At 61.4% G+C, this 57,671-nt stretch carries 37 protein-coding genes and 1 pseudogene (1 of these 38 running past the window's edge); 20 read left to right on the top strand and 18 right to left on the bottom strand.

The window, feature by feature from the left end:
* Positions 1-296 precede the first annotated feature (296 nt).
* The 3 genes from AU252_RS22860 to AU252_RS24070 form a co-directional block, all read right to left on the bottom strand.
* Positions 297-1,103: a DUF4192 family protein gene (locus tag AU252_RS22860; protein WP_058928966.1), complete on the bottom strand. Its 807-nt coding sequence runs from the start codon at positions 1,101-1,103 to the stop codon at positions 297-299.
* Positions 1,104-1,838: 735 nt separating this feature from the next.
* Complete coding sequence (gene ltrA, locus AU252_RS22855) at positions 1,839-3,176, bottom strand: group II intron reverse transcriptase/maturase (protein WP_099093357.1); 1,338 nt, start codon at positions 3,174-3,176, stop codon at positions 1,839-1,841.
* Positions 3,177-3,741: 565 nt separating this feature from the next.
* On the bottom strand, positions 3,742-4,230 hold the full coding sequence (locus AU252_RS24070; RefSeq protein ID WP_157768892.1) for a hypothetical protein: 489 nt from the start codon (positions 4,228-4,230) through the stop codon (positions 3,742-3,744).
* A 583-nt stretch (positions 4,231-4,813) separates the two neighbouring features.
* On the opposite strand from AU252_RS24070, the gene AU252_RS24855 reads away from it, so the two are divergent.
* Together AU252_RS24855 and AU252_RS22845 are read left to right on the top strand one after the other, a co-directional pair.
* A complete protein-coding gene (locus AU252_RS24855) occupies positions 4,814-5,125 on the top strand; it encodes an ATP-binding protein (RefSeq protein WP_276203730.1) in 312 nt (103 codons plus the stop codon).
* Between the two features lie 78 nt (positions 5,126-5,203).
* Positions 5,204-6,085, top strand: coding sequence for an IS110 family transposase (locus tag AU252_RS22845; protein ID WP_240484265.1), 882 nt, complete (start codon positions 5,204-5,206; stop codon positions 6,083-6,085).
* A gap of 454 nt (positions 6,086-6,539) precedes the next feature.
* On the opposite strand, the gene AU252_RS22835 is transcribed toward AU252_RS22845, so the two are convergent.
* Complete coding sequence (locus tag AU252_RS22835) at positions 6,540-6,914, bottom strand: hypothetical protein (protein WP_058932657.1); 375 nt, start codon at positions 6,912-6,914, stop codon at positions 6,540-6,542.
* 1,140 nt (positions 6,915-8,054) lie between these two features.
* On the opposite strand from AU252_RS22835, the gene AU252_RS22830 reads away from it, so the two are divergent.
* The 3 genes from AU252_RS22830 (at position 8,055) to AU252_RS22820 (ending at position 13,005) form a co-directional block, all read left to right on the top strand.
* A complete protein-coding gene (locus tag AU252_RS22830) occupies positions 8,055-9,224 on the top strand; it encodes a patatin-like phospholipase family protein (RefSeq protein WP_058932656.1) in 1,170 nt (389 codons plus the stop codon).
* Positions 9,225-9,240: 16 nt separating this feature from the next.
* The gene (locus AU252_RS22825; RefSeq protein ID WP_058932655.1) at positions 9,241-9,630 is read left to right on the top strand and encodes a hypothetical protein; all 390 of its coding nucleotides are present in this window, start codon (positions 9,241-9,243) and stop codon (positions 9,628-9,630) included.
* 450 nt (positions 9,631-10,080) lie between these two features.
* Positions 10,081-13,005: a BTAD domain-containing putative transcriptional regulator gene (locus tag AU252_RS22820; protein WP_083510533.1), complete on the top strand. Its 2,925-nt coding sequence runs from the start codon at positions 10,081-10,083 to the stop codon at positions 13,003-13,005.
* 543 nt (positions 13,006-13,548) lie between these two features.
* Here AU252_RS22820 and AU252_RS22815 read toward each other — a convergent pair.
* Together AU252_RS22815 and istA (AU252_RS22810) are read right to left on the bottom strand one after the other, a co-directional pair.
* A complete protein-coding gene (locus tag AU252_RS22815) occupies positions 13,549-14,295 on the bottom strand; it encodes an ATP-binding protein (protein ID WP_058932653.1) in 747 nt (248 codons plus the stop codon).
* Complete coding sequence (istA, locus tag AU252_RS22810; protein ID WP_058932652.1) at positions 14,292-15,854, bottom strand: IS21 family transposase; 1,563 nt, start codon at positions 15,852-15,854, stop codon at positions 14,292-14,294. Before istA (AU252_RS22810) ends, AU252_RS22815 begins: the two co-directional genes overlap by 4 nt.
* 1,617 nt (positions 15,855-17,471) lie before the next feature.
* Here istA (AU252_RS22810) and AU252_RS22805 point away from each other — a divergent pair.
* The 5 genes from AU252_RS22805 to AU252_RS22790 all read left to right on the top strand — a co-directional run bounded on the left by AU252_RS22805 (position 17,472) and on the right by AU252_RS22790 (position 29,806).
* Positions 17,472-18,893, top strand: a complete 1,422-nt coding sequence (locus tag AU252_RS22805; RefSeq protein ID WP_083510532.1) for an FG-GAP repeat domain-containing protein — start codon at positions 17,472-17,474, stop codon at positions 18,891-18,893.
* Positions 18,894-21,421: 2,528 nt separating this feature from the next.
* Complete coding sequence (locus tag AU252_RS22800; RefSeq protein ID WP_058932650.1) at positions 21,422-25,615, top strand: TIR domain-containing protein; 4,194 nt, start codon at positions 21,422-21,424, stop codon at positions 25,613-25,615.
* A 1,269-nt stretch (positions 25,616-26,884) separates the two neighbouring features.
* The gene (locus AU252_RS25090) at positions 26,885-27,649 is read left to right on the top strand and encodes an AfsR/SARP family transcriptional regulator (protein ID WP_083510531.1); all 765 of its coding nucleotides are present in this window, start codon (positions 26,885-26,887) and stop codon (positions 27,647-27,649) included.
* Entirely contained in the window at positions 27,540-28,004 is a 465-nt protein-coding gene (locus AU252_RS24235) for a hypothetical protein (protein WP_058932649.1), read from the top strand. The genes AU252_RS25090 and AU252_RS24235 overlap by 110 nt, the downstream gene beginning before the upstream one ends.
* A gap of 83 nt (positions 28,005-28,087) precedes the next feature.
* Positions 28,088-29,806 (top strand): ATP-binding protein, encoded by a 1,719-nt coding sequence (locus AU252_RS22790; RefSeq protein WP_157769062.1) that lies wholly within the window; start codon positions 28,088-28,090, stop codon positions 29,804-29,806.
* A gap of 337 nt (positions 29,807-30,143) precedes the next feature.
* On the opposite strand, the gene AU252_RS24065 is transcribed toward AU252_RS22790, so the two are convergent.
* Positions 30,144-30,905 carry a transposase gene (locus tag AU252_RS24065; RefSeq protein WP_157769061.1) on the bottom strand — a complete coding sequence of 254 codons (762 nt, stop codon included), beginning with the start codon at positions 30,903-30,905 and terminating at the stop codon, positions 30,144-30,146.
* 1,455 nt (positions 30,906-32,360) lie between these two features.
* Between AU252_RS24065 and AU252_RS24060 the strand changes: the two genes are divergently transcribed.
* Positions 32,361-33,167, top strand: coding sequence for a fibronectin type III domain-containing protein (locus AU252_RS24060; RefSeq protein ID WP_157769060.1), 807 nt, complete (start codon positions 32,361-32,363; stop codon positions 33,165-33,167).
* Between the two features lie 227 nt (positions 33,168-33,394).
* Here AU252_RS24060 and AU252_RS24055 read toward each other — a convergent pair whose 3' ends face one another.
* Both AU252_RS24055 and AU252_RS22770 read right to left on the bottom strand, forming a co-directional pair.
* Complete coding sequence (locus AU252_RS24055) at positions 33,395-33,679, bottom strand: substrate-binding domain-containing protein (RefSeq protein WP_058932646.1); 285 nt, start codon at positions 33,677-33,679, stop codon at positions 33,395-33,397.
* A 389-nt stretch (positions 33,680-34,068) separates the two neighbouring features.
* Entirely contained in the window at positions 34,069-34,752 is a 684-nt protein-coding gene (locus AU252_RS22770; protein WP_240484263.1) for an AMIN-like domain-containing (lipo)protein, read from the bottom strand.
* 1,333 nt (positions 34,753-36,085) lie between these two features.
* Here AU252_RS22770 and AU252_RS24050 point away from each other — a divergent pair.
* Together AU252_RS24050 and AU252_RS22765 are read left to right on the top strand one after the other, a co-directional pair.
* Positions 36,086-36,253 carry a hypothetical protein gene (locus AU252_RS24050; protein WP_157769059.1) on the top strand — a complete coding sequence of 56 codons (168 nt, stop codon included), beginning with the start codon at positions 36,086-36,088 and terminating at the stop codon, positions 36,251-36,253.
* Between the two features lie 958 nt (positions 36,254-37,211).
* A complete protein-coding gene (locus AU252_RS22765; RefSeq protein ID WP_058932645.1) occupies positions 37,212-37,463 on the top strand; it encodes a DUF1016 family protein in 252 nt (83 codons plus the stop codon).
* Positions 37,464-37,580: 117 nt separating this feature from the next.
* Here the strand turns inward: AU252_RS22765 and istB are convergent, their stop codons facing one another.
* The 6 genes and pseudogenes from istB to catA form a co-directional block, all read right to left on the bottom strand.
* Positions 37,581-38,369, bottom strand: a complete 789-nt coding sequence (istB, locus tag AU252_RS22760) for an IS21-like element helper ATPase IstB (protein ID WP_058932644.1) — start codon at positions 38,367-38,369, stop codon at positions 37,581-37,583.
* Positions 38,369-39,585: pseudogene (gene istA, locus AU252_RS22755) on the bottom strand (IS21 family transposase). The gene istB and the pseudogene istA (AU252_RS22755) overlap by 1 nt, the downstream one beginning before the upstream one ends.
* Positions 39,586-40,887: 1,302 nt before the next feature.
* The gene (locus AU252_RS22745) at positions 40,888-42,171 is read right to left on the bottom strand and encodes a benzoate/H(+) symporter BenE family transporter (protein ID WP_058932642.1); all 1,284 of its coding nucleotides are present in this window, start codon (positions 42,169-42,171) and stop codon (positions 40,888-40,890) included.
* A gap of 71 nt (positions 42,172-42,242) precedes the next feature.
* Positions 42,243-42,521: a muconolactone Delta-isomerase gene (catC, locus tag AU252_RS22740; RefSeq protein ID WP_058932641.1), complete on the bottom strand. Its 279-nt coding sequence runs from the start codon at positions 42,519-42,521 to the stop codon at positions 42,243-42,245.
* A 24-nt stretch (positions 42,522-42,545) separates the two neighbouring features.
* Positions 42,546-43,646, bottom strand: a complete 1,101-nt coding sequence (locus AU252_RS22735; RefSeq protein ID WP_058932640.1) for an enolase C-terminal domain-like protein — start codon at positions 43,644-43,646, stop codon at positions 42,546-42,548.
* A 126-nt stretch (positions 43,647-43,772) separates the two neighbouring features.
* Complete coding sequence (gene catA, locus AU252_RS22730) at positions 43,773-44,657, bottom strand: catechol 1,2-dioxygenase (protein WP_058932639.1); 885 nt, start codon at positions 44,655-44,657, stop codon at positions 43,773-43,775.
* 339 nt (positions 44,658-44,996) lie between these two features.
* Between catA and benA the strand changes: the two genes are divergently transcribed.
* The 5 genes from benA to AU252_RS22705 all read left to right on the top strand — a co-directional run bounded on the left by benA (position 44,997) and on the right by AU252_RS22705 (position 52,386).
* Positions 44,997-46,379 (top strand): benzoate 1,2-dioxygenase large subunit, encoded by a 1,383-nt coding sequence (benA, locus tag AU252_RS22725; RefSeq protein ID WP_058932638.1) that lies wholly within the window; start codon positions 44,997-44,999, stop codon positions 46,377-46,379.
* A gap of 40 nt (positions 46,380-46,419) precedes the next feature.
* Entirely contained in the window at positions 46,420-46,956 is a 537-nt protein-coding gene (gene benB, locus AU252_RS22720; protein ID WP_058932637.1) for a benzoate 1,2-dioxygenase small subunit, read from the top strand.
* A 135-nt stretch (positions 46,957-47,091) separates the two neighbouring features.
* Positions 47,092-48,666, top strand: coding sequence for a benzoate 1,2-dioxygenase electron transfer component BenC (gene benC, locus AU252_RS22715; RefSeq protein WP_058932636.1), 1,575 nt, complete (start codon positions 47,092-47,094; stop codon positions 48,664-48,666).
* A gap of 2 nt (positions 48,667-48,668) precedes the next feature.
* Positions 48,669-49,493 carry a benzoate diol dehydrogenase BenD gene (gene benD / locus AU252_RS22710; RefSeq protein ID WP_058932635.1) on the top strand — a complete coding sequence of 275 codons (825 nt, stop codon included), beginning with the start codon at positions 48,669-48,671 and terminating at the stop codon, positions 49,491-49,493.
* Positions 49,447-52,386 (top strand): AAA family ATPase, encoded by a 2,940-nt coding sequence (locus AU252_RS22705; protein ID WP_240484262.1) that lies wholly within the window; start codon positions 49,447-49,449, stop codon positions 52,384-52,386. The genes benD and AU252_RS22705 overlap by 47 nt, the downstream gene beginning before the upstream one ends.
* Positions 52,387-52,425: 39 nt before the next feature.
* Here the strand turns inward: AU252_RS22705 and AU252_RS22700 are convergent, their stop codons facing one another.
* The 3 genes from AU252_RS22700 to AU252_RS22690 form a co-directional block, all read right to left on the bottom strand.
* The gene (locus AU252_RS22700; protein WP_058932634.1) at positions 52,426-53,337 is read right to left on the bottom strand and encodes a LysR substrate-binding domain-containing protein; all 912 of its coding nucleotides are present in this window, start codon (positions 53,335-53,337) and stop codon (positions 52,426-52,428) included.
* Between the two features lie 220 nt (positions 53,338-53,557).
* The gene (locus AU252_RS22695; RefSeq protein WP_058932633.1) at positions 53,558-54,952 is read right to left on the bottom strand and encodes an MFS transporter; all 1,395 of its coding nucleotides are present in this window, start codon (positions 54,950-54,952) and stop codon (positions 53,558-53,560) included.
* Positions 54,953-55,165: 213 nt separating this feature from the next.
* Complete coding sequence (locus AU252_RS22690) at positions 55,166-56,116, bottom strand: helix-turn-helix domain-containing protein (RefSeq protein ID WP_058932632.1); 951 nt, start codon at positions 56,114-56,116, stop codon at positions 55,166-55,168.
* 271 nt (positions 56,117-56,387) lie between these two features.
* Here AU252_RS22690 and AU252_RS22685 point away from each other — a divergent pair, with 271 nt between their 5' ends.
* Together AU252_RS22685 and AU252_RS22680 are read left to right on the top strand one after the other, a co-directional pair.
* A complete protein-coding gene (locus AU252_RS22685; protein ID WP_058932631.1) occupies positions 56,388-57,488 on the top strand; it encodes an NAD(P)-dependent alcohol dehydrogenase in 1,101 nt (366 codons plus the stop codon).
* A 75-nt stretch (positions 57,489-57,563) separates the two neighbouring features.
* Positions 57,564-57,671, top strand: the 5' portion of a protein-coding gene (locus AU252_RS22680; protein ID WP_058932630.1) for an aldehyde dehydrogenase family protein. It continues 1,368 nt past the right edge of the window; 108 of the gene's 1,476 nt are visible here — the first part of the coding sequence; it begins with the start codon at positions 57,564-57,566; its stop codon lies beyond the right edge, outside the window.

The raw sequence follows: 57,671 nt of genomic DNA, 5'->3' as shown, positions 1-57,671 counted from the left end.
TCGTTGGTCCTTTCCGCTGCTTGTCCATTTCTGATGACACGTATCCATGTTCTGCGTCGATGATTCTGACATGACCTGCGGGGAGACCGGGGGAAGCCGGCCGTGGCCGGGGCGAAGGTGCCGAAGTGGACAGCAGCGCCGGCTGGAACGGCGCGCGCGTGACTGGGAGCGATGGAGTGTGGGACTGTAGCCCGACTACAGGCGCAGTGTTGTCGCAGCTCAGTCGCATTTCAGACTCAGCGTGTGGACAAATCCTCGAAGAAGTGTGGACACGCACGCCTCAACTTCAAGTCCCGTCACAGCGTTAGCTGCAGCAGTAGTCCTTCTGCGGTGTCGATCCGGTCCCAGTCTGGTGCTGTGTTGGATTCGCCGAACAGGAGGAGTTCCATCGGAAGGTTCAGGCCGGGCATGTCGGCGATGAGCCTGTCCCTAAGCTCGGGGATTTGTAGGTAGCTGAGCACTTCGGCGAGCTGCGCCGCCGTCGGCTCGTCCCCGTCGTCGAGGAGACTGGACCAGTACCCGCGGGCTGCGGCTGTCCGCTGGGCGGAGCTTTGGACCGCGGCAGCTTTGAGGTGAGTTTCGACGTCGGCGGTGAACTCGCGCGTGACGGTGGGGTGGGGGAGGGCGAGGCTGTCCTTGATTTGGCTGCCGCGGAAGATGAGTTCGGCGTTGAGCACGCTCGACTGGATCGTGGTGAGCGGGATGTCTGGGCCGTAGGAGACGGGGTGGATCCTGAATTCGGCCATGGCGGTGGGTCCGATATTCCAGCCGGCCTGGATCGGATTTCCGGCCAGTGCCAGCTGTTGGGCGAGGGCTTCGACGAGGGGGCCGAAGAGGGCCTCACTGTCATTGTCGCGGTGGGTGTTGGTGAAGATCGCGAAGACGGCCGCCGTTGCGTCCTGGTGGGTACGGAGGTAGCCGCCGACCTTTCGTGCGTAAGTGTGGGCGTGGCCGGGGGTAGTGGGCAGGTCCAGCCTGAGGGTGGCTCCCATCCTGTTCTGTTGGAGTGAGATGCAGACCAGGCTTTCGTGGGGCCAGTAGCCGAGGCTATGGCCGATGAGGCTGACGAGGTCGGCCGGTGTGGTGATGTGCAGGGTGTCCATGGTGATCTCTCCTCAGTGATGGGCAGGGCCTTTGTTGGTTTGGGCTTCTGCTTTGGTGGGGCCTTCTGGTAGAGGAATCACCGCTGGGTATGAGGGACCGGAGGGCAACCCGGGGAACCGGGCAGGGGGAGGAGATTGTTGTGAGGGAATAAGCGACGCAGGAGCGCCGAGGAACAATGTCCGGGGGAATGTCCGGCGCGTAGCGCGCGGGTTGCGTGCAGGGACCGCCCAGCGATGATGGGGGACCAGAAGGGTCGCTTGGTGTTGGGATTCCTGCGCAAAAGGAGGCGTGGCATGTTCGGGATTGACGTTGGGCGCGGATCAGATGGTTTGCCTGGGTAAGTCAGGTCTAGGAGCCAGCAATGCCGTTTACTTAGGCTTTTTGGTATTCGCCTGAGGGGCCAGTTCGACATTTTTCGTTTGATGGCGCGGGGGGTTGGTTCTTGGCCGGCGGCACCGAGGTTCAAAAGACCCTTTGTTTCTGACAGCGGCACATTCCGAGACGGGGCCTGGTGGCCGGTCTGGATCTATTTGATCCCGAGTCAGCAAAAACCTTTGCACTAATGCAATTCGGGTGCGTAAATCTCCTGGTGGAACGGGCCTCCGCCGGACTCGGGCTCGATGTCAGCAACAAGCCAATGCGGCAACAGCCTTGGACAAATCGAGTAGGTGGGTCGGGTTTCCCGACCCACCTCTCACACCACCGTACGTGCGGGCCTCGCATACGGCGGTTCGCTAGGTCGTTTGAAGACGATCCCACGCAGCGCGAAAGAAAATGAGGCCGTTCCCTGCCCAATACTCGGCCGGCAGGGCCCTATGGAGAATGGGCGACTTCGCGACCCGCCAGTAGGCTCGGCTGCTGTTGCCCCATTGATAGGCCAGGTCCGGCCTGATCCCAAGGCGCCGCAGATTTGCCACCCGTGTTCGCGGGAGTTTCCATTCCTTCCACCGGATTTGGCGCATCCTGCGCCTGAACCATTTATCGAGGGAGGCGAACTTCTTCGGTGTCTGTGACAGCCGGAAATAGCCCATCCAGCCGCGAACGTAGCGGTTCAGTTGTTGGATGCGGTCAGCCATGGAGATACTCCATTTGCGCGAGGTCAGTTCCCTGATGCGGTCCTTCATGCGCTTGAGCGCCTTCGGCGCGATCCGGATCTTCACCCCGCCCTTGACGAAGTAGAACCCGAAACCCAGCAATGTAGCTACGTTTGCCGGATTGATCGTGGACTTCACCCGCTTGACCCTCAATTTCAGGTCCTTTTCCAGCACTTTCGTGTTCTGTTCCAGCACCCGTTTCGCGGCCCTCTTGGACTTCACAAAGACCCTGATGTCGTCGGCATACCGCACGAAGCGGTGCCCCCGACCCCAGAATTCCTGATCAAAATCGTCCAGCATGATGTTCGACAGCAACGGCGACAAAGGAGACCTCTGCGGGGTTCCCTCCACCGTCGGCTGCCGCACCCCATCAGCCATGATCCCCGCTTCAAGATAGCGCCGAATCAGCTTCAAGAGCCGCTTGTCTTTCACTTTCCGCGCAACCCTGGCCATCAGCACGTCGTGGTTCACCCGGTCAAAGAACGCATCCAGATCAACCTCAACCACCCACCGATACCCTTGACCGATCACCGTTTGGGCAACCTTCACCGCATCATGGGCGCTTTTGCCCGGCCGGAACCCATACGAGACCGGCACGAACCCCGGATCAAAGACCGGGGACAGGACTTGCGCGACCGCCTGTTGGATCAGCCGATCCAACACGGACGGCACTCCCAGCTTCCGTTCCCCGCCGTCAGGTTTGGGAATCAGCACCTGACGAACCGGCAGCGGAGCATAAGTACCCGCGTCCAACGCCTCCCGCGTTTCTGTCCAGTGTCCTAAGCACCACGCACGGAGTTCCTCCGTGCGCAGCCCGTCAGCACCGGCAGCACCCCGGTTACGTTCAACACGCTTCAACGCGATCATCAGATTCTGCCGGGAAAAGACTTCCTCCCACAGACCCTGACCATCCCTGATGTTCTCCCCGATACCCGCCGGGTCCTCACTACGCACAGACAGGGGCCATCCCGGATTCACCGATCGCTCCTCACTCTCTGTCCCACCACTCCCGTGGGTTGGCTGCGATTCTTGTGGAACACACGAGAAGCACCGCTTCAAACCATCAATTCCCAGCGTTCAGCCCTTCCCGACAATCACGCATGATTCCCGCCGGTACTATGGCCTCGGCTGACTTCTGCCCCATCAGAACGACCCTTAGAGCCGCACCGCTCCACCCGATAACTCGGATGACGCACTGGAACAGACCTCCCCAGATAAGAACATTCACTTTCACCCTGCCGCCGCCGCATTTACACATTGGCCGTTTCGGTGGAACGGGCTTCACCATCCGTTGCTGGCTTACCCCAACCAACATGCCTTCTATGCGGTTCGTGTCCCTCGGTGCAGGGATTTGCCTCCGGCTTCCTTCCCACCTCACCTCACGATGACGCAGTTGCCATTGGCTAGAAGTTAAACCACCTTCTCCTTCAGAGGACTCACACCTCCAAGCAAATGCCGATGCTGGGCGTACAACGTGACGGGAGCTGGGCTCTCCCGAGCCCAGCTCCCGTTTTCCACATCAGAAAAATCGGGGGTCGCTGCCTTAGTCGTAAATGTATAGGTTGGCGCTGTTTTGCCCGCCCGACGTGCCGCTCGTAATGGTTCCACTCGTCACCTTAAATGACATACTGTGGAAAACTGCCTCCTCGCCACTCTCTGTGTCGACTAGCTTCTGCACATTGTGAACCGTCACAGTTCCACCTGCAATCAAGAATGAACGATCGTGAGTAAAGCGCCCGTTATGGTCGTTGTAGAACGGGTCATCTTCCCACAAATCTTGAATGATCCGGATTGTTACCCCCTTAGGGCATGTCACGGTCAGCGGATAGTCAATCAGTTTCTTGCCCGTTGGCACGTCAAATCCGACAAATCGCGGCTTCTCCGGCGTTACTGTGCAGCCATTCCTCGTCAGGGCCTGAGCCGGTGTGGCCAAAGATAGAGGGACGATTGTCGCCACTGCGAGAGCTGCAGCCGCGCCAAGGACCGAGGATCGTTTGGTTTTGCGATTAGCAAGTATACGATGGATATGCATTATTTTAGCCTTATCTTTGCGAATGATGATTTAGATTTGTTATAGCAACTGCTTGTTATATTGCTTTGCCTATCTAGCTCCATAATCGATACTGCTGTGCGGGTTTCGGCGCTTATTGAGCTGATGAACTAAATCTAGCGTGGGGACCTTCGCACATTCTTTGGATTTTCTGCATGAAGCTATGAGGGGTCTTCTTGCAAATAATCGTTTGCGAGGCCTGCTCTTGGAAATGCGGCTGGTCGTGTGACGGCCGTACGAGACATTCACGGTATCGCCGCCAACACGGCGTAGCGACTGCCAGCGGATGGTCAGTGCCGAGACCTTGCGCAACTTATTTAAGAAGTACCGGGCGGAGCACAGCCGGGGTGCCTGAAGGTGAATTGAGGCTCACAGAGCGAGCCCGGCCTGAGGAGCTCGAGCGGCCTTCACGAAAGCTTCAGTCCTTCTTCAGATCCTTTGTAACGGCGTCCGACGTCATTCCCAAGCCCCGCCCAGCTTCACAGCAGAACGATCTGGGATTAGTTCGTATCCTGCCTGTGAGAGATTTCGGGATCTGGCAGTTATGTGACGAGCGGGGAGTCAAATGGATCAACCGAGGGGAAACCTCGTCGTATGCGGACCCTCCGGCACCGGGAAAACCTTCTTCCTCGAAGCCCTCGGCCAACAGGCCGTCGAAGCCGGCATGCGCGTCGCCTGGTTCAGGCTCGAGGGCCCCGGCGGCGGGGAGCACGTGTCCGATCTAGCCTTTGTGTCCCTTGCGGGACGCCCGTTCCGGGCTGAAAATGTTCCCGTGGTCGCCTGCCGACGCCGTGGTTCTATGGTTCATTCAGGCCGTGATCTAGCTGGGGATCGCTGTGGGCCCTTCACTGTTTCGTTTGCCGAGAACGAGGACTAGATTCCGATTTTTCCCGGTGATCCCCACGGGCGGCCGCTTTTCTATTAGCGGGGTGCGTCGTGAGGAGATGAGTAGGCCATGCTGTCCGAATCCCAGGATGAGGAACAGATCATTGCCAGGGTCGCGGCCCTGGATATCGGCAAAGCCGAACTCGTGTGTTGTGTCCGGGTCCCTCCGGAGGGGAACCCGAAGAAGCGGTTGCAGGAGGTGTCTACGCATTCAACGATGACCCGTTCGTTGACCGAGTTGGCCAATCATCTGGTCGATCTCGGTATCGAGCGCGTGGTGATGGAGGCGACGTCCGAGTACTGGAAGCCCGTGTTCTACCTCCTCGAAGCGCACGGGCTCCAACCGTGGCTGGTCAACGCGCGCGACGTCAGGCATCTGCCGGGACGTCCCAAAACCGACGTGCTCGATTCCGTGTGGCTGTGCAAAGTCGCCGAACGGCAGATGCTGCGGCCCAGTTTCGTCCCGCCTGCCCCGATCCGGCGGCTGCGGGACCTGACCCGGTACCGGATCGATCTCGTAGGGAAGCGGACGGCGGAGAAGAACCGGGTCGAAAAACTCCTCGAGGACGCCTGCATCAAACTCTCCGTCGTGGCCTCGGACATTTTCGGGGTCTCCGGCCGGGAGATGATGGCGGCGCTTATGGCCGGCGAACAGAACCCGAAAGTGCTCGCGCAGTTGGCGAGATCAAGCATGCGCAGGAAGATCACCGAACTCGAGGAAGCGTTCACGGGCCACTTTGATGATCACCACCGCTTCCTGCTGTCACGGATGCTGGCCAGGATCGACGGGATCGACGCCGATATCGCCGCGGTCGATGAACAGATCGAGGTGCAGTTGGCCCCTTTCGCGGTGGCGGCGGAGCGCCTGGATGAGATCCCGGGCATCGGCCCCGTAGCCGCCGCCATAATTCTGATCTCCGAAGCTTGTGACGATCGGCGACCACCACATTAATGAACGCTACATTAATAGAATCAGACCCAAGTAGATGATGACACACGCCGATCGGAGCGGCAAACGCCCACCGCCACCGGGTCAAGAACCCAGGGCGATACTTAATTCGCGAGCTGCGGATCGCCTCGCATATGCCCGCCTGCTGGGCCTCGTGCGGGGTGCAATATCCCTGCTAGTACCGACTAGGGCGAGGACAGAAGCGACGATGCAGAGGGTGGTGTCATGATGGTTCCTGGTGCTTGGGTGGATGGGAATGTCGGGTCGAAGAGCTGAATGGCTTTCCTGGCCGCGGGATTAATCAGAACTTCCACTAAACGCGGATCTAGCGAAACCGTCCTCTTTCCGGAATCTGTCTTGGTCGCTCCGATGTAATGCTCGGAATCAATGCCCCGCTTCCGGGCCTTGTTGATCCGCATGATGGCCGGTTTGGACGTCAGGTCCACGTCCGCCACGGTCACGGCGGTCGCTTCACCGAATCGGGTGCCGTCATGACCAAGAATTCAGTGAACGCCTTGTACCTCTCCCCCATGCCCTCCAGAATCAGACCGAATTCAGCGTGCGTCAGGAACCTGGTCTCATTCTCTGCGTTTTCGCCTGACCGGAGCTGAACCCCTCGGCACGGATTATCTTTCCGGTAGCCGAGCCGGACGGCCGTCTCAATCGCCGAGAAGATCAGGCCATGGTGGTTCTTGATGGTGTTGGCGGACCGGCCCTTTGTCTGCATCGCCTTGATCCAATACGTAAGGTGCCGGTAATCAAGCTTGTCCACGGAAATATGCCCGATGACGTCGGCGATGTGCAGCTTCAGCATGGTCTGATACGTGTGCATCGTGCCAACGACGGCCCCCTCGCCGCGGCCACGACAGGCTTCCGCGCCCGGTCTCCCCGCGCAGGTTATGTCAGAATCGTCGATGCAGAACATGGATACGTGTAATTGGAAACGGACGAGCAGCGGAAGGGACTAACGAGATGGGCAGTTGGGCAGCCGATCAAACCGTCACGAGGCGAGGTGTCACCGCTTCTCCTCCAGGTCATGTCAACACGACAACCCCACGGCATGAATAGGTGAACGACCAACCAATGTTGCCTGAGAATCAGAAGGAGCCAGTATGACGCTAGTCCGAAAATGAGGTGCGCTGGCTGTGGTTGGCGCGGGTAGGGGTATCCGGGGGCAAAGTAGAGCCGCCGGCGGGTCATCGCAGCCGCGCCTGCCCAGCCAGCCGTTTCCCCCAGGCAACCCTTACGATCGCTGCTTTAGGCCTGACCTTGACGTCACGGGGAGTCGTAACCGTTCCGCTTGGAGGAGCTCGAACCCGGCCAGCCGGCCCTTTCGGGCAATGGTAGGGGCCCCCAGATACGTACGTTGGCCGGAATGTCTGAATAACGGTGGATTCAGAAGTTTGGTCTGACACGCCGGGCGGGGTGCCTGGCAGGGAGGACTGATCATGATCGAAATAATGGATCCCATGGCGACTGATGGGGATCCGCATGGGCTGGCGCAGCAGTTCCTGGCCCGCGCCACAGATTGGGGAATCGAACTCGTCGGCCCGGACGGGCTTATTGAACCGACGCCTTCCCGAAGGTGTCCGTACGGGCGCCCAAGCAGCTGCGGAGCGTCGGCTATTGACGCTCGTCTTGCCGTGCGTGGGAGAACAGTCAGGGCAGCGAGACATCACAGCCCTGAGGCCAAGAGGAAGAACTTGTCTTCTCACCCACGGGCGGCGTTGAGACGAGCATCGCAGGCTACGTCAAGTACCAAGTCCGACTCCTTTACAGGATTCGATCCCCGTGAGCTCTGGGACGCATTGGCGCGATCTAGGCCTGGCTTCGCTGTGCTTGGCCAGGTTCGCTAACCGACAGACCGAGGCCTGACGACGGTTTCCGTCCGTTGGTCGAGCCCGGGCCCTGACCAGCAAACCGTGTCCGGCTAGCATGGTGTTACACAGCTCAACATGAGAAGAGTCGTCCTATGCCCTATCGTATTCTGACCCGGGACGAGCATTTCCGCCGTGATGGCACACCCAAGCGCATTCTTGCACTCGACGGCGGCGGGTTGCGCGGCATTTTGAGCCTCGGCATTCTGGAAAAGATTGAAGACGTGTTGCGGGAACGCCATGACCGCGGGGACGGCTTTCGTCTTTGCCACTACTTCGATCTGATTGCTGGCACTTCCAGCGGGGCGATCATCGCAGCAGCTCTTGCCCAAGGCTGGAGCGTCGGCGAAATCAGGCACATGTATTTCAGCCTCGGGCGGCGGGTGTTTAAAAAAAGCCTGTTCCGCCAAGTTCGCCTCCGCGCGAGGTACGACGAGCAGGCGCTGGTTGCGGAACTGAAGGACGTCTTCGGTGCGGACACCACTCTGGGGGGTCCCGAGCTGCTGACGGGATTGCTGGTGGTCATCAAACGCCTGGACAGCGGCAGTCCGTGGCCGGTGAGCAACAACCCGCACAGTTGGTATTTCGTTGCTGGCGCCAACGGCAGGATGGGTAACGGGGACTATCCACTCTGGCAGGTTGTCAGGGCTTCCACGGCCGCTCCGTATTATTTCGAACCGGAAACCATCACCATCAGTGGCGGTCCCAATCTGAGCCCTGTGACCGGCAGTTTCGTGGACGGTGGTGTCAGTCCCTTCAACAATCCTGCCCTGCAGGCGCTCATGTACGCCTCTTTAAAGGGCTACCGCGTGGATTGGGAGACCGGTGCCGAGAGGCTGCTGCTTGTATCGGTCGGCACAGGCGCGGCGGATCCTGCCGTCAGTAACGCAAAACTGACGGCAAGCCACGCCCTGCGAGCGCTGAAGTCTGTGATGCAGGACTGCGCCGTGCTGCAGGAGACAATGCTGCAGTGGATGTCCTCCAGCCCCACCGCCAGGATGATCGACCGGGAACTGGGGGAGCTGGCCGGCGATCTCCTAAACGGTGCCCCATTGATGAGTTACCTGCGTTATAACGTGGACCTTCGTCCGGAGAGTGTCCGCGCCTTGGACGGAACCCTTGCCACAATGGACACCGTCACCTCGCTGAGTGCCATGGACGCCCCGGGGAATATGCAGACACTCCACAGGCTGGGCATCCTGGCCGGGGCGCGGGATGTGCTGGCCAGTGATTTTGGCACCGTATTTGACTTGCCGGACACCTGAATGGAAGGAACCGCTTGTGAGTGAGCTCCGCCGCTACCGGCGCCGACCGGGCCAGTACGTGGTCGCCGTCCCACTGTGCCTGGACACGGAGGGGTTCAGCTACCGCAAGTGGGGCGGAGAACAGCAGTGCAAACCCGGGGACTGGCTGGTGGACGACGACGGCGACATCCACACCGTCGACGCGGACGTCTTCACCGCCACCTACCGCCAGATCCGCCGTGGTGCCTATGTGAAATCTACCCCGGTCTGGGCAGAAGTTGCCCAGGAAGCCGGCAGTGTGACCACTAAGGAAGGCCGCACCTACTACAACAGGGGCGACTTCGTCGTCTTCAACAACGAAGACGGCACCGATGGGTACGCCGTGACCGCCGACAGGTTCGAATCAAACTACGAACCAGACGAATGACGGTCGGGTGCGCACGCCGACACGTGCCGCGGGAAGGGAAGGGAACTATTCGCCTGTTCGTCACTCGTATTTCGAAGTCAACACAGTGTCTTATGAGTTGCTGCGGCATGTCGGACAGACGCCGTCCTCGGGAAGACTGACCCTTCTAAGGGCTGAGTCCAGGCACGGTACGGGCTGGGACATCGACCGCCGAGTCGTTCTTCTTCCGGAATCGAAAGAGCGTGGTTCACTACAACGGGTCCATGGTGGCTTGTGAGTGGCGTTAGCTACGACTTGCATGTACCCGTGCATGTTGAACCGTCCACGAGTAGGGTCGCATAGACCTTGTCTAGCGCTGCTATAGGCGCAAAATGTATGTGTAATCTACAGTTGCCTACTTAAGGCTCGACCTAGGCTGGAGGCTAGGATCAGGTTCTAGGGCGGCATGGCGAAGTTCGCTAGGGGTGGGCAATGGAGTTTCGAATTCTGGGCAGCTTGGAAGTCCACGACTCTGGTTCGCTCCTCTCGATTGGGCCGCGACTGCGATTCCTCTTAGCTGTCCTGATCGCGAACTGCGGGGAGCAAGTATCGACGGATTTCCTCCTTAGCGCTCTATGGGGAGAATCTCCACCCCACAATGCTCGATCCCTTTTACATGTAAGGGTGTCCGAATTGCGCCGGTCGCTGAGTACAGGTTCAGCGACGCCGTATTCCGGCATAGTTACTCACACATCCGGCTATGAACTGAGAATCGGGCCCAAGGAGCTTGATTCCCTTGTTTTCGACGGACTCGTAAATGAGGGTCGCCGTGCTATGGCCCACCAAGACTACTCGACGGCATATCGAGTCCTGCGAGATGCGCTGGCGTTATGGAGAGGCACGCCTTACAAGGAGTTTGAGGATCAGCCCTTTACCGAACCACTGATATCCCATCTCACAACCCTCTATCTCGAGGCGCATGAAGATCGTTTCGCTGCTGCGCTTGCGTTGGGTAAAGAGAACGAAGTCCTGACAGGCATTCCCCCTCTAATCACAAGATATCCCCTCCGGGAAGGGCTATGGCGGCAGCTCATCCTCGCACAGTACCGAGCCGGACGGCAGGGTGAAGCGCTGGAGACGTACAAGAAAGTACAGCAGTTGCTCTCGGAGCAGCTGGGAATCGACCCAGGTAAAGCGCTTCAACAGCTCTATCTCCAGATTCTCAAGCAGGATCCCGATCTCGAGCCACCGGTCGCCGCGGCTGGATCACGCCTCACTGACACGCCTCACAACCTCCCGATGCAGCCATCCCCATTCATTGGCCGCCAGCGGGAAAAGACGGAAATTCAGGCGCTGGTTCTAAAACACTCTCTGGTTACACTCCTCGGCAGCGGAGGCTCGGGAAAGAGTCGGCTGGCAATTGAGGTCGCGAGGGAAGCATTGGGGCACTTTCCGGGTGGTGTCTGGGTAGTCGAACTCCCGCCACTGCACCAACCAGGGATAACGGTGCAGACGGTTGCGGCGGCGCTTGGTCTAAGCGACCATCCTGCTCTTCCTCTTGAAACGGTAATTGGGGATTTCCTAGACTCCGGCAAGATGCTACTAGTGATGGACAACTGCGAATACCTCGTTGACGAGGTTGCATCGCTTGTCCACGGGCTTCTGCGAAGCTGTGATCAGCTGACCATCTTGACGACCAGCCAGGAGCGGCTGGATTTACCGGAGGAAACGCTCCGTGTGGTAACCGGTTTGCCGATACCCGGCGCCGAGGTAGCCGATGTCTCAGCCATGATGGACTATGACGCGGTGCGACTGTTGGTGGAACGGGCGTCGGCCGTTCGGCCCGGGTTTCGCTTGGTCGATGCCAATAAGGGCGCAGTTTCCCAGATCTGCCAAGTACTCGATGGTCTGCCACTGGCAATTGAGCTCGCCGCCGCACTTGTCAATGCTTTGGATGTTTCCCAGATAGTCACACGCCTCGACAATCGTTTTGAACTACTTCAACGATCGGCGCATGGTCACATTGCACGGCATCAAACGCTGCGCGCGGCGGTGGACTGGAGCTACGGTTTACTCATTCCCGCCGAGAGGAAACTGTTTGCCGATGTTTCAGTTTTTGTCGGAGGATTTTCTCTGGAAGCGGCCGAATCAGTATGTCGAGATCACGCTGGGGAACGCGAATCCCTTGTCACAACACTGACACATCTTGTCGATAAATCACTGATCTATAGCGAAGACGGCCAAGACGGGGAAGGATCACCCCGCCGATACAGAATGCTGGACACCCTTCGTGCCTTCGGCCTTGAACAGTTACAAGCGGCCGGGGAACTACAACGAATGCGGGACCGCCACAGGTTGCATTTCCTGGCACTCGCGGAGGAAGCCGTCTCCCAGCTGCGTGGAACGCATCAGGAGATGTGGCTGCGTCTGCTAAAGCTGGACCACGATAACCTGAGGGCTGCCTTGGAATGGTCAATGAGGGCCGAAGATTTCGAAACCGCCGGACGGATTGCGGGTTCCCTCTATCCGTTCTGGAACCTTCACGGTCATTATGGAGAAGGTCGTTATTGGTTGGGACAAATACTTGAGGTTCGCAACAGCATCTCGCCTGAGGTTCGCGTGCGAGTCCTGCTTGGGGAGACAACCCTAGCGGTCATTCAGGGAGATCTGGTCCGTGCGCAGGAGGTTTGCATTGAAGCGGCAAGTCTGGCACGCCAATTAGGTGATCGTCCGGCCCTGGCATCAACGTTGCAGTACCTGGGATTTTGTTCTATGTTCTCAGGTGAATTAGCCGATGCGGAGAGTTACCTCGGTGAGTCCCTTGAGAACGCCCTCGCTGCCCACGACGAACGGCTTCAGGGCTGGGCTTACATCTTCCTGGCGGCCGTCGCGCTTTCTCGTGGTCACTATGGGCGTGCCCGGCTCTTAGCGACCCAGTTCCTCTCTACTCCTGAGTCCGTTAGAGGCCCTGAAGTCGTAGGCTGGGCCACCTTGGTTCTTGGTGCGACTGATTGGTACGACGGAGATCGGACAAGGGCCATTTCCTTCCTGCTGGAGGGATTCCGCAACTTCAGGGACTTGGGCGCATTGTGGGGCCTGTCCTTCTCCATGTTTATGTCGGCAGAGGTGTCAGGTGCCCAAGGGAACATACGGCAGCAGGTCATTTTGATGGCTGCGGCGGAAAATCTCCGCACCTCAATCGCCGCTGCATCGTTCCCCTTCTTAGAGATCTGGCTCAAAGAGGCTATCAGTAGTGCTCGTAAAGCTATGGATCCCGAAGAGTTCGAACAACACTGGCAACAAGGAATAGCACTGCCTCTGGAGGCTGCTATAGCGCATGCGGAGCGAGCGCTGGACATCGCTGCAAAATCAAGCGCTCGGCCAGGATCCATTGGACGCCGGCAGTTCGACGCCTAAATGAAAGATTTCTGAAGCCCACGCACTGGGGATCCCCGCGATTTTGCCAGGCAGCAAGAAGTGCTGTTGTTAGCAGAAGGTTCCGACTGGGAGCACGGCGAACAGGACGTCCCTTTGTCCTGGATGATTGGCTTGAGGGCTGGATATTTGTGTTCCTGCAACCGTCGCGCTTTCCTCCGGACACCATGGGACGCGCAAGACGCGTGGCCAATCAATTCTTGGCGACGTCGATGCCTGTATATCGCCTTTACTTGCTGGAGCACGAGGAGACATCAGCGCTGAAGATTGTGCTGATTTCGGCAACGGAGCATCTACTGACTTCGATATAGGGTCGGGGATGCGCTTGGGCCGGCTGGGTGTCAGCGCTGGTTCCTTCTGGCCGAGTTTCCGGCCGGGACCTTTGACAGGTTCTCCGCAGCGTGCGGCTGTCTGAGTATTTGAAGGTTTGGAAGCCACTCGATATTGCCTTTCGGGGCCATTGATATTGCCGGTGGGGGCCAGCGGCCGAGGTTGTGGGGGCCGCCGGCTCCCACCGACGTTTTTTTACTGCTTCATGGTGGCGTGTTCACGCATGTTGTGGTTGCCGGTATCGACCCAGATGGTGTTGTGCACGATGCGGTCCATGATCGCATCGGCGTGGACCCCGGAGCCGAGCCGCTGGTGCCAGTCTTTCTTGGCGTATTGGGTGCAGAACACGGTCGATGCTGTGTCGTAGCGGCGCTCGAGCAGCTCCAGTAGCATGCTGCGCATGCCCTCGTCGGGGTGGTCGAGAAGCCATTCGTCGATCACGAGGAGGGTGAAGGCCGCGTACTTGTTCAGGAATTTGGTTTGTCCCTGTGGCTTGTCCTTCGCTAGCGCCCAGGCTTCCTCTAGGTCGGGCATGCGGACGTAGTGGGCCCGGATCCGGTGCTGGCAGGCCTGCTTGGCCAGAGCGCACCCCAGGTAGGACTTCCCGGATCCGGTGAATCCCTGAAACACGACGTTCTGCTGCCGTTCGATGAACGAACACGTGCCGAGCTGGGCGATCACGTTCCGGTTCAGACCACGCTCGTCCACGAGGTCGAGCCGGCGCAGGTCTGCGCCTGGGTAGCGTAGCCCGGCCCGCCGGATCAGTCCCTCGACCTTGGCGTGGTTGAACCCGGAGTGGGCCTCGTCGACGACCAGCCGGAGCCGTTCCTCGAAGGCCATGCCGAGCACGAGCGTCTCGTCCTGGGCCTCGAGCGCCTCCAGCATCGGGGCGGCACCCATCTCACGGAGCTTGCGCTTGGTTTCGATATCGATCCCGCTCACTTGGCACCACCTGCGTAGTATTCGGCGCCGCGCACGTATCCGCCGTGTTCGGCCGGTTCATCCCGTGGTGGCCTGAGCCCGGCGGCTTTGTCCTGCTCCGTGGCCAGGATCGGCTGCAGATGCGCATACCGCGGGGACCGCACGCGGCCTGCCAACGCAAGCCGGCAGGCTGCCTCGATCCGTTCAGCCGAATAACGCCGGGAGAGCCGCAACACGGCCAGTGCCGCGTCCAGGCCCTGCTCGTCGACCGGGACGGACTCGAAGATCCGGTTGACCACGGTCACCGTTGCCGGGCCGAGCCGTCCGGCCCACTCCCGCACCCGGGCCGGGTCCCACTGCCGGTACTTCTCGCCGGCGGGCAGGTCGGCGTCGTTGGTGCGGTACTCGTTGGCCGCGCCCTCGGGCAGCAGCGGGTGGCTGGTCAGCCGTTCGGTGCCCCGGTAGGCCTGAATCACCCGATCGGTGATCCGCAGGTCCACCGTGGTGCCGATATTGGCAAAGGGCACCGAGTAGTAGTTCCTCTCCCAGACCACGTGCCCGTTCCGGCCCACCCGGCGCCCGTATACCCACCTGCTGATCTCGTAGGCCGCCGCCGGCAACCCCGTCAGCAGCGGCTGCTCCTCGGCTGCGAACACGCCGGCCCTGCACCCGGGCCGCTTCTGAAACGGCTCCGCATTGTAGGCCGCCACCCGCTCGATGATGGCGGCCCTGAGCTCCGGCAACGAGGTGAATTGTCGCTGGCGCAGCCCGGCGATGACCCAGGTAGCCACGTGGGCGACCGTGTTTTCCACGCTGGCCTTATCCTTCGGTGCCCTGACACGTCCGGGCAGCACCGCCGCCGAATAGTGCGCCGCCATCTCGCGGTAGGCGTCATTAAGCACGACCTCGCCCTCGCGGGGATGCTTAATGACACCGGTCTTCAGATTGTCCGACACGATCCGCGGCACCGAGCCCGAGAAGGCCTCGAACATCGCCACATGGGCCCGCAACCAGGTGTCCTGCTTCATGTCCAGGGCGGGTTCGACGAACGCATACCGACTGAAAGGCAGGCATGCCACGAACAGATACACGGTCCTGGCCTTGCCCGTGACCGGATCGGCCAACTGCATCGTCGGCCCCGACCAGTCGACCTCCACCGTCTGCCCGGCCTTGTGCCCGACCCGCGACGCCGCCCCCGTTACCAACACATGCCGCTGGTAGGTCCTGCAGAACCGGTCATAGCCCATCACAGGCTCACCGGCCGCGGCGCATGAATCGGCGTACTCGCCATGCAGCAGCTTCAGCGTCACCCCCACCCGGGCCATCTCCCTGTGGACCTGGTCCCAGTCCGGCTGCGCGAACACGCTTTGATGCTCACCGCGCCCCGGGAACAACCGGGCATACACCTCGCGGTCCGTGCTGTCGGCGATATCATCCCAAACCACACCGGCCGCATCGGCAGCCTCCAGCACCGCCGTGATGCTCTTCCGCGACATTCCCTGCGATGCCGCGATCGCCCGACCGGACAGGCCCTCGGCGCGCAACTGCAACACGAGCTTCGCTCTGATCTTCCGTACCATTGATGATTACTCCTTCCGCCGTGCGCCCTATACACACGACGGAAGGAGCCTAAACTGGGTGGCCCCCAGACTCGCCACTACCGGCACCCAAGACCGCTACTGCGCGCCCTGCCTACCGGCCCCCAAACACACGACAGATGGACCCCAAAAGCGCGAATATTCAGCTGTCCCGCGATCTGGTTAAGCAGATGTGCCGGCAGTCGAGTGTGGATGTGGTTCTTCTATTGGCCGAGGCTTGAACTATTGCCTGAACTCATTATTCGGAGGGGGAGCGGCTCACGCGCTCTCACTCACGTTCAGAGCTAAGGGAGTTGGTTGAAACGTCAAATATGTCTAAAGCGGATTCTGGCTCCGATGAAGATGACCGCCACCCGTTGTGAGGCGTGGGCCTTTGAACGAAAGCGTTAACATCGCGTCGGGTTCGAGGGCGTCGATTGTTCCGGGAATCCTGAACTGCATGACTATCCCCTAGCTCGTGGACAGCCGGAGACGCAAGGCAAAATCATGCTTAGCTAAGCACCTCTCCAAAGATCGCCAATCACCGGATCTTATGTGAAAGAGAGATCGCTGAGTCGGGGCTGGCATGCACAGCCCTGAAACGGCGAGTCGAAATATGAGTTACTGGCAGCCAGCAGCGCCGACGTAGAGTCGGGGATCGCAACCTCCACTGAAGTCGCCATCGCATACTCCCGACCTCAGCCTTGGCCCAAGTCGTCCTGGAGACAAGATCGCCAGGGACGCGGCTGTGCGCGCAGGGTGAGAAATCCGGGTCGTGCCGCCGTTGGTTGCGCCTATACGGCGATCGGTTTTTGCCCGGTAACGCACGAATTCCGGAACGATGTACCGCGAAACCTGAGCTTGGCACGACGCCCGCCGTGGACTGCCCGCAGAAGGCCTGAAGAAAGACAGAAGCTTCCCTGAAGGCGCGAGACCTAACTTGGCAATATACACGGAGCCAAAACACGGGACGGGATCCGGCATCAACTTCGGACACCATCCAACGCACCAAGCCACCCAACTGATGCAAAAAGCCTCACCGCCCGCACTTAACGATCCAGAGGAGATCCTGATCATGAAACGAATAGGAACATCCAGGATCCACGACGGTAAATCACGCGGCGGTGCCCGGGTTGAAGCGGCGACAGGAGTCCGTTGCCCGGAAACCGGATGGTGGATCCCCTCGGGGAATTCTGAGGACCGGACCTATGTCTGGAAGGGTCTGTCGATGCCTGAACGTGCAGGACGCCACGTTGAATGGCTTCTGGCACAAGCGAAGCCCGCCGGACCCGCGGCAATTGACGCGTGGCAGCCCACACTGACTGATGGTCACCCTCAGCTCTGGGGTCAGGAAATCTGGCCCGACTGCTCTGATTGACACCCCCGTGACTGAGAAAAACTGGCGGGCATACGACTGGAAACCCTGATTTGCAGAAGACGCCCTCCCTTCGGCCGTTGAGATTCTCTGTTGACCGAAGCGTCAGTCACTACTTGCTCTTCTCTGGAAGCCGCGGAACAAGGGACCGAGTTGGCTCGAGGGAACGAACTGTTCGCCGCGTAATCCCGGCGCATCGAGCCTGAACGGACTGCCTTCAGGATCAACAAGCCCACCCAAAACGGATGGGCACCTCGCAAAGGAGCATCACATTGTTTACACCAAAACGAATTTCCTGCAAGACCGGACACGAATCGCAGCTGGCAGCCGGCAAGAGACAGCACCTAAGGCGGTCCGCGAAACGTAAGCTGGCCCTCACATCGGTAGTTCCAGCGCTGGCCTCTCTACTTCCGTTTTCCCTCTCTGGGGCTCCAGCATTCGCCGATGTGAACGGTGATAACCGGGCCGATATCGTCGGATTCAGCTCAAAAGGCGTGATAGTGGCTACCGGCAATGCCAACGGGACTTTCACCCAGGTGTCTGGCCGTCTGGACAACTTCGGAGCTCACCCCGATGCCGGAGGCTGGACAACAGCCAAACACCCCCGGCTTCTGGGCGACGTGAACGGTGATAAGCGGGCCGATATCGTCGGATTCAGCTCAAAAGGCGTGATGGTGGCTACCGGCAATGCCAACGGGACTTTCACCCTGGTGTCTGGCCGTCTGGACAACTTTGGGGCGGACCCCAGTGCGGGAGGCTGGACAACTGAAGAACACCCCCGGCTTCTGGGCGATGTGAACGGTGATAACCGGGCCGATATCGTCGGATTCAGCTCAAAAGGCGTGATAGTGGCTACCGGCAATGCCAACGGGACTTTCACCCAGGTGTCTGGCCGTCTGGACAACTTCGGAGCTCACCCCGATGCCGGAGGCTGGACAACAGCCAAACACCCCCGGCTTCTGGGCGACGTGAACGGTGATAAGCGGGCCGATATCGTCGGATTCAGCTCAAAAGGCGTGATGGTGGCTACCGGCAATGCCAACGGGACTTTCACCCTGGTGTCTGGCCGTCTGGACAACTTTGGGGCGGACCCCAGTGCGGGAGGCTGGACAACTGAAGAACACCCCCGGCTTCTGGGCGACGTGAACGGTGATAACCGGGCCGATATCGTCGGATTCAGCTCGAAAGGCGTGATAGTGGCTACCGGCAATGCCAACGGGACTTTCACCCAGGTGTCTGGCCGTCTGGACAACTTCGGAGCTCACCCCGATGCCGGAGGCTGGACAACAGCCAAACACCCCCGGCTTCTGGGCGACGTGAACGGTGATAAGCGGGCCGATATCGTCGGATTCAGCTCAAAAGGCGTGATGGTGGCCAACGGCCATACCGACGGGACTTTCACCCTGAGACCACAGCGCTTGGACAACTTTGGGGCGGACCCCAGCGCGGGAGGCTGGACAACTGAAGAACACCCCCGGCTTCTGTGCGACGTGAACGGTGATAACCGGGCCGATATCGTCGGATTCAGCTCAAAAGGCGTGATCGTGGCCACGTACGATACCAACACCACCTTCGTCGTCAGGCCTGGCCGTCTGGACAACTTCGGAGCTCACCCCGACGCCGGAGGCTGGACAACAGCCGCCCATCCTCGGCTTCTAGCGGACTGATTCGAGAGCGGATTAGATAGCAGCGCACTATGGCGCTAGTGTCCGGGCTAAGCAATCGGGACTGACGAACAGATGAGGGACCTGCCAGATGGCAGGTCCCTCATTCATGTATGCCCCCGCATTGGCATTTGCTTGGAGGTGTGAGTTCTCTAGGGTTGGTCGCACCAGATGTGGTGGCCCATGACTCCGGATCGTCGTGTTTCGCGTCGGAAGCCTTTCGCGGACCCAGGCGTCGACGTTGCGGTAGACGGTTGCGGGCGGCTCGACGGGTGGCGGCAAGTATTTTTGGACAGGGTCAGCCGCCCGGAGTGCCGGGTGGGCGGGCGCCGAGCTGATCGCCAAGGAATGTTTCTCGTAGGAGGTCTCCACGACGCGGTAGAAGCCCTCGCGGCGTCGGCGTAGACGGGCGGGAGCTCACGTTGCACTACGCGCGCTGCCGACGTCGACGCCGGGAAGCTGACGGAGCTGGCTGGCCCCTGCCACATCCGCCATGATGACCACCCACACTGTACTGGCTGCTCGCGGTGCGTGGGTCACGAATGATGAGGGGCTTCTGGAACGCGCCGCATTTGCAAGACGTACGAGCTCATCACGGGACTCCGCGCTGGTACGTCCGTTCTTGAGGATGCGATCGAATGGGCCAACCGGCGCTTTCACCGGGACTTGGGCGCCGCTACCGGCTAGCGCATCCGCGAGACACGGCTCGAGAAAGGTCCGGGCTCACCTCCTACCCGATGACCGATCCCTCACCGGGACGACAGCGGTATGCCATGGCCCGAATCCAACGCGTTGACTCTTCCGTGGGGACCACGGATAGTTGCGAAGTAAACCGGGGGAAATGGGCTGCACTCTGGGCGCTCTGTGCCGACCTCGTGGCCGGCCGGGGCAGCGCTGTGGGAGTGCAGCTCTGGAACGTTTGCCAGTCCAAGGTCCAGTTCGCCGGTAGTGACTTCAACTGCGGTCCGACAACCGGCACCAAGCACGCGGCCCATAGAAGGACTGAGCCTGCGGGGAAGAGCCCCGGGGCGCTGACATCCAAGCGGCGGCGCCGCGCACCGGTCAGAGCACCGCGACCTGGGTTTTGGTCAAAACGGACAACGCGACCTTCACGTGCAATCTCATGGGCGGCCTGTAGCCCCCGCCCGCAAAAACTGCCCGGGGTGCCTCAAACGCTACACTGTCCGGCTTGCGCAGTGATTGGGGCTGATAATCTCCCGGCACTGACATCAGTGAGTCGCGCGCCCCCTAATCCGTACGGTGACAGGTTCGATGAGAAAACTGACACCTACGTTGAGTTTAACCATCGGATCCTGATTTCTCGCGCTTGGCTCACGTTGTGTAAGACGGATTCCGCTGGGTTGTGTCACTTTAGTTGACCCAAATCGCAGCAACATGTGTGGATGATCCGGAATCCACGGAAATCCGCGGATTCCGGGGCTGGTGGTCCAACTAAAGTGAGACAGATCGGCCTAATGCCTCATATACTGGGTCACTTTAAGTGAGACGGGACACTGGTGTGTCCCTTTCCATCTAATTTGACGCAGGATCCTGTCCCTGACACGGGTGCGACCACTGTAGTGGAACCGGATTCCTGAGTCGGGGCTGGCATGCACAGCCCAGGAACGGCGAGACTAGATCGCCAGGGACGCGGCTGTGCGCGCAGGGTGAGAAATCCGGGTCGTGCCGCCGTTGGTTGCGCCTATACGGCGATCGGTTTTTGCCCGGTAACGCACGAATTCCGGAACGATGTACCGCGAAACCTGAGCTTGGCACGACGCCCGCCGTGGACTGCCCGCAGAAGGCCTGAAGAAAGACAGAAGCTTCCCTGAAGGCGCGAGACCTAACTTGGCAATATACACGGAGCCAAAACACGGGACGGGATCCGGCATCAACTTCGGATACCGTCTAACGCACCGAGTCCAACCAACTGATCCAAAAAGCCTCACCGCCCGCACTTAACGATCCAGAGGAGATCCTGATCATGAAACGAATAGGAACATCCAAGACTGTCTGGAAGTGTCTGTCGATGCCCGAACGTGCAGGACGCCACGTTGAATGGCTTCTGGCACAAGCGAAGCCCGCCGGACCCGTGGCAATTGACGAGTGGCAGCCCATGTCTACTGAGGTTGACGGTAAGACCTGGGGTCAGGAAATCTGGCCGGACTGCTTGGATTGACAGCCGATGCTTGAAAACTGCTCCCTTCGTAATGAATCCAAGGCTAGGGCGACTGGGACTGGTCATTGCAGTGCGGCTCTCTCGGGTGGACCATTGACATCATGGGAAGGCTTTCGCTCCCCGGTAGAGAGTACAAGGCGTACGAGCCACCATCGGAGGGTCTTGGAGGCGCGTTGGTTCCCTATCTGGCGACGGTTTTGGCAGCTATGCAGCGCTCCGAACTTTGGGCGTTCGTGCGCGCCATGTGGGGGAACTGTCGACTTCCTGGGTCCCTTGTTGGAGCCCCGCGTCCAGATGGTGATGGTCAAGGGTTGCTGCTACGCAAATCCGAGCCCTGAATCGGGGTAATGGCATGTCACGTATCTTCCTGAGTCATTCGAGCCGGGATACTCCTCAGGCCATCGCGTTGAAGCGGTGGCTCGTGGAGCAGGACCCGGGCCTAGCGGATGAGATATTTTTGGATTTGGATCCCGTAACTGGGATCCAGCCCGGCGAGCGGTGGAAGGAAGCGCTACGGCGGTCCAACGCCCGGTGTGAGGCGGTGATATGCCTGCTCTCAGGCCACTGGGAGGCGTCTTCCGAATGCAGGACCGAGTTCCGTACGGCAGAGTCCCTGAATAAACTCATACTGTGCGCCCGGCTGGAGCCTTTGGCAGAGGCCGGTATCACTAGAGAATGGCAGTGCTGCGACCTGTTCGGTGAAGGCCCGACTACCCGGATCCCCGTTAACGGCATGAGTAATATGGTCGCTTTTCAGACGGAGGGTCTGCATCGGCTACACCGTGGTCTACGGCGGGCGGGAATCGGGGCAGAGCATTTTGTGTGGCCCCCACCGAATGATCCGGACCGGGCGCCTTACCGGGGTTGGGAACCGTTGGAGGAGATGGATGCGGCCGTGTTCTTCGGCCGCGACGGACAGATTGTCCGGGGTTTAGATGAGCTACGGGGGATGCACAGTTCCGGTATTGAGTCGCTGTTCATGATTCTTGGTCCTTCCGGCGCCGGGAAATCGTCGTTCTTGCGGGCCGGTCTGCTGCCCCGGCTAAGACGGGACGACCGACACTTTGTGGTGATGGAGATCATGCGCCCGGAGCGCAGCGCACTGACCGGCGAGCGGGGTTTCGCCCACTCGCTCCATGCCCTGCGAAGCGGCTTGGGGTTGGGCCGGCCGGTACTGGCGGAAATCAAGGATGCCTGTGCCGCGACCGACGCCGAACGGCTGTGGGGATGGCTGGCAGAGGCCAGAGAGGCAGCAGCGTCCCGGCTGCCAATGGAGGCAGCCGGGACGCCCCAGCCAACCCTCGTGTTGCCGCTGGATCAGGCGGAGGAACTCTTCAGCGTGGATGCCGGAAGGCAGGCTACTCAGTTCCTGGGACTCCTGGGCCTGTTACTGCAAAATCATGACGAAGTCGAGCCGGCGCTGATTGTGGCTGGCACTATCCGGGCTGACCGGTACGAAATGCTGCAGACCGCGCCGGAATTGGGGGGAATTAGGAGCCGCATTTTCGATGATCTCAGACCGATGCCTGTCGCCCAGTTCAAAGAGGTTATCCTCGGTCCCGCCGCACGGGCCACCGCGGCAGGACTTCCCTTGCGAGTGCAGCCGGATCTGGTCGACAGGCTTCTGGCCGAGTCCGCTGAGGGCGGGGACACACTGCCGCTGCTCTCATTGACGCTGGCCCGGTTATATGCCGACTTCGAAGGGTCCGGGGAGCTGACCTTGGACGGATATGAGGCCATCGGCGGCATGAACAGCGTTGTGCAGACAGAAATCGACGCCCTGCTCGCTGGCGACCCTGTCGTGCGTCAGTCCCAGCTTGATGCGCTTCACGCGGCGTTTATTCCATGGCTGGCGACCATCAATACGGACAATGATGAGCCCATGCGCCGGGTCGCACTGCTGAGGGATCTTCCAGCGCAGGCCGGATGGCTGATTGATGCGTTGGTGGCCAGACGCCTGCTGGTCAAAGATGAACGTGACGGAGAGATCGTTGTTGAGGTGGCGCTGGAAAGTTTGTTGCGCCAGTGGAAGGAGTTGGCCGGCTGGCTGGCCACCGAGAGGGAGAGCCTCAAGGAGGCCGACAATCTTGAACGAGCCGCAGCGTCCTGGGAGAGCAGCGGCCGAGGTGACGCGTGGTTGCTGGAGGGCGAGCGGCTGACTGGCGCAGAGTCGCTGGCCGCGAGGCCGGGATTCCGGAACCGCCTAGTCAACGCCCGGAGTTTCCTGATCGCCTGCAGACGACGGGAGAACGATCGAATTGCCGCCGAGAAACAGCGGCAGCAAGCCAAACTCCAGGCTTCTAGGGACAAACAGCAGGCTGCCGAAACGCACGCAGCGGTGCTGCGAAAAAGCGCCCGCGTGCTGAAAACGATCCTGATTGCTGTGGTTCTGGTCGCAATGGTTGCGATTGCCGGTTTCGTGCGCGCCTTTATCGCTGAACGTGAGGCCACCGCCCGCACCCGCGAAGCAACTGCATTGCGGCTGGCGGCCGAAGGCCAGTCCATGCTCGCCGGTGCCCGGCCTGGAGGCGAAGTGCGCGGCATGCAGCAGATGCTTGCCGCGCAGGCCCTGATGCCAACCGGGGAAGGTGAGCGGGCCGTCATCACTGCCGTAGTGAAGCAACGATTTGTGCAAAAAATCGCGGATGTTGGGGCCTTTGTCAGGGGGGTGGCGTTCAGCCCGGACGGCGGACGGGTCGTTTCGGGATCCGCAGATGGCAGAGTGCGGTTATGGGACGCGGGTACAGCATTGCCCGCGGGCGACCCGATGACCGGCCACCGGGGTGCGGTGAGCAGTGTGGCGTTCAGCCCGGACGGCCGGCGGATCGCCTCCGGAGGGGCCGATGGCACCGTGCGGTTGTGGGACGCGGGTACAGCATTGCCCGCGGGCGACCCGATGACCGGCCACCGGGGTGCGGTGAGCAGTGTGGCGTTCAGCCCGGACGGCCGGCGGATCGCCTCCGGAGGGGCCGATGGCACCGTGCGGTTGTGGGACGCGGAGACCGGAGCGCCCGTGGGCGCCCCCCTTGCAGGACACGAGAGTGACGTGAATACTGTCGCGTTCAGCCCGGACGGCCGGCGGATCGTCTCGGGAAGTGCGGACAGTACCGTGCGGTTATGGGATACGGACACACGAGACCCCGTCGGTCAGCCCATGACCGGGCACCAGGGCGCGGTGAACAGTGTGACGTTTAGCCCGGACAGTCAGCGGATCGCCTCCGGAGGCGCCGATCGCACGGTGCGGTTGTGGGACGCAGGCACCGGGGCGCCCTTTGGGGGGCCGATGACCGGACACAAGAATTGGGTGTTGGGTGTGGCGTTCAGCCCGGACGGCCGGCGGATTGTCTCGGGCAGCGCAGACTACACTTTGCAGCTGTGGGATGCAGTCACAAGAGCGACCGTGGGGGAGCCGATGACTGGCCATGGCAAAGAGGTAACCAGCGTGGCGTTCAGTCCCGATGCCCTGAGGATCGTCTCAGGTTTGGGCGATGGCACGCTGCGGTTGTGGGATGCAGGCATCGCCCCGCCGATCAAGCACAAAGGTGCGGTGAACGGTGGGGCGTTTAGCCCGGATGGCAGAAGTGTCGTTTCCGGAGGCGACGATGGCTCGGTGCTGCAGTGGGACGCGGCCAGGGGTGCGCCCATTGGGGAACCGATGGACGGGCACCAGGCAGCGGTGAGCAGTGTGGCGTTCAGCCCGGACGGCGGACGTGTCGTTTCCGGAGGGGCCGATCGCACCGTGCGGTTATGGGACGTGGGAACCGGTGCGCCCATTGGGGAACCGATGGCCGGGCACCAGGCTGTAGTGAGCAGTGTGGCGTTCAGCCCGGACGGCGGGCGGGTCGTTTCGGGATCCGCAGATGGCAGAGTGCGGTTATGGGACGCGGGTACAGCATTGGCCGCGGGCGACCCGATGACCGGCCACCGGGGCCCAGTGAGCAGTGTGGCGTTCAGCCCGGACGGCCGGCGGATCGCCTCCGGAGGGGCCGATGGCACAGTGCGGTTGTGGGACGCGGAGACCGGAGCGCCCGTGGGCGCACCCCTTGCAGGACACGAGAGTGACGTGAACACTGTCGCGTTCAGCCCGGACGGCCGGCGGATCGCCTCGGGAAGTGCGGACAGTACCGTGCGGTTGTGGGACGCGGAGACCGGAGCGCCCGTGGGCGCACCCCTTGCCGGACACGAGAGTGACGTGAATACTGTCGCGTTCAGCCCGGACGGCCGGCGGATCGTCTCGGGAAGTGCGGACAGTACCGTGCGGTTATGGGATACGGACACACGAGACCCCGTCGGTCAGCCCATGACCGGGCACTGGGACGCGGTGAACAGTGTGACGTTTAGCCCGGACGGTCTCCGGGTCATATCAGGCAGCCGAGATAGCACCTTGCGATCCTGGCCCGTCCCTGCGGATTGGTCCTCCGCGCTATGTGCCAAGCTCACCCAGAACCTCAGCCACGAACAATGGCGTGAATGGGTGTCAGCCGATGCAAACTATATCGAGATCTGTCCCGGTCTGCCCGATCCCCCCGACGTCACCGCCCGCTGATGGGAATGAGGGCCAACCATGCAACCGAGCCACTCTTGATCTTCCCACCCATACCGACGACAGAATCGCCGAATCGGGCCATGCCCCTTCAGTCCGCGTGCTCCCGGGATGGGCATGCCCGCGGTGGTAAGCCCGACAGCCTTCTGCCGCGGTCCGGAGCTCCGGAGCTGTCTGCACTATGGGAGAGTTCCAGGCGGCGCTGCCGCCCGATGGCCCAGCCTTCAGCGCCGGCGTAGCTCGGGCGGATTTCGCCCGCGCATCACGCTCGGCACGGACTCGTGGTCATCCATCCTCCACTCCTGATGCCGCTTTGAGCAAGGAAATGTCCTCTTTCTGCATTCGACTCCAGTGTCCTTCGTGCAGCCTGGCTGCCCAAACGGTCATGACGGTTCCTCGATTGAAACCATGAGAAGACTGAAGGGAGGAAGAACCGCCATGAGGGATTTCGAACGGACCCATGTGCTGCGAACTAAAAGTGTACGAATTAAAGTGTCCAGAACCGGTTGCCGGAAATTCGCTTCGGAAGGCTCCTGACGCAGAACACGGAGCTGCCGCGCACCTTAGGTGGGAGCGCGGCAGTGGCTTGGAGCTGCTCGCAATCAGTCAGAAAGGGGTGTGTACAACGCGCACACTTTTGAAGTCGTAATCGCTCAATTGCGTGCCTCCTTCTCGGCGGTTTCCCGTGCCAGAGCTTGCATCAGCTCTGCCACGCGGTCAGGGACGTTCAGGTTGGGTTTCTCCACGACCCTCTCCCTCGTTTCATGATCAGGATCTCCTCAGGATCGTTAAGGTCAGTGCTGGCGGTGATGCTTTTCGGATCAGTGGGTCGGGACTTGCAGCGTGGGAGGGTATCCGATTTTGATGCCGGGCTCCCGTTCCGTGTGTTGCGGTTCCGTGTACATTTCCAAGCTAGGTCTCGCGTCTTCATGGAAGCTTCTGTGTTTCTTCACGTCCTCTTAGGTCTGCCAAACGTCAGGCCTCACTCAGCGCTTCTCGACCCGGATTTCTCAGCTGCACACGTACTGCGGGTACGACTGTCGCCCAGGAGATTTGGGCCGAGGTCGAGGGGCACGAGTATCTATGCACGGCTACGCGGTCGAGGTTGGGTTCCCGATTGAGCCTCGTGTCGTATCTCTAGGCTGTGCATGCAGGCCCCGAATGAGTAATGTCTTTCACATCAGATCCGGTGGCTGGCCGCCTTTGAGTGGTGCTTAGCAACGCATTATTTTGCTAGGCATCTCCGGCTGTCCGCGGGGTTAGGGGAACGTCATGCAGTTCAGGATTCTCGGATCAATCGAAGCCGTTGAATCCGGCACGACGCTTCCGTTGAAGGGCCCACGCCTCAGACTCCTCTTAGCAGTCTTGCTTGCCCATGCGGGAGAGCGCGTCTCCACGGGCTATCTATTGAATGCTTTTTGGGGAGACACGCCACCGGGCAATGCCCGCTCCCTGCTGCAAGTGCGAATATCGGAGCTGCGACATGCACTAAGCCCCGATCCGAGAAACCCATTCGCTGGCCTGGTGACCCACTCTTCCGGGTACCAGATAACAGTTAATTCCCCGGACGACCTTGATTCCTGGGCCTTCGAAAGGCTGGTGGGTCAGGGCCAGAATTCACTTGTTCGATCTGAATTCTTGGATGCGTATCGCACACTGGGGCAGGCACTTGCCCTCTGGAGGGGATCCCCATTCCAAGAGTTTGAGAATCAGCCCTTTGGTGAAACACAGTCCGCACATCTCACAGCGCTGTATCTGCAGGCAGTGGAGGACCGCCTTGCCGCCGCGCTAGCCCTTGGCCGACACAATGAAGTCGCGGCGGAGGCAAGGCCTCTGGTCGCAAAGTATCCATTGCGGGAGGGCAGCTGGTTTCAGCTCATGCTCGCACAGTACCGGGGAGGGCGTCAGGCGGAGGCCCTGCAGTCCTATGAGGTGGTCCGAGACCTGCCTTTCAGAGCAGCTGGGAATAGACCCTGGGAAAGAATTGCAGCAGCTTTACCTAAGAATTCTCAGGCAAGATCCTGCCCTCACCCTTGATCCTCCTGTCTTAGCGACGGAGCCCGCAGCTGTTAAGCACAACCTTCCAGCCCAAGTTACATCCTTCAACGGTAGGGACTGGGAAATGATCGAAGTCCGGGAGATGATCACTGAGCACCGCCTGGTAACACTGGTCGGGGGCGGTGGGGTGGGGAAGAGCCGATTGGCCGTCGAAGTTGCCCAAAATGTCTTAGACGACTTTCCAGATGGTGTATGGCTCGTCGAACTTCCACCCCTTGTTCAGCCTGGGATTACGGCTCAATCATTGGCCAAGGCACTTAGCCTGGGGGAGCACCCTATCGTGCCCCTCGAAGAGGTCATAGAAGACCGGCTAAAGCGGAAAAAACGCTCCTGATACTGGATGGTTGCGAATACCTGGTCGATGACGTCGCTGCCCTAGTCCATCGGCTGCTTAGGTCATGCGCGAACATATCCATTTTGGCCACCAGCCAAGAGAGGCTCGGTCTCGCAGGAGAAATTCTACGAACCCTCACTGGCCTCGATGTACCCGGACCCGATGCTGCGGAAATTCCGGCCCTGATGCAATCTGGCTCTGTTACCCTCATGGTGGAACGGGCGTCGGCCGTTCGTCCTGGATTCCGACTCGACCACACCAACAGCGAGGCCATCGCTACGATATGCCAAAGGCTGGATGGGCTGCCGCTCGCCATTGAATTGGCTGCTGCACTGGTGAACTCCCTAGACGTTCACATCATCGCTGAGCGCCTGAACGACCGATTTGACCTCCTGAACGGCTCAACGCACGGACCGCTCCCCAGACACCAAACACTGCGGGCCGTAGCAGATTGGAGCTATGGACTCCTGAACCCGGCTGAACGACAACTTTTCGACAGCCTTGCCGTATTCGTCGGGGGATTTACTCTCGACGCTGCAGAGTCGCTCATCCATTCAGGCGAAAAATCAACGGATCCAGTCGCCATGACTCTGAGCCGCTTAGTGGACAAATCACTGGTCGTTAGTGAGGAGCGTAGTGTTTCGGGACGCCGCTACCGGCTGCTCGACAGTCTGCGCCTTTTCGGACTGGAGCGACTGCAATCGAAGAACCAACTGGAACGCATGCGAATCCTTCACGCGTCCTACTTCCTCACAGTGGCGGAACATGCCGCATCTGCGCTGCGAGGCCCCGACCAAGAGACATGGCTGGATCGCCTCAGCCTGGACCATGACAACCTACGCTCGGCACTTGAAACATCGATGAAGATCGGCGATTTTGAAACTGCGGCGCGCATTGCAGGATCCCTGTATCCATTTTGGGACCTGCATGGCCACTACAGCGAAGGTCGCCGTTGGATAGAACAGATCCTCCGGCTTGGCCGCGACATATCAAACCAAGCCCGCACGCGGGTCCTTCTCGGTGAAGCGGCACTTGCAGTCATTCAAGGAGACCCTCTCATCACCGTGAGCGCCTGCAGGGAGGCCGTCGGCTTGGCCCGCGGAACTGGAGATCGCGCCTCTCTGGCCCACGCTCTGCAGTACCTTGGCTTTTGTTCCATGTACCAAGGCGAGCTGGACGAGGCCGATAGCTTCCTTAAAGAGTCGCTAGAGAACGCCATTACTGCCAAAGACTCATGGCTTGAGAGTTGGGCTTTCGTCTTCATGATCACCTTGGCTCTCTGCCGGGCTCAATACGAACTGACCGGCACCCTCGCAGAGAAGTGCCTCTCAGCATCCGGTCCGCATCAGGATCCGGAGTGCACGGGGTGGGCGACACTCGCCCTCGGCGTCTCCCACTGGTATTCCGGAAACCTGACCCAAGCCATTCCGTACTTGAATGAGGGATTCCTAATCTTCCAAAGACTCGGCGGTCTTTGGGGCCTGTCTCTAGGCATCTTCTTGGCATCCGAAGTGTCAGGCGCCCGAGGAAACACTGAGCAGCAGGTCATCCTGATGGGCGCGGCAGAGCAACTGCGAACCGCAATCGGCGCCGCACCGCACCCGTTCCTCGTCCGTTGGCTCGACCAAGCCAGCCAGGCAGCACGAACGTTCCTCGGAGACGACGAGTATGCCCGGAAATGGCAGGAGGGTGATCAGCTCCCCCTGAGCGCAGCCGTTGCCCTCGCCCGAAGCGAACTTGACACGCCGTTCATTTCTCAACTGCCAGACCACGAAGTCAATCACATGCCCACCACGAACTAAGTCCGCAACTACGGTTGCGCGGCCAGGGATTGCTGATCGCGGGTCTGGCAGCGGTGAGTGCTGCAGCCGGGGTCGGTGCCGGGCTCTGGCGTTGGGTGCCGTTTGCGGTTGTACCAGGACTCGATGTAGCCCATGATCCAGGTGCGGGCTGCGAGCCGGCTGACGAAGGTGTGTGGTGGTAGAACTCGGTCGTCACATGCGAGAAGAAATTCTCGGCGACCACGTCATACCGGCACACGCCGACTTTGCCCATGGATTGGGTGATGTCGTTCCTGGTGCACCGGCCGGAATTCGGTGAAGGTGTTCTCTGTGCCGCGGTTCGGAATGGAAGATCGCCCTATCGGCATGCAGCCAGCCGTTGTCGCGGAACCCTGGCCAACGCGCCCGTGCACAGCTCGGTGCGCATGTGCTTGTCCATGTTCCAGCCGATCACCACGCCGGTGCACAGATCGATCACAGTGGCCAGATACAGCCAGCCCCTCACCGGCCCAAGTACGTGATATCCCCGTCCAGCCGGGTTCCGGGCACTTCGGATGAGAAGTCCCACCCGCCGTTCCCGTCGAGCATGTGGTTCCCGATATGGGCGGTCTTCGCCTGGATTCTGGATAGCTGATCCCGCCCGGCCTTGCCGCCGGTCTCCGTGAACTTGCGGGCCACCGCCTCCACGAGCGCCTCGCGGCGCGCTGGGACGGGCCCCTGGGATTGCGCACCAGTAGAACGAGGCTTGGGAGATCTTCAGGGTCCGACATAGCCAGGCGACCGTATGGTTCGCCTTCTCTGTTTCGATGAACTCGTAGAAATCCTCTACCGTTGCTTCGCTGCAAAGAAGGCGCTGACTTTTCCCGGAAGACTCGATTTCCTGCTTCAGCTTCGCGTTCTCGGCCACCAGCGCTTTCTCGTGCTTTTCCCAGGACACCGGTGCCTTCTCCTCGGTTACGAAGCGCTCCGGATGCTGCTCCCTACATTTACGCTCCCAGGTCCCCAGCGTCCCCTCTTTCACGCCAATATCCGACGCAACCTGGGCGATCGGAGGGCCGGAGGAAATCACGTGCTCTATGGCGTCATCCTTGTACTTCTGGTGCTTCCTACGGTCGGTCATGTGAATTCGGCGGCCACGGGGCGCAGATTCGTCTGCCTCAGGATGGTAACGGCGTCGGCGAACACGTCGGCCGGGTCGCTCTTCCGGCCCCGCCGGTGGAGAGGACACTGAGCTTCATGGCCAGCATGGAGGGACCATCCCCCACGGACTCGCTACTGGCCACGCAATTGACGATCCCGGCATCCCAAACGGGACGGGTGCCGCCATTTTCGGTGCACCCGTCCCGCCGTCGCACCGCGCCCACTAGCCCGGGCGCTCAGGGCTCTGCTATGGAGATGAAGACATCAAGGCCGTCATCCCGGGCTGGTCGCATCGGAAGGTTAGTCGGCAAAGCCCCGGAAGCGGCGGCGACCCATCCGTCGGGCTCGACCGGGACGCCGCCTGAAGGTGCAGGATGCCACGTCATGGGAGGTGGCGTCCACGAGGGCTCGGCACTGCGTGTGACGCTGGACAGGCGGCTATGGCACAGTTCATCAGGGATCTGCATGGTTGTCGCAGGCGTAACCAGCCCGTGCTCCGCTCCCTGTTCCGTGTCCTGTGATGGCGAGCCCTTGGCCGCGTATCGCTTATCCCTTCGCAGTGCCGGCGCATCTATTCCCCTGATAGAAGTCAGCTGGACTCCCGCGGGCATGATGAAGTTGGTCGCCCAGCCGCTGGGTCGCCATACAGCGATCACACCGAAGAGCGATTCGGATTTTTCCTGGTCAATAACGAACGAAATCCGGAACGTTCTAACGGGAGCCTGAGCTGGTCACGATGCCCGACGTGGGAGTGACCGCAGAGGATCTGAAGAAACACAGAAGCTTCCCTGAAGGCGCGGGACCTAGCTTGGGAAATGTACACGGAGCCACAAAACGTGACGGAACCCGGCATCAACATCGGCCACTGTTCAACGCACTGAGGCTGATCTGAAAAGACCCCCGCCCGCACTTAACGATTCAGAGGAGATCCTGATCATGAAACGAATAGGAACATCCAGGATCCACGACGGTAAATCACGCGGCGGTGCCCGGGTTGAAGCGGCGACAGGAGTCCGTTGCCCGGAAACCGGATGGTGGATCCCCTCGGGGAATCCTGAGGGTCGGACGTACGTCTGGAAGGGTCTGTCGATGCCTGAACGTGCAGGACGCCACGTTGAATGGCTTCTGGCACAAGCGAAGCCCGCCGGACCCGTGGCACCAGACGAGTTGCAGCCCGCACCTGCTAACGATCACGGAACCTGGGGTCAGGAAATTTGGCCGGACTGCTTGGATTGACAGCCCTAGCCAGATGACAGGGAACCGGGGCACCCTCGCGAAACCCTTGCAGAAGACAACTCAACCCACCAGTAGCAGCCGCCCGAGTCCACCAGCTCGGACAGGCCCGGCCCATAGAGGTGATTAAGGATCGCTTAAGCCCCTCCGTGACCCTTAGAACATCCAGCCCGATACATATAAACCGGAAAGGAAACACATCTTGTTCTTCAATATTTGGCGTACCGCCATCCAGACAAATCACCCTAAAGGAGTGAAAATGCCCGCTATGAGAATGTCAAACCAGGACTGCGAAAGAAAGCGATCTGGCACCTTGTATAAATCTGCAGGAGTAGTTTTGGGTTGCATTCTTGCACTGCTTGCGGCTCCCACCGCCGGCCATGCGATGCCATCCATTGGTGAGACTGTAATGCAAACCGGACCCGTGGCACCGGCAAATGTATCAGCCAAGAGAATTTTTTCTAACGCTGACGAAATTGCCTGGACCGATGCCTCGACAAATGAATCTTTCTTCACCGTGGAGTATCGGACTGCGTCCGGGAGAATATGGACACAATTCTCGAAGGTATTCAGCACTTCTATTGCCACGACGGGTAAGCGTTATACCGCAAATTTCCGTAATCTCCCTACTGGTAAGTATCTTTGCTACCGAGTTGCTGCAGTAAATGGAGCCGGAAAAACCTACTCTCCGGAAAGATGCGCGGGCTTCAGACCATCAATCCCTAAAAACCTTCGACTCTCTATTAATTGGGTGGAAGCAGGGGTTACGTTCGAGCGTTCAGAATGGGAATTGAGGTACCGTTTATATTATCAAGTGAACGGCGCAGGCCAGTGGTTCGTAAAAGCCTTCGATGCTCCCACCCATGCCTTCAAGGATGCGTCTATTTTTGTGGGCACGGGAACGTTAAACACGAATTACTGCTTCTACGTGACAGCAATCAACGATTTCGGCAGCTCTTCTCCATCGAACACGGTGTGTGGCAATACCGGTCCGTACGTGGAGCCGTAATTACGGGACAAGTGCTCCTTCAGCCGCCGATCGAGACCAACACATCTGGAAGCACAAAGTGTCTCGGCCTGGCAACTACCACTGCTGGCGCGCTTAGAGCCTGTTCCTAAACTCCGTAGGGGCAGGCTCTTAGCCTAGGCCGAACCCTCACCGGGTGCTGCGCCTAGCGGCCTGGCGGGCATTTCGGCAGCTTGCGGGGATCGGGTCGGGGCTGTGGGTTTTATGGACTACCAGGTGAGGCGTGCTGACGACATGGGCTGGCGATTGGGTTCCGTGCGGTCCACAGCAGCAGGGGCAAGCAGCGGCGCGTCCTGGCTGATGGATGACAGCTGCACGTAGCTGAGCCGGGCGAACTGGCTGTCGTCGTAGCCCAGGACAGACACGTCCGTAGGGACTGCAGTTCGTACGGCTGTTCCGCCGTCGACAAGGACGATTCTGCGGTGGCCAAGAGCCGTGAGGTGGTCCAGGGCCATCCGGATGCCGGCGTGGTCGTCGCTGCTGATGGAGTCCACCAGCTCATCGACTTCGTCGCGGAGAAGGCTTACCTCCGGCGCCTGGCGGGCATATCGCGCCAGGTCCTGGCTTCATCGGACGACAGAGGACTGAATTGCTTTCGGGGTCACCGCCCAGGTGCGGATGCGATCGGTTCACGTTCATAGGCAGAGTCGCCGGCTGGAAACGAAGCCATGACTGCAAAGAGCACCCTGCATGACGTCGGCGTCTCAGTTCCTTGGTCAAAGGGAGTAGCCGCCCCTATGGTCACACAGGAAAGTAGGGGCTGCGGATCCCGCAACCCCACCCTTAGAACTACTGCCTGGTGCGCGCCCTAATGGCATCGCCTTCATGCGGAACCCGGGCGCCGCCGTCGTTCTTCAGCACCCTGGCTGGCTGGTCCCAGGCGTCACCAGCGGTGTGCTACATCGATCACCAGCCGAGACCCGTTGCCCGGGCCAGCCAGCGTGAATACCCGGAACGGCAGCCGTGCGCGGACCCCCAGCCCGATCTCCGTCACCGCCTCGAAGGTGCCTGCGAAGGCCACCTGGCGGAAGGTCTGGAAGCCGGCAACGTTCACCGCTTCGTCCCGGTTCGCCGGGGTGTAGGTCGGGTTGTAGTTCTGGTCATGGGCCGGTGCCATGACTGTCACATCGATGAACGCGCCGCCCCGCAGCGGAAGGGTAAAGCCGGACCCGTCCTGCGTCACGGCACTGACATACCGCACGGTGTATCTGGGGACCTCGCCGTTGACGTCCACCACCAGACGGTCGAAGCATGCGTGGCGCCCGGAGCGGATATTGGTGATCGGATCCTGGCTTGGACCCAACGCCAGCGTGGCGGTCGACTTGGCCAGCGAACCCCAGGTGATTCCGCAGAAGGGGGCCGCCGAGGCGGTGCCGGGCACAACGAGTCCCAGTCCAGCAGTCAGCGCCAGGACCGCCAGTAGGGGACGTACCTTCGCCGTGCGCCGGCGCTTTGGTCGCGCGGCATTCGGCTGCGTCTGGGACCTGGTCCCGCGGGCGGGGATCCCGTTTCCGGGTCCGGAATGCTTGGGCAGCCGTCCCCACGGTGCCCGGAAGTTGATGCTCATTTACATCCTGCTTGCTCAAGGGATTGCGAGTGAAGACGTCCACTGGACGTGATGGCCTCATTGCCGTGTAGTGGGATGGCACCCCCGCTCCCGTTCGCGGTGCGGTGTGATGCGTTCAGTTTGTGCTCACAGACGACGGCAAACAAGCAAGATTCGGAGACGATAATGAAACGGTTCTGCATCTATTCACGAGTTTTTCAACCCCTGATTATGGACGATGAACCACGGATCGTGTGCCGGGGAGATCTACGCGGCCGGTGCCCCAGCCTCCGTTTCCATCCGGGTCAACAAACGAGGGCGTCTACGGCTGCTCCTGATGGGCGGACCGTCAGCAGATGCGGATTTCCGCCCCCGCTAAGAGCCTTTTCCCAAACCTGTGGCGCCCGGAGACGAACGGTAGTGCGGCGTGGCGGCTTTTAATGAGGCGGAACTCCTGTTAATCCGGTGATTGTCTACATCGCCGGTTCACAGGAGTTCCTTCGTGTTAGGCGTCTCTGAACACGGCCAGCCGCCGGATCTAATGTGAAAGACATTACTCATTCCAGGTCGGCAGGCACAGGCGGGAGAGGATGAGCGGATTTCTGAGGTTAAGTCAGAGACCCCAACACCTCCACTGGCGATTGTGGATGAATCGCCTGGCCCCGGCCTCGCCAAGTCATCTAGCCACAAAATGGGCCCGCAGCGGCGCACGGCGTGAGAAGTCCTGATGCGGCAAAAGTTGGGTGCCATACAGCGGTCACCGAAGACTGATCCCGCCTAGGCTGATAGCGAACCGAATCCGGAGCGCTCAATCGGTCAACGCGCGTTGGTGCCTGCACCCGAAGTGAGCTGATCGCAGAGGATATGAAGAAGAACAGAAGCTTCACTGAAGCGGCGAAAACTAACTTGTGAATGTACCTACACGAGCGCCACCCTCCAACGATGAAAAGTGATCGACATGCCTATTAACAAACAGCCCGAAGCCACACTATCGATGAATATGACTCCCAAGGAGTGGAGTCAGCCATCACGAACAGCACAACGCACCCTGACGCATGGGGCTACTTCGAACGTCGTGCCCTCCGCAACATCGGGTCATGTTAGCTTCGCCGCTGTGACGCGCTCCGCGCGGCTGGCTCTCTTGTGTCTAATGGCAGCATACGTCACGGGACAGCCGGCGTCCGCGGCGCCGGGGACACAGAGCGTGTCCGGAGCTGGGCCACGCATGTCGGTTGTGTCCCCTGCCGAGCCGTCCGGACTCCTCCAACCGACCGGGAACTTGTATTGGTCCGTCAATACCACAAACGAGTTCAGCCCAAATACGTCGAGCGTCCACCGCGCAGCAAATACAGGCATGCCCGCCATCGACGGCATCGAAGTGCCGAGAATGGTCGAAGTGAGCGGCCTCAAGACCACGGACGAGAAGATCGAACTGAAGCAGCAGACAAAGGACGGAAAATATGTCGCTCGCCAGCTCATTGGTCGGCCAAAGGCTGGGGAACTCACCATCACCAGGGGATGACGGAAAGCGCGCGCCCGCGCCATCGGTCAGCTTGAAGCCGTGGGCTTCACATCACCCTCGAACCCGCATAACAAGCCGGTTAACCGGGACTTACCGGCGGGGCCACGATGCTCGCCCCGCCGCTAAACACCATGGGCAGCCATCCTCGTTTTCGCGAGAGAGAGGCCTAAAGGGAGGAGGAACTGCCATTAGAGATTTCGAGTCCGCACATGAGTTGCGAGCCACTGATCCCAGAACTGACACGTAGCCCCCCGCGCCCCCTGCGCGGGGATTGGGACAGCTCGGTTCTGCTCCAAGTCTGCCGGAAAAAGGGTGTGTACTTTGATGCTCCTATTGCTGTCAATGGTCGGTTCGGGGAGGACGCGGTGCGGATTGTCTGGAAGCCCTGTCTGGCCGCCTGCATCGATGACTGCGACATGATCCGCCGCTACTGGACGAGCCGGATGCTCAGCCCCCAATTGACTACGAACGGACCTGAAAGCAAATCAATCAAGGGGGCCGGGCATGAGCCGGTCGGGGCCCGCTCCGCGCAGGCTACCCTGGTCGGCCCGTCTGGTCTGAAGGGTCGCCGGAGCAGGTTAATTCAAGGGCGGATGTCAGTGGTTCCAGGGGGCGTTAGCGCAACATGCGAGTATCGACCATTGCAGGGATGTCTTCGTCTGGACGTTCTACTCCGTCGGAATGGAAGGCGTTGCGACGGTAAGCTCACATCTAGCTCGTTCGTCGTTATCCCAGACGCTCCCGCCGTCTCAAGCCAGTGGTGGATGCGGCCATGCTGGAGGTGTAGTGGGGGATCGGGCGGATCATTCTGGATCGGCAGACTGCTCGGCCTTGGGGGAGCAAAGTATTAGATCGGCTGGCGTGGCCTGGGCAGAGTTCCCCAACATGAGGGGTTCTCGCGCCACAACCTGTTCTATATGCGGGCCTTCGCCGCTGCATGGACTGGCCGGAGGGAACCGTGCAAAGCAGCTTTGCACAATTGCCCTGGGGGCACATCATCGAGCTGCGTAAGCTCAAGGACCCGGCCCTGAGGGACTGGTACGCAGTGCAGGGTGGCGAGAACGGCTCGACGCTCCCCGTCCTGGAAGACCAGATCCTGACCAAGCTCCGTGCCCGTGTCGGCGCTTCGAACAACCTCGAAGCCCGCCTTCAGGAGGAGGGGACCGTCCTTCCGCATGTGCCCATGTTGGCACGCTCATACTGTTCTTGATGGTCAGGATGATCGCGTCGTATGCGTCCGGGTGAGCCTTCCTCAAACCGGGCGTGCGGCTCTCCCCTCCAACTCCTCTTCCTGCCCTTAATGGTCGTTTTCGTTCACAGAAGTTGGTTATTCTGCCGTATTTTCCGGTCTTGTCGAGGGCAGCGAGTCCGTCTGTGCATGTTTGAGCCGGTAGCTGGAGCCTTTGAGGGTGATGACTTCGGCGTGGTGGACGATGCGGTCGATCATGGCTGAGGCGACGACCTGGTCACCGAACACGTCGCCCCAGCGGGCGAAGGGCAGGTTCGAGGTCAGGATCAGCGAGGCGTGTTCGTAGCGTGAGGAGACGAGCTGGAAGAACAGGTTCGCGGCGTCCTGCTCGAACGGGATGTAGCCGACCTCGTCGACGATGATCAGCCCGTAGCGGCGCAGCCGGACCAGTTCCTGCGGCAACCGTCCGCCCTGGTGCGCAGCTTGGAGGCGGGCGACCCAGTCGATGGCGGTCGCGAAGAGGACCCGGTGTCCGAGCTGGGTGGCGCGCAGCCCGAGACCGGTCGCGAGATGGGTTTTCCCGGTGCCGGGCGGCCCGAGCAGGACGAAATTGGACGCTTCGGTGAGGAACGCGCCGGTGGCCAGGTGCGCGATGGTGTCGCGTTTGAGGCCTGGCTGATGGTCGAAGCTGAAGTCCTCCAGCGACTTGCGGGCAGGAAACCCGGCCGCCCGGGCACGCATCTCGGCTCCGGAAGCTTCTCTGGCGGCGACTTCCCGGGACAGGACCGCGGCAAGGTATTCCTCATGGGTCCAGCCGGTCTCGCGGGCCTGCTCCGCGAGCCTGGCTGCTGCTTCCCGGATCCGTGGCGCTTTCATGGCCCGGGAGTAGTACTCGATCTGGCCGGCGGTTTCCTTGGCGTTGGTCATCACGCGACCTGCCCGTCATCGAGCACGACACCGAATGCCCGGTCGTAATCGGCCAAATCCCGCAACCCTGCCGTGTCCAAGGGTGGTGCCGGGTTTTGGAAGGCTTTCCGCATCGTCCGGGCGGCCTCGACGTGGTCCGGATCGGTGACCGTCAGGCCAGCGCCCCAGGACCTTGTGTGGTTCCCGACGCAGCGCCCGTCCAGGCTGATCGTCACGGCTTCCAGGTCCGCGGTGACGTCGACGAACCTGCCGATGGCCTGCGGGTGGACGGAGTAGTCGTTGGATCCCATCCGGACGTAGTAGTCCCGCGGCAGCCGGACCCGGGTCGCGAAGCCGGTCACGGGCGGAACCGGCGGCAGGCCCAGCATCGCCGCCTTGTCCTGGCCGATCAGCTCAGCCGGCCGGGCCCCGGTCCGCCGGACCAGCCGGGTGTTGGCCACCGGCAGCCACTGAGCGAGCTGGGCATTGAAATCCTCCGGCGAGACGAAGGCCCGGCCGGGCAGGAACGAGGTCTCCAGGAACTGGTTCGCCCGCTCCACCACGCCCTTGCTCTCCGGATCGTAGGGCTTGACCTGCACGATCCTGGTCGCGAGGACCCCAGCGAACGCAGCGACCCCGGCGGCGTAGCTGTTCCGCCTACCGATGCCGGTTTCGTTGTCCCAGATCAGCCGCCGCGGCACCGCACCAGGGACCCGATCAGCTCCCACATCCCGGCCAACAGGTCCCCGGTCATCCGGCACGGGAGCATCCTGGCCATGATGAACCGCGAATGCGAAGACACCATCACCAGCACCGGCAAGACTCTGGCCTTCCCGGTCCCGACCGGTATCCGCACCTCGGGAAACCACAGGTCGCACTGCGCCTGATCCCCTGCTTCGTAACTGATCCGGTCCGCGGGATCTGCCGGGGCATACTCCGGCCGGATCCTGGCCACGTTCTCACGGAACCATGTCGGGGACCCGGACCAGCCCACCCGCTCAGCCAACACCGTCGCCGGCATCCGCGGGTTCTCCCTCAACAGCGCCCGGACCGCCGGTTCCACCGCCTTGATCCCGGAGTCCTGCGGCGCACGCACATACGTCGGCGGACCCTCAGCACTGACCGCCTTCGCGACCGTGTTCCGGGAAATACCCAGCCGCTCCGCTATCGACCTCATCGACTCACCCTCGGCAAGATGCAACCGCCGAATAAGCGCCCAATCCTCCACTGTGATCACCCACCCAATCGTTTGGAACAGGTGGCTCAGTTTTCGACCGTCACCGACAGGTGGCGGGGTCAGGGCCCTGGCGAGTTGGCCCTCCGCGTGCTGGGATCTACCCAGTTGCTGGCTCCTTTCTGACTTCCCTGGTGACCGTAGTTGGTCTTTCACCTATTCATGGCCTGGGGGTGAGCTGATGACATGACCTGTGCGAGATTTCTTGAGGATTTTTCGCCAAATTTCGCTCCTTCTTATGGCTTGGGAGCGGGAATGCGGCCGTTTGTCCGACCAAAGGTGGTGTGCACATTGTGCACACCCAGTCCACGGGCGGTTGTTCAGCGTGCATCCTGTTTCCTTCCTGCAATTTTTGGCTGTTACCAGTTCATGCGTCCAGGCGTCCCAGGTGACATGACCTGCGGGGAACTCGCAGGCTAACGCGCGGGCCGGTGCCTGGGAGTTCATGCCTGACGTGTTCCATGGTGTCGGTCAGTCGGCGTTTTCGCGCCGCCACCTCTCCATTCCTGCCGCACGCGGTTCCGACATGACCCGCCCGTGGAACGTTCGCGAAGCCCCTCGGTGAGCCCACGCGTTTTGGGGCTGTCGATCGCTACACGCGTATCAATGCCCCACGAGGGTGGCTGCTGGCCGGCAAAGGCCCGGGCATGCAGCCCCCAGGAATGTGCCGGACAAGCCCCGCAACCAAGCCCCGCAACCGCCAAGGAGGGAGGGTGCGGGACCGGAGCCCACCCATAACCCTTTGTCTTCGCAGGACAGTGTCATTTCAGCGTTTCTGCGTGCACAAATTTGGCAGAAATGTGGACAGGCGCACGCCTCTAGTTCACGACTCGTCACGGATTCGCCGAAGAGGAGGAGTTCCATCGGAAGGTGCGGGCCGGGCATGTCGGTAATGGGGCTGTCCCTAAGTTGGGGAAGTTGTCGCTGGGCGAGCAATTCGGCGAGTTGCGCCGTCGTCGGCTCCTCCCCGTCGAGGCTGTTCCCGAGTCGGCGGGCAGCGGCTGTCCGCTCGGCGGAGCGTGGGGCTAGGACGGCCTTCAGGTGAGTGTCGACGTCCGCCGTGAACCAGGGAGTAACCGTTCGGTGTGGGAGGCCGGGGGCAAGGCTGTCCTGGAATCGGCTGCCGCGGAAGATAAGTTCGGCGTTGTGCAGGCTCGACTGGATGTGCGCCCGGAGCGCCGTGGGCCAAAGGAGACCGTTCGTTCTCGATGGCGTCCAACGGTTCACCGACATGATGTTCAAGGTCCCTCGCGGGATTCCGCCAAATACCATGCCCATGTTTGACGCTTCACGCGATCCGCTCCGTCAGGCCTGCGCGTGGTCCCGTCGCTCGAGCAGGCGGGACACTGCGTAGCCGATAACGACGCCCCAGAATGCGGCATGGATGTTGAAGAGGTCCAGGCCGGAGATCGTGACGACGAAAGTAACCAAGGCTCCCAAGGTGAAGTTCGTGGCGAAAGCGGAAACGAAGGCCTGTTGGAGGGCACGCAGCATGGCGATTCCCCCCAGGGCCAGAACGAAAGCTTCGGGCGTGGCCAGCATGAGACGGGTGAGCATTGGAGCCAGCAAAGCGCACAGCAGGGACAGTAGTCCGTAGACCACCGCGGCCGTGTACTGGCGCTTTTTCTGCCCGGAGGCGGTCAGAAGGGCGTTGGTAGGTCCAGTGACACAGGCGGAGACCGCGCCGAGTGTGGCGTTGAGCAGTGAGAACACGCCGGAGGTCATCGCGGAGACATTGATCGGAGGGTTGTGTCCTGCGGCCCGGAGCACAGCAGCGCCTTGTCCGTTCTGTACCACGAGGACCGTGAGTGCCAGGGGGATCACTAATTCCAGTTGGGCAGCCCAAGTGAACGCGGGGGCTGTGAACACGGGCATGGCCAGGATCGGTCCGCCTTGGGACATCGCGAACCGGCCACTGATCACAACGGCGACGACGCCTGCCGCCAAACTACCGAGTACCGGAGGGAGGCGTCTGCCTAGGGAGGGCACGGCGGTGAGTACAAGGAACGCCAGCACCATGGGTGCCGCCACTGCGGGGTCGGCCCGTGTGGAGGAGACGATGTCCGTCCCGAACCGAAGGAACACGGCGGCGACCATGGCCATGACGATCGGAACGGGGATCGCGGCCATGATCGGACGCACTACTCCGGACGAACCAAGCGCGAGAATCAGCACACCGGCGGAGAAGAACGCCCCTACCACCTCAGGAAACGACAGATGCTGCAGCGACGGCCCCAACAGCACGGTCCCTGGGATGGACCAGGCGAAGCCCAACGGCTGGCGATAGATCAGTGACATCACCAGGGTCGCCGCGCCAGCGGAGAGGAACATGGCGAAGACCCACGACGCGAGCTGGGCCTCCGTCAGTCCGCCGAGCGACCCGACGGTAAGAGTGACCGCTACCGGCCCGGACGCGGAGAAAGCCAGTCCGACAAGCCCGTTCGAGGCGTAGTGTGGGCCGATGTCCCGCAGGATGTCGCGTACGCCAGCCGGACGGAACTGGGGCCGTTCTAAGCGTGGTTGGGCTCCATGGACCGGGCCAGGCCGTGATCCGGTGGTCACCGGCGCGGTGCTTTGGAAGCGGGGCATGATGTCTCCTGAGCGATGGCGGAGGTGGGGTCCTGATGACTACAAAGGCCGCCGCAGTGGATACAGATTCCTCAGCGGATGGAGTTGGGATGCTTGGCCAATGGGGTGACCTTGATTTTCATGAAGGGGTACATCGGGAAGCTGCTCAGGATCTGGTGCAGTTCGTCATTGGATTCGACGTCGAACACCGAATAGTTTGCGTACTCGCCGACCACTCGCCAGATGGAGGCAAGGCGGCCGTCCTGTTGCAGGGCCTGGGAATACTCTTTCTCCAACCCCTGCATGCGGGTGACGTCCTCAGCGGAGAGGTGCGCTGGGAATTGCACGTCCATGCGGGCTAAAAACAACATTCTTTTTCCTCCTTGATGGTCGGGCTAGGACAGGCGGTAGGCCGCGAGTTTGTCCTCGTCGATCTCGGCTCCGACCCCCGGCAGATCGCGCACGGAGATCGTGCCGTCGATTATCCGGAGTGGATCCGCCAGCAGGTCGTCGGCCATATCGAGGAAGTTCGACAGTTCCCCTGCCCGGCGGCTGGTGGCCTCGTGTGCGGCGCCGAAGGTGACAGTCGCAAGCGAGCCGATCTGGGTGTCGATCTGGTTGCCCATGGTCACATCCACGCCGAGGCCGGTGCATAGCCCTAATATCTCGGTGGCCTCGGTGAAGCCGGAACGGGCGGTCTTGATGCAGATGGCGTTGCAGCCACCGGAAAGCAGTTCCCGGGACGCGTCCCCAGCCGTGGGGACGGATTCATCGCCTACCACCGGGATTGGCGATTTGTCGACCAGGCGGCGGCGGCTCAGTGCTTCCTTGGCGTCGCACGGTTCCTCGAGCATGGTCAGCCCGAGCCCCTCGGTCCTCCGGAGCACCTCGAGGGCTTCGTTCGCGGTCCAGCCGCGGTTCGCGTCAAGGTATAGCTCCACGTCCTCGCCCAGTCCCTCGCGCAGCACGTGGCAGGCCTCCACGTCCAGTGACAGCGGCCGACGGCCCACTTTCAGCTTGAAGGTGGTGATGCCGTATTGCTCGCCGAAACGCAGGGCCTCGTCGAGGAGTTCCTGCGCTGGCCGGAAGCCGAGCATGTGGCTGACCCGCATGCGGTCGGTGTACCCACCCAATAGCTTGTGCACTGGAGTGCGGAGCGTTTTGCCGATCGCGTCCCACACCGCGATGTCTACGGCGCCTTTCGCCACTTGGTTGTGAATGGTCCGGCGCATTACTGCATGGATCTGCTCCCGGTCCACGATCTCGAGGCCGGTCAGCTGTGGGGCGAAGGTTTTCTCGATGATCGTCCCGATGGACTCTTGTGTCTCGCCGTAGGTATATGGGCGGGGGGGTGCGTCCGCGACTCCTACGACGCCGTCGTCGGTGTGCACACGCACAAGAACATGGTCAGCGTTTGCCACCTCGCCGCTGGCGAACTTCAGGGGGTGCGTGTACGGGATGGAGTACGGGATCACTTCGATCCGCTCGATCTTCAACGGCTCGGTTCCTTTCGCTTGTGTCAGGCAGTCCAGTGGTGCTGGGAAGAACGGTGCCCCAGGGCTCATTGCCCTGGGGCACCTCATTGGACGGAAATTATGAACCCGACCATGTCACAGGAGTTCCTATTTGGACTGTCCCACTTTGGCGAGGACATAGTCATATGAGGCTTCTTCGCCGGCGGCGCCGTCTGTACGCGGTGTGGTGTTGAGCATCAGCTCCGGCTTGACAGCCGAAGCAATGTCGTCAGCGTTGTGCGGGTCACCGGGGAAGTAGAGCTGCTGGGTTACAGGCTGATAGCCGGGCGCTGAGACCTTGATGTGAATGTGGGCCGGGCGCCAGGCGTGCCAACCCGCAGCACTGATCAGCTGCCCACAGGCTCCATCAGTGGGGATCTGGTACGGAGCCGGACGCATGGTGTGGAGGACGAAGTGTCCCTCGCTGTCGGCCTGCACGTTGGCGCGGAACAGCCAGTCCGGCAGGCCCGGGGCGTACTGAGAGTAGAAGCCCGCCGAGTCCGCATGCCAAATTTCCAGCTGTGCACCTTGGATCGGGTTGCCGTCGGTGTCGGTGAACTGGCCGCTGAACTGCAACGGAACGCCATCTTCGTCATCGCGCATCTCTACCGTGGCGGGGGAATCCAGCACAGGCGAGTTCGGGACGTAATAGGGTCCCTCGATGGTGCCTTTCGTGCCGGGCCGGTCCTGGGAGTTGACATCCTCCACGGTGTGCTCAAGCCACACGTCGAGGAATAGTGGCCACTCGCCATCGTTGCCCACCTTGATCAGCCAGGCTTTCAGGGCGTTGTACTCCTCGTAGGTGACTTCGTGTTCGACGACGATGTCGTTAGCGGCTTTGATGAGGGCGCCGGCGAGCAAGCTCACGCGCTCCTTGGGTACTCCCGTTCCCGTGGGCTTGCCCGAAGCGGCGAAGCGCTCGGTCGCCTTCGAACCGGCCTCCACAGCGGTGCCCTCATTTTCTTGGCGGGTGTCCAACTGATTCTCAGTCATAGTGATCTCCACACTCCTCTGTGCACCGGGAACGGGAAATTTCCCGTTCCCTAAAACGCGCCGGCCGCGGGCTGTGCACCCGCAGGCTCACCGGCTTCACGTGACGTCCATCTCATGCTAGTCAGGTGATAAGGACGAAACAAGGACTTATATAACGCCGATTATGTAGGCTCACTTACATAAAGACATCCTTGGTTCGTACTAGGGTTTTGCCTGATGTGAGCGCTGTCACCTTGCAGCAGACTGGGTGGAACACATTCATTCCGCCCGAGGGGGTTCAGGTGCGGCCGCACAGTCGCTGCCCGCCTACCCGCACCCTCTCCAAAGAAGGAGCACACCATGACCGAGAATCTGACACGTGTCCGTGGAGTCCTGGCTGACGCCGTCGTCGACGATCGAGAGAACGGCGTTATCCGGGCGAAGCGTGAAATCTTCACCGACCAGGAAATCTTTGAATTGGAGATGAAGCACATCTTCGAGGGCAACTGGGTCTACCTTGCCCATGAATCCCAGATCCCCAACGTGGGGGACTACTTCACCACCTACATTGGCCGGACTCCCGTCGTGCTTACACGGGACAAGGACGAGAAGATCAACTGCATCGTCAACGCCTGCTCCCACCGTGGCGCCATGCTGTGCCGGCGCAAGACCGACAACAGGACCACCTTCACCTGTCCCTTCCACGGCTGGACATTCAAGAACTCCGGAGAGCTCCTTAAAGTCAAGGATTCCCGCAATGCCGGATACCCGGAAACCTTCAACAAGGAGGGCTCACACGACCTCACCAAGGTAGCCCGCTTCGACTCCTACCGGGGCTTCCTGTTCGGCTCATTGAAAGCTGACGTCCTCCCGCTGGAGGAGCACCTGGGAGATGCCACCAAAGTCATCGATTCGATTGTGGACCAGTCCCCGGAGGGGCTCGAGGTCCTGCGCGGGTCGTCCACCTACACCTATGACGGCAACTGGAAGGTCCAGGCGGAAAACGGCGCCGACGGCTACCACGTCACCGCCGTGCACTGGAACTACGCCGCGACGACGGCCCGCCGCACCGCCGGTGATTCCGCCAACAAGACCAAGGCCATGGACGCCGGCAAGTGGGGCAAGGTTAAAGGCGGCTTCTATTCCTACGATCACGGGCACCTGCTGCTGTGGCAGGAGTGGACCAACCCCGAGGACCGTCCGTTGTGGGACCGCCGCGACGAGCTCGTCGAAAAGTACGGCGAGGAGATGGCAAACTTCATGATCAACATTTCACGCAACCTCTGCCTGTACCCGAATGTGTACATCATGGACCAGTTCTCGTCGCAGATCCGTCACTTCCGTCCCATATCAGCGGACCAGACCGAGGTGACGATCTACTGCATCGCGCCGAAGGGTGAATCGCAGGAAAACCGCTCAAAGCGCATCCGCCAGTACGAGGACTTCTTCAATGCAACCGGCATGGCCACACCGGACGACCTCGAGGAGTTCCGATCCTGCAACAAGACCTACTGGGCCACATCCGCGCCGTGGAACGACATGACGCGAGGCTCCACCCACGAAATTGCGGGTCCTGACGAGCAGGCCACAGCGCTGGGCATGTCGCGGGTGATCGCCTCCGGTGTACGCACCGAAGACGAGGGACTCTACCCGATCCAGCACGGGTACTGGAAGGAAGTAATGGACAAGGCCCTCGCCGAGGCGGAATCCGTTGCCCAGGAATCCTTACCGGTCACGGCGTAATCAAGACTTTCCGAATCCCTACAGAGAGTGCTGAAAACCAATGGCCAACCTCATTAACTCCTTAACCGCGCTCAAGAGCGCCGATGAAATCGCGACCCTCGAGACTGTCCGCGCCTTCCTTTACCGGGAAGCCCGGCTGCTGGACGACCGCCAGTTCGACGAGTGGCTCCAGTGCTACCACCCGGACTCCGAGTACTGGATGCCGGCGTGGGACGTCGATGACCGGCTCACGGTGGACCCCCAGAACGAGATCTCGCTCATCTATTACGACAACCGCGGCGGCATCGAGGACCGGGTCTTCCGGATCAAGACGGACCGCTCCTCCGCTACCTCCCTCCCTGAGCCGCGCACCGGGCATAACATCACGGACGTTGAAGTCCTGGAGCACGACGGCGACCAGGTCAAGGTCCGTTTCAACTGGTTCACCCTGTACTTCCGGTACAACACCACCGACACCTATTTCGGCACGAGCTTCTACACCATCGATCTCTCCGGCGAGCAGCCGGTGATCCTGAAAAAGAAGGTTGTACTGAAGAACGACTACATCCACCACGTGGTGGATGTCTACATGATCTGACGGCGTCCCGGCAACCGTACGGCGCGGCCGCAGCAGCGCCCGCAGGAGCATCCCGCCGCCGGGTCTGCTCGTAAGAGATAACCGCACTAACTTTCCGGGGGTTGCGAGGATGCGACCCCCAACCAGGAGGAAATCATGGGCCATCAGGTAGCCCTCAGTTTCGAAGATGGCGTCACTAAAGTCATCAAAGTCGGCGACTACGAGACCGTCATGGACGCGGCGTACAAGGCCCGCATCAACATCCCCTCAGACTGTCGGGATGGCGCCTGCGGCACGTGCAAGGCGTTTTGCGACTCCGGCTCTTTCGACCCCGGCGACTATATCGACGACGCCATGACCGAGGAGGAGCTTGAGAAGGGCTACCTCCTCACTTGCCAGGCCGTTCCGGAATCGGACCTCGCCATCCAGATCCCGGCGACCTCCGAATCCGCGAAAACCTCAGCTGCCACTTTTGTTTCCACGCTGAAGGAACTCGACAAGCATTCGGAGTCCACCATCTCCTTCGCTCTGGAGGTGCAGAACCGGGAAGCACTGGCTTTCCTGCCCGGCCAGTACGTCAACATCAAGGTCCCGGGCACCGACGCGGAGCGCTCATACTCGTTCAGCAACGGCCCCGAAGGGATGGATGCGTCCTTCATGGTGCGCATCACGCCGCAAGGCGCGATGTCCGAGTACCTGCGTGACCGCGCGGCAGTAGGGGACACCATCGAGTTCACAGGCCCTTACGGCTCCTTCTTCCTTCGCGAGCCCAAGCGCCCCCTGCTCCTGCTGGCAGGCGGCACCGGCCTGGCCCCGCTCCTGTCCATTCTGGAGAAGTTGTCCGAGAACCCCCCGGCCACGCCGGTCCACCTGATTTATGGCGTCTCTCGTGAAGCCGACATCGTGGGCCTCGACTGGCTGCGCACCTACGAAGCGAAGTTGCCGACCTTCAGCTGGGATTACATTGCCTCCGAGCCGGGGACAACCGCACCGCACACGGGCTACGTCACGCAGATCATCCAGCCGTCCCACCTCAACGATGGCGACGTCGATATCTACCTTTGCGGACCGCCGCCCATGGTCAACGCCGTCTCCAAGTGGCTGGACACCGAGGGCATACAGCCAGCCAACTTCTACTTTGAACGTTTCGCTCCCAAGGAAACCACCGGCGGGGACGCCGAGACGGGCGCGCCCGCCCCCGCGGATAAGGTGGAGACCGCAGGCGACACCATCAGCCGCGTGGAAGCCATTTCATCTCTGGAGACCGGCCGGCTCGAGTTCCGTAAGGAAGACAGTTTCGCGCACCTGGACGCCCGCATGGGTCTTGAACTTGCCGTGACCGAGCTGATGTTGGACCGTCTGAGCAAGGAGCAGTTGCACCAGTTCCGTCGTCTTGCCGAAGCCACCACACGTGCGGTGGACGCTGGAAGGATTCTTGACCCGGAAGAGTATGTCAGGACCAATGAAGAGTTCCACGAGTACCTGTTCATGATCTCCGACAACCCCATGCTGCTGGAGTCGTACCGTCGGCTCGACGTCCACGCCCAAATGGCAGCCACCTTTGAAGAGGGCACCCAGATCTTTGAGCGGGTCGCCCAGGACCACCTTGATGTCGTGGAGGCTTTTGAGCGCGGCGACAAGGAGCGGGCCCGGGAAGTCATCATGGCTCACGCCCGCGATGCAAAGGGCACCATGGCCGAAGCGATCAACGCCACGGGCAAGGGTTTCTGACGGTGGGGGCGTACTCAGGACAGTTCATCACGCCCGGCCGCTTCGCCGGCAAAGTGGCCGTGGTCACCGGCGCGGCTCAGGGAATCGGGCAGAAGGTCGCGGAGCGGATCGGGGCTGAAGGAGGCTCGGTGGTCCTGGTTGACCGCGCCGACATTGTGCAGGACGTTGCCAAGGGAATCCAGGAAGCCGCCCAGGAGTCTGGATGCGGCGGGTCAGCCAGCTCCGTCACGGCGGACCTGGAAAGCTTCGCCGGAGCAGAACAGGCAGTGAACGCCGCCTTGGCCCTCCACGGAAGGGTTGACGTGCTCGTCAATAACGTGGGAGGAACCATTTGGGCCCGCCCTTTCGAAGAATACGACGAGGAGAAGATTGAGCGGGAGATCCGCCGTTCGCTGTTCCCCACCCTGTGGTCCTGCCGCGCCGTCCTCCCGGCGATGCTCGCCCAGGAATCGGGCACCATCGTGAACGTCTCCTCAGTGGCCACCCGCGGAATGCACCGCGTCCCGTACGCCGCAGCGAAGGGCGGTGTCAACGCCCTGACCCAGTCCCTGGCCATGGAGGTTGCCGGGCGCGGCATCCGCGTCGTTGCTACCGCCCCGGGCGGCACCGAAGCTCCGCCACGAAAGGTCAAGCGCGGACCGGAAGCCGAGTCAGCTACCGAAAAGGCGTGGCACCAGGCCATTGTGAACCAGACCGTTGAATCATCCTTTTTGAAGCGGTACGGCACACTGGACGAACAGGCTGCGCCCATCGTATTCCTGGCCTCCGACGAAGCATCGTATGTCACTGGCAGCATCCTTCCGGTGGCAGGCGGAGATCTGGGCTGAGCCCGCTGTGACTGAAACCCGCTGGCGTGGCCACGACGCGCGGTCGAGTAAGCTTGCCAGCATGATTCCGGGCCACCACCACGGCAACCCCGAGGAGAACCTGGCGCTGCTCGGCCATGCCGAGGTCTTCGAGGAGTTACTGGAGACGCTGCGCACTGTGCGTAAAGGCAACGTGCGTACGGTGGTACTCAGCGGCCCCCGGGGATCCGGGAAGACGGCGGTGCTGGACCTATTCCTGGAGCACTGCCGGGGCGTCGCGCGTGGCGTGCGGGTGCTGTCCGCCACGGGCGATGAATGGGAAGCGCAGCTCCCGCTCGCCGGCTACTCCCAGCTCATGGTCACCCCGCCGCTGCGCTCGGCGAAGGACCCTGGCAGAGGAAACGGCCGTTCCGCGGACCTGGGCGGCATACTCAACCCCTCCCAGGCCGCCAACTATGCGTCCACTCTTGGTGCACACCTCGACGGGCTTCAATTGCACGGGAGCGTGGTGGTTGCCGTTGATGACGTTCAGCATCTGGACGCAGAAACTCTCCACGTCCTCGTCTTCGTCATGCGCCGGCTGCGCAGCAAAAGAGTCCTGTTCGTGGTCACCCTAGATCCCGCTCAGGCCCGGCTGGTGCCAGGCGGCGTGTTGGCCTTCCTCACCGGGCACCAGGTTTCCCGTCTTCCACTGGATCCGCTCTCACCGCAGCGGGTCCAGGAGCTCGCACGACGGTGGTTTCGCATCGACCTGAACGCGACGGCCGCCCACGAGATCGTGCGGCATACCGGGGGATGGCCGCAGCCGGTTGTCGAACTTCTGGGCGAGCTTCCACCGGAAACCTGGCAGACATGGTTCTCGTCCTTGCCTCCGAGTTCACGCGTGCGGGCCCAGGTGCGTAGCCTCCTCGCTGCCGCGTCCCCCGACCTGGTAGCTGTGGCTGAGGCCACGTCCGTGCTCGGCCGCAATGCCGGGGTGGCTGAGGTTGCCCGTGTCAGCGGGGTCGAATACGTGATGGATGCCCTCGACGAGGGCCACCGTGCCGGACTGCTGGGCCTCTCAGTGGACCAGGCCCACTCGCTGGTGACATTCTTCGAAACGGGAACGACCGAGTCCGTCTACGAGCAAATTGCACCCAGCCAGCGCATGCGCCTGCACCGCAGGGCTGCGGACTCGGTGCAGAATGAGGGCGACCGCCTGGGTCACCGGGTGTCGGCTACCCCGGGACCAGACGAGGCCTTGGCCTCGGCGCTTGAGGAGTACGCCCGGCAACAGGCCCTCGTAGGTGCCTGGCACGATGTCTCGACCGCACTTTTTTCGGCGTCCAGGCTCTCCGGTGACATCCGGGTCGGCAACGATCGCCAGCTGAGAGCAGTAGATGCCCTCGTGGGGTCCGGCAACATCGCCCAGGCCCAAATGTGGGCCGCCGCCGTCGACGCCATGGCACCCTCGCCACTGCGTTCCTCCGTTCTTGGCTACCTCTCCACTGCGTCTGGACAGAACCACAGCGCCCAAACCCAATTGGAAATGGCCTGGCGAACAAGCAACCCGCAACAGGACCCCACCGCCGCCGCCCAAGTGGCCCAACGCCTGGTCCTGCACGGGGTGGCCTCCTGGGATGGCCCTGTCATCACCCGTTGGGCGGAGCAAGCCATGTCACTGACAACGGCGGGTACCCCGGCACACATCGAATCCGAAGCCATTTATGGGCTGGGACTTTACGCCCAAGGCAGGCTGGCTGAAGCCGAGGCCTCCTATCGGCAGGCTTTCGAACATGCTTCCGAAAACGCGCAAAAGCAACGCGTGCAGATGGGAGCCGGATGGCTGGCCCTGCGGCTGGATGACGCAGAGACAGCGCTTGTAAATTTCGAAGCCGCTGCCCCGACTGAGTTCCGCGGTGGCTCGTTGCGGATCTCGCTGTGGGCAGAGGCGTGGTTGGCCCGCACCCAACTTGTGCTCGGCAACTGGGACGCGGCCGCAGCCACGGTTGCACGCGCCTCGGTGCGGCTCGAGACCTCCCGGATGCCGCTGATCCGCCCCTTACTGTATTGGACCGCCGCCGAACTGTGGTCCATGCGTGGGGATTGGGACCGTGCACGGTACTACGTCTCCCAAGCGGCGGTGCAGCCGGGCACCTATCGCGCCATGCAGGTTCCTGCCAGCCTGGCCCGGGCACGCTTCCATGAGGCACGGGCGGACTACGAAAGCGCATTGGCTGTGCTGCAGCCGCTGACGGAGTTGGACCCCTGGACAGAGAACAGGGTGTCGTTTTGGCCCTGGCAGGACTCTTACGTCAACGCCTTGGTCATGACCGACCAGTTGGATACGGCCGACGCTTTCCTTACCGCCTTCGAGCAAGTGCCGCGGGAGCGGGCCGTGCCGTCAGATCTGGCAAGAATGGCGTGGGCGCGGGGCCGGCTCGTTGCCGCGCAGGGGGATCCAGACATAGCCCGGGAGCATTTCGAGACGGCGCTGGGGCATCTGCGAGGGCTCAACCGGCCATATTTGCGGGCCCGGGTGAGCTTTGCCTTCGGGCAAAGCATGCGACGCGCCGGAAAAAGGCGCTTGGCGTCCTCCGTGCTGCGCGTAGCCAGGGATCTTTATGATTCCCTGGGTGCTGCGACATACGTCGCCAGATGCGATCGGGAGCTGAAGGCGACCGGCCTTGACGTGGGCAACATGCCCGATCCATCTGACGCCGTGCTCGTTGCCGTGACTGGACCGCAGGTCCAGCTCACGGCCCAGGAGCAGTCAGTGGCGGAACTCGTGGCGGCCGGGGCTACCAACAAAGAGGCTGCCCGTGCACTGTTCCTGGCCGACAAGACTGTCCAGTACCACCTGACCCGCATCTATGGGAAGTTCGGGATTCGCTCCCGCAGCGAACTGGCCGCACGTTTCCGCCCCACGGACTGAAGCGCGGGCCATCTGGCGTCGAACCGGTCCCGCCCCGTATCAGGATCCTGGAGGACTGGGAGTGCGGTTGGGCAGGTCTTTGGTCGCGGTGCCCACGACATCCAGGAAGCTTTGGAGCAGTGATGACCGGTCCTCACGCCGCCAGGCCACGGCCAGCTCCACCTCGGGGGCCTGTTCGATATCGCGGTAAACGACGCCCTCAAGCTGCAGGGCACGGACGCTCGCCGGAAGGATGGCAACTCCACTACCGGCAGCCACAAACGAGAGCATCGTGGACGTCTCACTGATGACTTGGGTGATGCGTGGCTGGAAACCTGCCTCGCGGCAAAGACCTGCGGTGGTCCGGTAAAGCACCGACTCCGGCGGGTAGGAGATAAATTCCTGGTCCTGGAGTTCGTGCACGGCCACCGGCCGGTCCATAGCCAGGGCGCTGAAGGACGGCAACGCCACGATGAGCGCCTCTCGCGTCACGATGCGGTAATCGATCTCCTGGGAGGCGATGGGCGGCCGCAACAGGGCCGCATCCAAGGTGCCATCCCGCAGGCCGGCCTCCATGGCCGGGGTGAGCATCTCGCCATGCAGATTCAGCGACAGCCCAGGGAGTACCTGCTTGGCAAGTCGAACGATCGGTGGCATCACACCGTAGGTTGCTGAGCCGGAGAAGCCCACGCGCAGAACACCGGATGCGCCTTGCCCGACCTGATACACGTCAGCCCGGAGTGTTCCGACCGCATTGACGATCTGCCGGCCCCGGTCCAGCAGCGCCTGCCCGGCGGCCGTGAGTTCCACCCTGCGCGTGGTGCGGTTCAGCAGGCGCACACCCAGTTGCTCTTCCAGCTGCCGGATTTGCTGGGACAAAGGTGGCTGGGCCATATGCAGGCGTTTGGCGGCACGGCCGAAATGGCGCTCCTCGGCAACGGCAATAAAGTAGTTGAGCTGTCTGATCTCCATTGGTTGTGCCGTCCCTCCGTGTGGCGCCTCCGTCAGGCGCCAAAAACCGCATTGATTCAGAAATCAAGTATAAAGCCCACCACTCTTGTCTGCGTCAGACATAATGGCAGGGCTTGGCTTGGCTTACTGGCCGCCTGCGGCGGGCCGGGTGCCCAGGTCTGGCCTGGGCACCCTCTCACTAGATCCCGGCTCATTCAAGGCAGCGGCCGGATGCGCTGGGTCAAAGGCGCGCCGGGGGAGTGGCGATGCTGAGGTCCTCTTCCACGGAGTGCTCAACGATTTCCTCGGCCCTGTGCTCGGCTTCTTCCAGCTTGCGCTGACGGGGGACCAAGACCGTGACACTTGCACCCAGCAGGGCGACGCCGCCGTAGATGTAAAACGCGGTGGCTCCGCCGATTCCCGCCGCCGCCAGCCAGCCGCCGATGATTGGTCCGAGAATGCCGCCCAGGCGGCCCACGCTGGCACACCAAGCCACACCGGCCGCCCGGGCGTTAGTGGTGAAGTAGTTGGACTGGAAACCGTAAACCAGCACCTGGGTGCCGAGGGTGCCCACCCCGGCGATGGCGATGCACAGGAACAACATCGGCAGGGGGAAGCCGAACGTCATCAGCACCAGGGTGATCGTGGCCAGCACGAAGGTGCTGGCTATGACCCGCTGGGGACCGGCCTTGTCAGCGAAGCGCGAGAGAAGCAAACCTCCCGCCACGGCGCCGAGGTTCAACGCCAATGGGAAGAACAGTGCGTATGTCCGCCCGTAGCCGTATCCCTCCATGATTTTCGGCAGCCACGTGTTCAAGCCGTAGGTCAGCAGCAGGCCGGAGAAGGACATTAAGCCCAGAAGTACGGAAGCCACCGCGAATTGCTTGGAAAACACGGCCGCGAAGCCAGTCGTCTGCGGGGCTGCGCCAATCTGCCGAATGACCTGTTCTTCAATGAGCGGAACGCCGGTCCGCTGCGAAGCAGCCAGGGCCTCATCCTCGCGGCCGCGGGCCAGCAGCCATCGGGGGGACTCCGGAAGCTTGAACCAGGCGATGGGCAGGAGTAGGACGAGGGGAAGGGCGCCGATCATGAACAGTCCGCGCCATCCAATGTCATTGAGGAGCAAAATGCCCATGACGGAGGCGAACACGCCGCCAGCGGGGACACCAGAGTAGACGATCGCGTTGTAGAACTGTCGCCGGCCGGCTGGCGCGAACTCTGCCATGGTGGCGCCTGCGGTGGCGATGACGACGCCGAGACCCACCCCCGTGATGAAACGCATAGCCCCGAAGGACGCCACGGTTGTGGTCAGCGCCGTGACGAACATCCCCACCGAGAACCAGGCGATACCCAGGAGCATGAGTCGGCGGCGGCCGAAGAAGTCGCCGACCGCCCCGCAGACCAGCGACCCGACCAGCACACCAACCAGCGCCCACGAGCCCAAGAGGCCAGCAGCGGCGGCATCGAAGGCGCCAATCTGGCTCGAGTCGGCGAGCAGTCCCGGCAGGACGGTGCCGTATACGACAAGGTCGTAGCCATCGAATAAAAGTGCGGTGCAGATGACGAAGGCCACCCAGTTTGCGGTGCGCGCCTCTTTGCGCGAGTCTTCGGCGATGACGGTGTGGAGCGTAGCCATATGCCTGTCCTCTCTGACGGAGCATGGATGGAGTGCCGTGGGGGTGAACCTGTGTCCCTTGGCTTGGTCCAGTGTCGCAGAGGTGTGACGCCCGCCATATGAGGTAAATACCCGGGGTTAGGCCGGGGTGCGATCCATACCTTTCAGATATCAATCAGAAGCGGCTAGGCGTATCTTGGAAAAAGTAGCAGCTAGTGCCGTAAAGGAATGCGCCTACAGCGCGGATGCGTGAGTGGTGAGGGTTTCCGCTGCAGAGGATCTCCGGAACTCCGACGGCGCCATGCCAAACTCGGACTTGAAAGCCTTGGCGAGCCACTGGGCGTCATGGATGCACCATCTAGCCGCTACTTCGGCGATGGTCGGGTGGGCAGTGCGGTGAGCAGCAAGGTCACGACGGACGGCCTGCAAGCGTCGCTTCCGGATCAGCCCGGTCAGCCCCATACCGCTTCCTACGAACAGCCGCTGAACCGTTCGCACGGAGACGTGGTGCGAGGATGCGATCTGCTTCAGGCCCAGGTGCGGGTCCTGCAGGTTTCGATCGACATAAGACTCGATTTCACGCCGCAGGAACTCAGCCATGTCCTCGGAGCCGGGCTCATAATCCTGCAGGACTACGCTGGCCAGCAGTGCTTCACCGGCCGTGGCCAAGTGGTTCCTCGCTACCGATGCGGGCACAGTCATGGACGTGCAGGCGCTGATGAACTGCGCCAGCACCGTCCCGGCCCCGGTTGTGGCCGACCAGGGGTGCGACCGCGCTTCGTCAACGGCCGCACGTGGCGCGCCCAGGGACGTTGAAGGCGCCGTCATGACCTCGCATTGCCATGCGCCTTGGAAGGTGAGCCGGTAGGGAACCGCTGTGTCGTAAAGGCCAAATTCCCCGGGTGCGACCGTCAGCTCGTGTCCGGATTGTTCGATGATGCAGCGCCCGCGGCGCATCGCGCACACCTTGAGTACATCCGTCGGCGACTGGCGTACTGCATGGGGTGATCGTACGAGTTGCTGCGGGGTGCCCGAGATTCCATATATTCCGACGGGGCCGAGTTCCTTGGCCGCCAGTGCACCGGAGGCCTGCCCAGCGGAACTGCCCAGAGCCACTACCTCAAGCCCGCCGAACGTTGACTCCATGTCGTGATACCACGCGTCAGCTATCGAACCCACCGTCATGCACGGCACCTCCTTGTGTGCGGCGCGGATGGCGTCAATCGACAACCTCGATGTCGCCTATGGACAACCCCGCCCGTTGTGCTCCGTGTCACAGTATAGGCATCGAACCGGACGCACGGACTGTTCGCGGCAACCATAGACGCTTGACGGCTGCAAGGCCCAACGTCGGGTCCTTGGCCCCGAAAGCCGCTGACTACCGTCTAACGAATACCGTGCGCTGAACGTTTCAATTACCGCTTACTCCAAGTCTTACTCCTGAGGAGCCATTCCAATGAAGGTCACTGCTGCCCTCGCTACCGCACCTAAAGTTCCTTTCGAGATCGTCCAACTCTCACTGGATGAGCCCCGCCCCGACGAGGTCAGGGTGAAGCTCGTCGCAACCGGCGTCTGTCACACCGACGCGATCGTCCGCGACCAGGTCTACCCCACTCCGTTGCCGGCGGTTCTCGGGCACGAAGGGGCAGGCGTAGTGGAGGCGGTCGGTTCTTTGGTGACCTCTGTCGCCGTCGGAGACTCTGTGGTACTTTCCGCCAGTTCCTGTGGAATATGCGGGCAGTGCCTGACAGGACGACCCGCGTACTGCAGCGAATTCTTCGGCCGCAATTTTTCCGGTACCCGTCCCGACGGTTCCACAGCCTTGAACGATGGAAACTCCGCAGTCTCCTCGCACTTTTTCGGTCAATCGTCTTTCGCGACGCACGTGAACGTGGCTGTCCGAAGCGTCGTAAAGGTGGACGGGAACCTTCCGCTGGAGTTACTCGGCCCCCTCGGTTGCGGCCTACAGACAGGGGCCGGTGCAGTCATCAACTCTTTGGACGTATGCCCGGGTTCCAGCATTGTTGTCTTCGGAACTGGCGCGGTTGGCTGCGCAGCCCTCATGGCCGCCGCCGCTGTTGGTGCGACAACAATTGTTGCGGTTGACATCGTTGAGTCCCGGTTGGCCACTGCAAAGGAGCTGGGGGCCACGCACGCTATCAACAGCCGCTCCACGGACGTGGCAGCAGAGATAGCCCAGATAACCGGTGAGCGCGGCGTCGACTATGCCCTGGACACAACGGGTATTCCTGCCGTCCTGCGCCAGGCTGCCGACATCCTGGGGACCGGTGGAACGGTGGCCCTCGTCGGGGCTCCGGCCCCGGGAACAGAGGTGTCCTTCGAAATTGGCAGTTCGCTACTCAAAGGATGGCACTTCCGCACCATTATCGAAGGAGATTCCGTGCCCCAGGTGTTCATTCCCCAGCTCATCCGACTTTGGCAACAAGGAAAGTTTCCGCTGGAGAAGTTGACCAAAACGTTTGCGTTTGCCGACATCAACGACGCATTCGACGCTTCCGAATCCGGCGAAGTCATCAAGCCTGTCCTGGTCTTCTGACCAGCGGCCGAGCAATACCAGGGCCGCCCCGATTCCATTTCTCCCCACCCACAAAACCTCCCAGGAGCACAAACCATGACAACGACCACCTTGGAAATCACGGCGACGTTTGCCGGCCTGCCCGTCACCCAGCAGTTCATCGGCGGGACGTGGCGTGAGGGCAGGTCCGAGAAGACATTGACA

Source organism: Pseudarthrobacter sulfonivorans, from assembly GCF_001484605.1.
GTDB lineage: Bacteria > Actinomycetota > Actinomycetes > Actinomycetales > Micrococcaceae > Arthrobacter > Arthrobacter sulfonivorans_A.
The sequence above is the reverse complement of the archived record's forward strand: the minus strand, read 5'-3'. Positions and strand labels throughout refer to the sequence as shown.

What these genes read in the sequence shown, in the direction of transcription:
- benB (WP_058932637.1), top strand. Translation starts at nt 46,420, where the DNA reads ATGGCCAACCTCATTAACTCCTTAACCGCGCTCAAGAGCGCCGATGAA.
- AU252_RS22800 (WP_058932650.1), top strand. Translation starts at nt 21,422, where the DNA reads ATGTCACGTATCTTCCTGAGTCATTCGAGCCGGGATACTCCTCAGGCC.
- AU252_RS24070 (WP_157768892.1), bottom strand. Translation starts at nt 4,230, where the DNA reads ATGCATATCCATCGTATACTTGCTAATCGCAAAACCAAACGATCCTCG.
- istB (WP_058932644.1), bottom strand. Translation starts at nt 38,369, where the DNA reads ATGACCAACGCCAAGGAAACCGCCGGCCAGATCGAGTACTACTCCCGG.
- AU252_RS24855 (WP_276203730.1), top strand. Translation starts at nt 4,814, where the DNA reads ATGGATCAACCGAGGGGAAACCTCGTCGTATGCGGACCCTCCGGCACC.
- AU252_RS24235 (WP_058932649.1), top strand. Translation starts at nt 27,540, where the DNA reads ATGAGGTGGTCCGAGACCTGCCTTTCAGAGCAGCTGGGAATAGACCCT.
- AU252_RS22745 (WP_058932642.1), bottom strand. Translation starts at nt 42,171, where the DNA reads ATGCCCCGCTTCCAAAGCACCGCGCCGGTGACCACCGGATCACGGCCT.
- AU252_RS22805 (WP_083510532.1), top strand. Translation starts at nt 17,472, where the DNA reads ATGGGCACCTCGCAAAGGAGCATCACATTGTTTACACCAAAACGAATT.
- AU252_RS22705 (WP_240484262.1), top strand. Translation starts at nt 49,447, where the DNA reads ATGTCACTGGCAGCATCCTTCCGGTGGCAGGCGGAGATCTGGGCTGAG.
- AU252_RS22860 (WP_058928966.1), bottom strand. Translation starts at nt 1,103, where the DNA reads ATGGACACCCTGCACATCACCACACCGGCCGACCTCGTCAGCCTCATC.
- benA (WP_058932638.1), top strand. Translation starts at nt 44,997, where the DNA reads ATGACCGAGAATCTGACACGTGTCCGTGGAGTCCTGGCTGACGCCGTC.
- catA (WP_058932639.1), bottom strand. Translation starts at nt 44,657, where the DNA reads ATGACTGAGAATCAGTTGGACACCCGCCAAGAAAATGAGGGCACCGCT.
- istA (WP_058932652.1), bottom strand. Translation starts at nt 15,854, where the DNA reads ATGGTACGGAAGATCAGAGCGAAGCTCGTGTTGCAGTTGCGCGCCGAG.
- AU252_RS22830 (WP_058932656.1), top strand. Translation starts at nt 8,055, where the DNA reads ATGCCCTATCGTATTCTGACCCGGGACGAGCATTTCCGCCGTGATGGC.
- AU252_RS22770 (WP_240484263.1), bottom strand. Translation starts at nt 34,752, where the DNA reads ATGAGCATCAACTTCCGGGCACCGTGGGGACGGCTGCCCAAGCATTCC.
- AU252_RS22820 (WP_083510533.1), top strand. Translation starts at nt 10,081, where the DNA reads ATGGAGTTTCGAATTCTGGGCAGCTTGGAAGTCCACGACTCTGGTTCG.
- AU252_RS22690 (WP_058932632.1), bottom strand. Translation starts at nt 56,116, where the DNA reads ATGACGGTGGGTTCGATAGCTGACGCGTGGTATCACGACATGGAGTCA.
- AU252_RS22845 (WP_240484265.1), top strand. Translation starts at nt 5,204, where the DNA reads ATGCTGTCCGAATCCCAGGATGAGGAACAGATCATTGCCAGGGTCGCG.
- catC (WP_058932641.1), bottom strand. Translation starts at nt 42,521, where the DNA reads ATGTTGTTTTTAGCCCGCATGGACGTGCAATTCCCAGCGCACCTCTCC.
- AU252_RS22685 (WP_058932631.1), top strand. Translation starts at nt 56,388, where the DNA reads ATGAAGGTCACTGCTGCCCTCGCTACCGCACCTAAAGTTCCTTTCGAG.
- AU252_RS22835 (WP_058932657.1), bottom strand. Translation starts at nt 6,914, where the DNA reads ATGCACACGTATCAGACCATGCTGAAGCTGCACATCGCCGACGTCATC.
- AU252_RS22700 (WP_058932634.1), bottom strand. Translation starts at nt 53,337, where the DNA reads ATGGAGATCAGACAGCTCAACTACTTTATTGCCGTTGCCGAGGAGCGC.
- AU252_RS24065 (WP_157769061.1), bottom strand. Translation starts at nt 30,905, where the DNA reads ATGACCGACCGTAGGAAGCACCAGAAGTACAAGGATGACGCCATAGAG.
- AU252_RS25090 (WP_083510531.1), top strand. Translation starts at nt 26,885, where the DNA reads ATGCAGTTCAGGATTCTCGGATCAATCGAAGCCGTTGAATCCGGCACG.
- benC (WP_058932636.1), top strand. Translation starts at nt 47,092, where the DNA reads ATGGGCCATCAGGTAGCCCTCAGTTTCGAAGATGGCGTCACTAAAGTC.
- AU252_RS22695 (WP_058932633.1), bottom strand. Translation starts at nt 54,952, where the DNA reads ATGGCTACGCTCCACACCGTCATCGCCGAAGACTCGCGCAAAGAGGCG.
- AU252_RS24050 (WP_157769059.1), top strand. Translation starts at nt 36,086, where the DNA reads ATGCCCGCCATCGACGGCATCGAAGTGCCGAGAATGGTCGAAGTGAGC.